The 42,509-nt window shown below is 65.7% G+C and carries 30 protein-coding genes and 1 rRNA gene (1 of these 31 cut by a window edge); 18 read left to right on the forward strand and 13 right to left on the reverse strand.

Features of this window, described 5'->3' with window-relative positions:
• Both ACQ3DC_RS06325 and ACQ3DC_RS06330 read right to left on the reverse strand, forming a co-directional pair.
• Positions 1 to 7 carry the start of a bifunctional proline dehydrogenase/L-glutamate gamma-semialdehyde dehydrogenase gene (locus ACQ3DC_RS06325; protein ID WP_430751803.1) on the reverse strand. 3,500 nt of this gene lie to the left of the window's left edge, so 7 of the gene's 3,507 nt are visible here — the first part of the coding sequence; its start codon is at positions 5 to 7; its stop codon lies beyond the left edge, outside the window.
• Between the two features lie 360 nt (positions 8 to 367).
• Entirely contained in the window at positions 368 to 1,831 is a 1,464-nt protein-coding gene (locus ACQ3DC_RS06330) for an amino acid permease (RefSeq protein WP_321214680.1), read from the reverse strand.
• 154 nt (positions 1,832 to 1,985) lie between these two features.
• On the opposite strand from ACQ3DC_RS06330, the gene ACQ3DC_RS06335 reads away from it, so the two are divergent.
• From ACQ3DC_RS06335 to ACQ3DC_RS06350, 4 genes are all read left to right on the forward strand, one after another.
• Positions 1,986 to 2,900 (forward strand): LysR family transcriptional regulator, encoded by a 915-nt coding sequence (locus tag ACQ3DC_RS06335; protein WP_157240456.1) that lies wholly within the window; start codon positions 1,986 to 1,988, stop codon positions 2,898 to 2,900.
• Positions 2,901 to 3,042: 142 nt separating this feature from the next.
• Complete coding sequence (gene panD, locus ACQ3DC_RS06340) at positions 3,043 to 3,468, forward strand: aspartate 1-decarboxylase (protein ID WP_197432448.1); 426 nt, start codon at positions 3,043 to 3,045, stop codon at positions 3,466 to 3,468.
• A gap of 66 nt (positions 3,469 to 3,534) precedes the next feature.
• Positions 3,535 to 4,461 (forward strand): AEC family transporter, encoded by a 927-nt coding sequence (locus ACQ3DC_RS06345; RefSeq protein ID WP_157240454.1) that lies wholly within the window; start codon positions 3,535 to 3,537, stop codon positions 4,459 to 4,461.
• Between the two features lie 18 nt (positions 4,462 to 4,479).
• Entirely contained in the window at positions 4,480 to 5,622 is a 1,143-nt protein-coding gene (locus tag ACQ3DC_RS06350) for an FAD-dependent oxidoreductase (protein WP_430751804.1), read from the forward strand.
• Between the two features lie 6 nt (positions 5,623 to 5,628).
• On the opposite strand, the gene ACQ3DC_RS06355 is transcribed toward ACQ3DC_RS06350, so the two are convergent.
• From ACQ3DC_RS06355 to ACQ3DC_RS06365, 3 genes are all read right to left on the reverse strand, one after another.
• Positions 5,629 to 7,107 (reverse strand): MFS transporter, encoded by a 1,479-nt coding sequence (locus ACQ3DC_RS06355; RefSeq protein ID WP_157240451.1) that lies wholly within the window; start codon positions 7,105 to 7,107, stop codon positions 5,629 to 5,631.
• Between the two features lie 65 nt (positions 7,108 to 7,172).
• Complete coding sequence (locus tag ACQ3DC_RS06360) at positions 7,173 to 9,803, reverse strand: trehalase-like domain-containing protein (RefSeq protein WP_197432447.1); 2,631 nt, start codon at positions 9,801 to 9,803, stop codon at positions 7,173 to 7,175.
• Between the two features lie 320 nt (positions 9,804 to 10,123).
• Complete coding sequence (locus tag ACQ3DC_RS06365; protein WP_321214685.1) at positions 10,124 to 11,113, reverse strand: LLM class flavin-dependent oxidoreductase; 990 nt, start codon at positions 11,111 to 11,113, stop codon at positions 10,124 to 10,126.
• Between the two features lie 142 nt (positions 11,114 to 11,255).
• On the opposite strand from ACQ3DC_RS06365, the gene ACQ3DC_RS06370 reads away from it, so the two are divergent.
• Positions 11,256 to 12,128 (forward strand): aldo/keto reductase, encoded by an 873-nt coding sequence (locus ACQ3DC_RS06370; protein WP_430751805.1) that lies wholly within the window; start codon positions 11,256 to 11,258, stop codon positions 12,126 to 12,128.
• Between the two features lie 24 nt (positions 12,129 to 12,152).
• Entirely contained in the window at positions 12,153 to 12,851 is a 699-nt protein-coding gene (locus ACQ3DC_RS06375; RefSeq protein ID WP_157240446.1) for a type 1 glutamine amidotransferase domain-containing protein, read from the forward strand.
• Between the two features lie 88 nt (positions 12,852 to 12,939).
• Here the strand turns inward: ACQ3DC_RS06375 and ACQ3DC_RS06380 are convergent, their stop codons facing one another.
• Positions 12,940 to 15,477 carry a PxKF domain-containing protein gene (locus ACQ3DC_RS06380; RefSeq protein ID WP_430751806.1) on the reverse strand — a complete coding sequence of 846 codons (2,538 nt, stop codon included), beginning with the start codon at positions 15,475 to 15,477 and terminating at the stop codon, positions 12,940 to 12,942.
• A 255-nt stretch (positions 15,478 to 15,732) separates the two neighbouring features.
• On the opposite strand from ACQ3DC_RS06380, the gene ACQ3DC_RS06385 reads away from it, so the two are divergent.
• The 4 genes from ACQ3DC_RS06385 to ACQ3DC_RS06400 all read left to right on the forward strand — a co-directional run bounded on the left by ACQ3DC_RS06385 (position 15,733) and on the right by ACQ3DC_RS06400 (position 21,312).
• Positions 15,733 to 16,359: a TetR/AcrR family transcriptional regulator gene (locus ACQ3DC_RS06385; protein ID WP_430751807.1), complete on the forward strand. Its 627-nt coding sequence runs from the start codon at positions 15,733 to 15,735 to the stop codon at positions 16,357 to 16,359.
• Between the two features lie 100 nt (positions 16,360 to 16,459).
• Entirely contained in the window at positions 16,460 to 17,977 is a 1,518-nt protein-coding gene (locus ACQ3DC_RS06390) for an aldehyde dehydrogenase family protein (RefSeq protein WP_430751808.1), read from the forward strand.
• Positions 17,978 to 19,621 (forward strand): GMC family oxidoreductase, encoded by a 1,644-nt coding sequence (locus tag ACQ3DC_RS06395; RefSeq protein WP_430751809.1) that lies wholly within the window; start codon positions 17,978 to 17,980, stop codon positions 19,619 to 19,621.
• Between the two features lie 89 nt (positions 19,622 to 19,710).
• Complete coding sequence (locus ACQ3DC_RS06400; RefSeq protein ID WP_157240437.1) at positions 19,711 to 21,312, forward strand: APC family permease; 1,602 nt, start codon at positions 19,711 to 19,713, stop codon at positions 21,310 to 21,312.
• Between the two features lie 160 nt (positions 21,313 to 21,472).
• On the opposite strand, the gene ACQ3DC_RS06405 is transcribed toward ACQ3DC_RS06400, so the two are convergent.
• Positions 21,473 to 22,696, reverse strand: coding sequence for an ROK family protein (locus ACQ3DC_RS06405; RefSeq protein WP_430751810.1), 1,224 nt, complete (start codon positions 22,694 to 22,696; stop codon positions 21,473 to 21,475).
• 123 nt (positions 22,697 to 22,819) lie between these two features.
• On the opposite strand from ACQ3DC_RS06405, the gene ACQ3DC_RS06410 reads away from it, so the two are divergent.
• Entirely contained in the window at positions 22,820 to 25,975 is a 3,156-nt protein-coding gene (locus ACQ3DC_RS06410) for a glucan 1,4-alpha-glucosidase (protein ID WP_430751811.1), read from the forward strand.
• 63 nt (positions 25,976 to 26,038) lie between these two features.
• Here the strand turns inward: ACQ3DC_RS06410 and ACQ3DC_RS06415 are convergent, their stop codons facing one another.
• A complete protein-coding gene (locus ACQ3DC_RS06415; RefSeq protein WP_430751812.1) occupies positions 26,039 to 27,268 on the reverse strand; it encodes an ROK family protein in 1,230 nt (409 codons plus the stop codon).
• Positions 27,269 to 27,348: 80 nt separating this feature from the next.
• On the opposite strand from ACQ3DC_RS06415, the gene ACQ3DC_RS06420 reads away from it, so the two are divergent.
• The 7 genes from ACQ3DC_RS06420 to ACQ3DC_RS06450 all read left to right on the forward strand — a co-directional run bounded on the left by ACQ3DC_RS06420 (position 27,349) and on the right by ACQ3DC_RS06450 (position 35,973).
• Entirely contained in the window at positions 27,349 to 28,626 is a 1,278-nt protein-coding gene (locus tag ACQ3DC_RS06420; RefSeq protein ID WP_321214696.1) for an ABC transporter substrate-binding protein, read from the forward strand.
• Between the two features lie 39 nt (positions 28,627 to 28,665).
• Positions 28,666 to 29,604, forward strand: coding sequence for a carbohydrate ABC transporter permease (locus ACQ3DC_RS06425; protein ID WP_157240427.1), 939 nt, complete (start codon positions 28,666 to 28,668; stop codon positions 29,602 to 29,604).
• Complete coding sequence (locus tag ACQ3DC_RS06430; protein ID WP_321214698.1) at positions 29,601 to 30,491, forward strand: carbohydrate ABC transporter permease; 891 nt, start codon at positions 29,601 to 29,603, stop codon at positions 30,489 to 30,491. Before ACQ3DC_RS06425 ends, ACQ3DC_RS06430 begins: the two co-directional genes overlap by 4 nt.
• A 92-nt stretch (positions 30,492 to 30,583) precedes the next feature.
• A complete protein-coding gene (locus ACQ3DC_RS06435; protein WP_430751825.1) occupies positions 30,584 to 32,260 on the forward strand; it encodes a glycoside hydrolase family 13 protein in 1,677 nt (558 codons plus the stop codon).
• On the forward strand, positions 32,260 to 33,057 hold the full coding sequence (ppgK, locus tag ACQ3DC_RS06440) for a polyphosphate--glucose phosphotransferase (RefSeq protein WP_321214699.1): 798 nt from the start codon (positions 32,260 to 32,262) through the stop codon (positions 33,055 to 33,057). Before ACQ3DC_RS06435 ends, ppgK begins: the two co-directional genes overlap by 1 nt.
• A 152-nt stretch (positions 33,058 to 33,209) precedes the next feature.
• Positions 33,210 to 34,910, forward strand: a complete 1,701-nt coding sequence (locus ACQ3DC_RS06445) for a helicase HerA-like domain-containing protein (protein ID WP_430751813.1) — start codon at positions 33,210 to 33,212, stop codon at positions 34,908 to 34,910.
• A 70-nt stretch (positions 34,911 to 34,980) separates the two neighbouring features.
• On the forward strand, positions 34,981 to 35,973 hold the full coding sequence (locus ACQ3DC_RS06450; RefSeq protein ID WP_430751814.1) for a hypothetical protein: 993 nt from the start codon (positions 34,981 to 34,983) through the stop codon (positions 35,971 to 35,973).
• Positions 35,974 to 36,015: 42 nt separating this feature from the next.
• Here the strand turns inward: ACQ3DC_RS06450 and ACQ3DC_RS06455 are convergent, their stop codons facing one another.
• The 5 genes from ACQ3DC_RS06455 to rrf all read right to left on the reverse strand — a co-directional run bounded on the left by ACQ3DC_RS06455 (position 36,016) and on the right by rrf (position 42,307).
• Positions 36,016 to 36,897, reverse strand: a complete 882-nt coding sequence (locus ACQ3DC_RS06455; protein ID WP_430751815.1) for a type IV toxin-antitoxin system AbiEi family antitoxin domain-containing protein — start codon at positions 36,895 to 36,897, stop codon at positions 36,016 to 36,018.
• A gap of 167 nt (positions 36,898 to 37,064) precedes the next feature.
• Positions 37,065 to 39,092: an NHL domain-containing thioredoxin family protein gene (locus ACQ3DC_RS06460; RefSeq protein WP_430751816.1), complete on the reverse strand. Its 2,028-nt coding sequence runs from the start codon at positions 39,090 to 39,092 to the stop codon at positions 37,065 to 37,067.
• Entirely contained in the window at positions 39,092 to 41,260 is a 2,169-nt protein-coding gene (locus tag ACQ3DC_RS06465; protein ID WP_430751817.1) for a cytochrome c oxidase assembly protein, read from the reverse strand. Before ACQ3DC_RS06465 ends, ACQ3DC_RS06460 begins: the two co-directional genes overlap by 1 nt.
• 115 nt (positions 41,261 to 41,375) lie before the next feature.
• Positions 41,376 to 41,663: an HU family DNA-binding protein gene (locus tag ACQ3DC_RS06470; RefSeq protein WP_009358243.1), complete on the reverse strand. Its 288-nt coding sequence runs from the start codon at positions 41,661 to 41,663 to the stop codon at positions 41,376 to 41,378.
• Between the two features lie 527 nt (positions 41,664 to 42,190).
• Positions 42,191 to 42,307: ribosomal RNA gene (gene rrf / locus ACQ3DC_RS06475) — 5S ribosomal RNA — on the reverse strand.
• Positions 42,308 to 42,509 lie beyond the last annotated feature (202 nt).

Here is a 42,509-nt window from a genome sequence, read left to right on the forward strand (position 1 = left end):
GGGTCATTGTTTTCCCGATCTTTCTGGGGCTCAAGGAGGTCTTATCAACCAGTATGAGCTTCCAGTCACATAAGATAAAGCGATCTTTTCTAAGCAATACCGGTTAGAAAAAATGAACCATTGAACCCGGCAGGATTGCCCTTCCCCCACCGGCCCGTCCCTCACGCGACGAACCGTACTTGCGACCCTCTCTCACTTAATGCGGGAAAAACCGAAACGCTCTATCACCCTGAACTGCTCCCCGGAAGTCGGAACTGAATTTCTCAGTCCAACTTCCGGGGAGCAGTTCAAAGTGAGAGAGCGTCCGGGGTTTAGCGACGTTAAGTGAGAGAGCGTCCGTGTTTAAGCGACGTTAAGTGATAGAGCGTCAGCCGACGGGCCGGTGCATCTCCACAATCTCCTCATGCCGGGGGCTGTCGGGATTCATCAGCGAGTTTTTCTTGCCATAGAAGAAGTAGATGGCAAGGCCGATGACGAGCCAGACGCCGAACCGCGCCCACGTTTCCCAGTGCAGCTGGAACATCAGGAATGCGGAGGCCAGCACGCCGAAGGCCGGGACGAGCGGCATGAACGGGAGGCGGAACGCGCGCGGGGCATCGGGCTTCTTGTAGCGGAACACGATGACCGAGAAACAGACGACGACGAACGCCGCCAGGATGCCGATGTTGGTCAGGTCGGCGACTGCCTTGATCGGGAACACGCCCGCCAGGAGCGCGGAGGCGACGCCCGCGATCCAGGTCACGCGCTGCGGCGTGCCGTGCCGGTCGGTCTTGGAGAACCAGCCGGGTAGCAGCCCGTCGCGGCTCATGGAGAACCAGACGCGGGTAACGCCGAGCAGGAACGTCAGCATCACGGTGAGGATGGACAGCACCGCGAAGACGGAAATGATGGTGGCAATGACCGGCAGCCCCACACCGGTGAAGGCTGACGCGAACCCGGCCTTCGGGTCGATGTCCTTGTAGTTCTGCATGCCCGTGAGGACCAGGGTGGCTGCCACATAGAGCAGCATGGCGATGATGAGCGACAGGATGATGGCCTTGGGCATGTGCTTCTTGCCGTCGGTGGCCTCCTCCGCTGCGGTACTCATGGCGTCGTAGCCGAAGACCGCGAAGAATACGGTGGCGGAACCGGCAAGAACCGGGCCGAAGCCGGACGGCATGAACGGGTTGTAGTTGTTGGTGTCGATGTAGAAGACACCAAGGCCGATGATGAAGAGGATCAGGACCACCTTGATGGCCACTGCCACCAGTTCGAACCGGCCGAACGCCTTGGTTCCGCGCGACAGGATCCAGGTCACGATCAGGCAGACCACGATGGCGGGGATGTTGACGATTCCGCCCTTGCCCTCATCCGGGGTGGATGTCATCCAGACCGGCATGTGGATGCCGATTCCGGAGAGGAAGGCATCAAAGTAGCCGGAGATGCCGATGGCCACCACGGCCACAATGGCGATGTATTCCAGCAGCAGGTCCCATCCGATGAACCAGCCGATGATCTCGCCCAAGGCCACGTACCCGTAGGTGTAGGCGGACCCGGCGCGCGGAATCATGCCCGCGAACTCCGCGTAGGACAGTGCTGCCGCTGCCGACGCGAGGCCGGCAATCAGGAACGAAATCAGCACCGCGGGCCCCACCCCGGGTGTGGTTTCGCTACCGGCGGCCACCAGCCCCGCGAGGGAGAAGATGCCGACGCCGATAATGCCGCCAACGCCGATTGCCGTCAGCTGCCAAAGCCCGAGTGACTTAAAGAGGCCACTATGTTTGTTCTCTTCTTCAATGTCGTCAATCGGCTTGCGCCGCATGATCGACTGGGTCATGTCTCGTGTGCTCATCAGGAACTCCTGCTTGGGGGTGCGACCCCGCCACGGCGCGCGAAAAATCGCTTGTGACGGGGGTAACTCGGTCCCAACAGTATGCAAGGGGGCTTGCATTAGATAAAGTGACTACTTCTAACCTATATTCGTTAGTTTCGGTAAGGATTTCCTCATGCTTGACGTCCGCCGGCTGCGCCTGCTCCGGGAATTGAGCATCCGGGGGACGCTCGCGGAGGTGGCCGAAGCACTCCAGTACAGCCCGTCGTCAGTCTCCCAGCAGCTGGCGCTCCTGGAAAAGGAAGTGGGCGTGGAGCTGCTGCGCAAGACGGGACGCCGGGTGCAGCTCACCCCGCAGGCGGAGGTCCTGGTGGCCCACACCGCAAGCCTGCTGCAGACCATGGAACAGGCCGAGGCGGACCTTGCGGCGTCCCTGACCACCGTGACCGGCACAGTGCGGATCGCAGTGTTCCAGTCGGCCGCGCTGGCGCTCATGCCCGAGACCCTGACGCGCATGGCCAGTACGTATCCCGAAGTGCGCATCGAGATGATCCAGCGTGAGCCGGAAACGGCGCTGCACGAGACGTGGGCACGCGACTTCGACCTTGTCATCGCCGAGCAGTACCCCGGACACGCCGCCCCGCGCTATCCCGAACTGGACCGCGTCAAGCTCACCACCGACGCCATCCGGCTCGCCGTTCCCCCCGCGTCCGACGGCGGTCCCGCCATCTCCTCGATCGAGGACACCGCGGAACTCGCCTGGGTCATGGAACCACGCGGGGCGGCATCCCGCCACTGGGCCGAGCAGGCCTGCCGGAGTGCGGGGTTCGAGCCCGACGTGCGTTTTGAAACCGCGGACCTCCAGGCACAGATCCGCCTCATCGAGTCCGGGAACGCCGTGGCGCTGATGCCGGACCTGGTGTGGACGGGGCGCGGCACCACCGCCCGGCTCCTTGACCTGCCAGGCAAGCCGCACCGCACGGTGTTCACCTCCGTCCGCCGTTCCAGCGCCCAGCGGCCCGCGATCCTCGCAGCCCGGGAGACCCTGGCGGCGACCGCAGCGGCTGTGGCACAGCACGACGGCGGGTGACCGGCCGCCGTCGTGCGTGGCCTTCCAAAAGTGGTACCGGCCAGCGCAACGACGGGCTCCGTCACTGCGCAGGAGCCGCCCCGGCGTCACTGTTCCCTGCGTCACTGCGCCGGCGGGCCCCCAACGCTAGACTGATGCCGTTATGAATCGCACAATGTTCAAGTCCAAAATCCACCGGGCCACCGTCACGCACGCCGACCTGCACTACGTAGGGTCGGTCACCGTTGACCTGGACCTGCTCGAGGCCGCCGACATCCTTCCCGGCGAGCTCGTCTCCATCGTGGACGTGACCAACGGCTCGCGGCTTGAGACCTACACCATCGCCGGCGAGCGCGGCTCGGGCGTGATCGGCATCAACGGTGCAGCGGCGCACCTCATGCACGAGAACGACGTCGTCATCCTGATCACCTACGCCCAGATGACCACCGAAGAGGCCAAGGCCTATGAACCGCGGGTGGTCCACGTGGATGAAAACAATCGGGTGATCCAGCTGGGCAATGACCCGGCCGAGGGCCTCACGCCGGGAATGATGCGGCCCCCTTTCGCTCTTAACAACGCCACCCTGTAACCGGAGAGTGCTTTCCGGCAGACCGCTCCCCCGCACCCCCCGGGCTGATCCCCTGCGGATTGTCCCTTGCTAGGGGTACTCGCCGGGTTCTTTGTGGTCTGGTGCATCATCCTGGTGGGCTGGTTCGTGGGCCGGCAGAAAATCCTGGGCGACAACGCCCGGCAGGTCCTCAGCTCCCTCACCTTCTTTGTGGCCAGCCCGGCCCTGCTTTTCGAAACGCTGAGCAAAGCCCGCCTCGCCGAGGTTTTCGCGGCGCCACTGCTGGTCGCTGCGGTCTCGGCAGTGGCCACCGCGGCCATCTTCTTCGCCATCGCCAGGTTCTGGCTCAAACGCTCGCTGCCCGAGTCCCTGATGTCCTCCATGGCCGCGTCACTGGTGAACTCCGCCAACCTGGGCATCCCCATCGCGGTGTACGTCCTGGGCGACGCAAGCTACGTGGCGCCGCTGCTCATCTTCCAGCTCGCCTTCTTCACGCCGCTGTTCCTGATGCTCCTGGATTCAAGCACCAGTTCCCACCGCACCACGCCGCTGAACTTCATCGTGATGATCCTCCGGAACCCCATGATCGTGGGTTCGGCCCTGGGCCTGGCCGTGGCCGGGACGGGCTGGCAGGTCCCGCAACTGGTGATGGAGCCCATCCACCTGATCGGCGGTGCGGCGATTCCGGCCATGCTGATCGCTTTTGGCATGAGCCTGAACGGCACCCGTCCGCTCCAGGCCTCGGCCTGCCGGCGCCTGGACACGCTGCTGGCCAGCGGCTTCAAGCTGGCCGTCCAGCCCGCACTGGCCTATCTCTTTGCGCGGTTCGTGCTGGGGCTTGAAGGCCATGTCCTGTTCGCCGTGGTGGTCACCGCCGCCCTGCCCACAGCGCAGAATGTTTTTGTGGCTGCCAGCCGGTACAAGACCGGCCTCACCGTGGCGAAAGACACCGTGCTGATCACAACCGTTGTGGCCGTGCCGGCGATGATCGGCGTGGCACTGCTGCTGACCTGACCCGAGTTTGGAGGGCTGATGAATACTGTTCTGGACACCGTGGTGATCGGCGGCGGCGCCATGGGCTCGGCCGCCGCGTGGGCGCTGTCCCGCCGGGGCCGGCATGTGACTTTGGTGGAGCAGTTCGGGCCGGGGCACAAGATCGGGGCCTCGCACGGCACCACCCGCAATCTGAACCCCGGTTACCACCGCCCCGAATATGTGGCCATGCTGGCAGAGGGGCTGGCCCTGTGGGATGAGCTTGAGCAGGAAAGCGGTGAGACGCTGCTGGCGCGGACGGGCGTTGTGAACCACGGCCCCGACCCCCGGCTTCCGGACATCGCCGACGCATTGACGCAGGCGGGCATCCGCGCAGAGCTCCTGTCCCCGGCGGAGGCCGGGGAGCGCTGGCGCGGCATCCGCTTCGACCAGCAGGCACTGCACATGCCCGACGGCGGCCAGCTCAACCCCGAAGCGGCGCTTCCTGCATTCCAGCGCCTCGCCGCAGCCCGCGGCGCCGAGATCCGGCACCACACCAAGGTGGTGGACCTGCAGGTGACGGACGACGGCGTCCGGCTGGGCCTGGAGTCCGGCGCCGGCATCGAGGTGGTCACCGCTGCGCAGGTTGTGGTCACGGCCGGCGGCTGGACGGACAAGCTCCTGGGCCCGGTGTTCAGCAACAGCCCCGGTGCCGGGCTGCGGATTCCCAGGCTGCGGGTCACGCAGGAGCAGCCGGCGCACTTCCGGGTGGCGGACGCGGGCGCAGTTTGGCCCGGCTTCAACCACTGCCCCGGCACCGGGGCGGACTACCAGGGCTGGTATTCCCCCGTGTACGGCATGGAGACGCCCGGCGAAGGGATCAAGGCCGGCTGGCACGGCGTGGGACCGCTCGTTGATCCTGACCGGCGCTCCTTCCAGCCCGAACCCCGGCAGCTCGCCGCCCTGCAGGACTACGCGCGGACGTGGCTGCCCGGGGTGGACGCCGATTCCTTCGAGGCCATCAGCTGCACCTACACCACCACCCCGGACGAGGACTTTATCCTGGACCGGATCGGCCCCGTGGTGATCGGCGCCGGGTTCTCCGGGCACGGGTTCAAGTTCACCCCCGTGATTGGCCGCATCCTCGCCGACCTCGCCACCGGCACCCGTCCGGCGCCGGAGATCTTCCGCGCTTCCCGCTAAAAGCGCCTACCGCGTCTTGTCCTCTGCTTCGGCGAGGGCCGGCTCCCCGCCCGTGCCGCCGTCGTCGTCCTTTCGGGAGGCGCCCGCCTTCACCGCCGGCATTGCCAGCACGGCCGCCACGGTGAGGATGCCGCCCACCAGCGCGGCCAGGAACACGGCGCCGGACGCAGCCACGACGGCGGGTGCCGCGCCTTCGCCGGCCGTGGTGGCGTAGACCGCGTTGGCCACCGCGCCGAAGACCGCCACACCCAGCGCGCTCCCAATGGACCGCGCGAACATGTTGCTGCTGGTGACCACGCCGCGCTCATTCCACTCAACACTGGACTGGGCAGAGATCAGGGTGGGAGTGGCAACCAGCCCCAGGCCGAGCCCCACCACGAAACAGCTGGCGGCCACCAGTGCCACGTTGGGGGTGGCGGCCGTGAGGGCCAGGACCAGGAGTCCCGCCACGGTAACGGAGATCCCGATCAAGGCCGTGGCCTTGAACCCGATCCGCAGGTAGAACCGGCCCGCCTGCGAGGCACTGAGGGGCCAGCCAAGGGTCAGGGCCGCGAGCGCCAGGCCGGCCATAAAGGGCGAAGTGTCCAGCGCCCCCTCCAGGAACGTGGGCACATAGGAGGTCAGCCCGATCATCACCGCCCCGACGCCGAAGGACACCAGCGTGGTGGTGCCCAACAGCCGGCGCGAAACCACCCAGGACGGCAGGACCGGCTCCGCAGCCCGCCGTTCCACCATCAGGAACACCGCCAGCAGCACGGCGCCCACAACAAAGATGCCGATGCTGATCGGGGAATTCCACGCCCAGCCCTGGCCGCCCTGGAGGGCACCAAGGATCAGCAGGCCCAGTGACACCGCCAGCAGGGCAGCCCCGGCGTAGTCCACCCGGTGCTTGGCGCGTTCAACATTTTCGTGCAGGGTCCTGAACAGCATCCACCCGGCAAGGAGGCACAGCGGAATGTTGACCAGGAAGATCCCGCGCCAGATTCCCAGCGAGGAGAAGATGCCGCCGAGGCTCGGGCCCACCACCGAGGAGACAGCCCAGACGCTGGCCAGGTAGCCCTGGACCTTTGCCCGCTCCTCGAGGGAGTAGATGTCCCCGGCGATGGTGATGGAAACCGGCAGGACGGCCCCCGCACCGAGGCCCTGCAGGGCGCGGAACGCGATCAGTGCGGGCATGCTCCAGGCGATGCCGCAGAGGACGGACCCGAGCAGGAACAGCCCGATGCCCGCCAGGATGATGGGCTTCCGGCCAAGCATGTCGGACAGTTTGCCGTAGATGGGCACCGAGACGGCCTGGGCCAGCAGGTACGCGGAAAACAGCCACGGGAAGGACTCGAAACCGCCCACATCCCGGACGATCGACGGGACGGCGGTGGCCACGATCGTGGAATCGATGGCCACCAGGCCGGTGGACAGCATCAGGGCAATGAGGATGGGGCCCCGTTCGGAGCGGAACCCCACCCCTTGGGCGCGCGCGGTCTTCATGAGTCTCGTTTCAGTCTTTTTGGGTCCCTGCTACCTCCACTCTAGGTACCCGCGGCCGACGCCGACTATCGCCTGCCCTGGTGTGCGTCCAGGAGCCGCGCGCAGCGGATGAAGCCCAGGTGCGAGTACGCCTGCGGATGGTTCCCCAGGTGTGTCTCCGTGCCGGGGTCGTACTCCTCCGGCAGCAGCCCGGTGGGACCGAAGAGGTTCACCAGCTGGTCGAACAGGTCCCAGGCCTCATCGATGCGGCCCACGGCCACATACGCTTCGATCAGCCAGGTGGTGCAGATGTGGAACCCGCCCTCCAGGCCCGGCAGGCCGTCGTCGTACCTGTACCGGAAAACGGTGGGACCCACGCGCAGTTCCCGCTCCACCGCGGTGACGGTGTCCAGGAAGCGCTGGTCCGAAACGTCCAGCAGGCCGGAGAGGCCGATGTGCAGGACGGCGGCGTCGAGGTCCGGGCTGTCGTAGGCAACGGTGTAGGACCTCGCCGACTCGTCCCAGCCCTCGCGCAGCACCTCCTCGCGGATGGTGCCTGCCATGGGTGCCCAGGCCGGGTCCGGCTCCCGGCCGTGGCGGGCAGCCGTCCGCAGCGCCCGGTCCAGCGTCACCCAGCACATCACCTTGGAATAGACGTGGTGGCGCGCTGCGCGCCGGGCCTCCCAGATGCCGTGGTCCGGCTCGTGCCAGCGGGCCAGGACGGCCGAGGCCATTTGGACCATCAGCTCCCAGTGGTCGTCGGCCAGCGCGCCCTCCCGCTCACTCAGGGCATGGATCAGTTCGGCAACCGGGCCAAAAACGTCCAACTGGACCTGGTGGTCCGCGGCGTTGCCGATCCTGACCGGACGGGAGCCCGCGTACCCCGGGAGGCTGTCGACGACGGCCTCCGTGGAAAGCGGCGCGCCGGTCACCGAGTACAGGGGGTGCAGCCACTCGGGGCCGGGCGCATGTTCGAGGATCCGCCCCAGCCATGCCAGGAAGCCGGCGGCCTCCGCCGTGGAGCCGAGGTCCACCAGCGCGTTGACCGTCATGGACCCGTCCCGCAGCCAGCAGTACCGGTAGTCCCAGTTCCTTGTGCCGCCGATTCCCTCCGGCAGCGACGTGGTGGGGGCCGCGAGGACGGCGCCGGTGGGCTCATGGACCAGGGCGCGGAGCACCAGGGCTGACCGCCGCACCAGGGAGGGTTTGACGGAGGGCAGGGCAAGTTTCTGCACCCACTGGCGGGCATGCAGGGCCACCCCGGCCCGCCGCTCCGTCTCCCCGCCGGGGTCCGCAGGCTGCGGTTCGGTATCGCCGCAGCGCAGGTTGAGCACCACCGGACCGTCCTGCAGGTTCACCGCCGCCGTAGCCGTGGCGTGGCGCCCGTCCGAGGTGATGCTGAAGGTGGCGCCCGGCGCGAACAGGATGATGGGCTCCGAGGTCCCCACCACGTGCAGTTCCCCGCCGCGGGCCTCCATGCTGAACGGGGCGTTGGCGTAGTCCGGCCTGGGAGCAAAAGTAATCCGGGCGGCACCATGGCCGGTCAGCACCCGGACCAAACTGGTGATGCCCTCGGGCGCGGGCTCAAGGTAGTCCGTGACCGTGACGTCCGCCCACCGGGTCTCAACAATCATGGTGCTGTCCACGTACCGCTGTCCCAGCACCTGGGAGGCTTTGACCGGCTCCACGGAAAAGTGGCCGGCCGCGTCTCCGCCCAGGATGTGGGCGAAAAGTGACCCGGAATCCGGCAGCGGATGGCTCATCCAGCAGATCTTCGCGTCCGGCGTCAGCAGTGCGGTGGAGGATCCGTTGCCGATCATCGTGTGCCGTTCAAGGCCCACCGCGTCCTCGCCGAACAGCCAGGCCCGCCGCAGCTCGAAGAGGAGGGCCAGGACCCGGGCGAAGGCTTCGGGGTCGCGGACGCGGTGCGCCGCGGCGGTCTCCCCCGGGCCGACCTTGAGTCCGAGGTCCGGCCCGCGCAGGGTGGCGATGGCCAGTTCGTCACTGTGGGCGTCCCCGGCGAACATCGCGGCGCTGGCTCCGAGCCGGGACCGGAGGGTTTCCAGCGCCTCGGCCTTGGACGGTTCCACGACGGAGAGGTCCAGCACGGAACCGTCCACAATGAAGAACAGTCCGTGGGCGCGGGCAATCTCCCGGGCGGTTTCCGTCACGGATTCCACCACGTCCGGCGGCGCCGGGCGGGTGTGGACGGAAACGGCCACCGGTTTGCGTTCAATCCAGATGCCCTCCTGGAACCCCACGGCTTCATTGAGCGCCGCGTTGACCTTCTGCAGGACTGATTCGGTGGCCAGGGTCTGCGCGTGCGCGAAGCCCATATCCGACTCTGCGCCATGCGAACCGATCAGGTGCACCTCAACGGGCAGCCGCGACACCGCCGCAAGGTCGCGGAGCGAGCGTCCCGAAATGATGGCGGCGTGGGTATTGGGTAGGGCAGCCAGGGCGCGCAGGGCTATCGCCGCATTGCCCAGGGGCAGGATCTCGGTGGAGATGCCTTCGGCGTCGCACAGGGTCCCGCCGTAGTTGCAGGCCACCAGCAATCCCGGAACCCGTGCCAGCACTTTCAGTTCGGCCAGCAGCGCAGGCGTCAGGCCGTTGTCCGCCGCATCCGACTGGATGAAGGCGCGGAGCATATCCAGCGGAAGGGACCGGGTGAGCAGTGCGGAATCCGCCACGCTTTGGTTCAACGGCGTAGGCATGCAGGTACCCCTTTGAGGCCGGACCAGGCCGGGACTACAGCCGCTGGATCGCCTGCGGACTACCGGTTGGTGCCCCTCCCGGGAATCCCAGTAATTCCCGAGGGGGCAGTTCCCATGCTCAGCCCCGGCCGTTTCCCCCGAAAGTCCCCTTTATTGCGTATGTGTAAAAGTCCGACGGACAGCGCCGTTGTCATGGAGAGCCGGCGTCACGCAGGGCAGCTTTCTGGACCACGACGCCGGCGCCTGCCGCCCGGAACCGGGGAACCCGCCGTCGTGCATTCCCAAAAGGGTGCTGGGCGTGACGCGCAGGACCCCGCCCGCTACACCCGGACCAGCCCGGCTGCCTCTGCCAGGAGTTCCACGGAGCGCAGCCGCGCCTCGGTGCCGGTGCTCTGGTGGGCCACAATGAGTTCGTCGGCGTCGGCGTGCCGCCCGAAACCGTCCAGGTAATCAAGGACCACGTCGGGCGTTCCCACCGCGGAGTACGTCATCATCTGGCTCACGTGCTGGCCCTGCGGGGAGTCGAGGATCATGTCCGCTTCGTCGTCGGTGAACTCGCGGCCGCCGCCGAAGAACAGGGACACGCGGGCGCGCTTGGTGGCCTGCAGCATGGCCTGCGCTTCCGAGGCGGAATCCGCCGCGATGACGTTGACGCCGGCAATGACGTGCGGGGCATCCAGCTGCGCGGAGGGCTTGAACTCGCGGCGGTACAGGGCCACGGCATCCTGCAGGGCGTTCGGTGCAAAGTGGGAGGCAAACGCGTACGGCAGTCCCAGCTGGGCGGCGAGGCGCGCGCCGAACAGGGAGGATCCCAGGATGTACAGCGGCACGTTGGTGCCCTTGCCTGGCGTGGCCTCAACGCCCTGGATGCGGGTGGGACCGGTGAGGTAGCCCTGGAGTTCCAGCACGTCCTGCGGGAAGCTGTCCGCGGACATGGGATCCCGCCGCAGCGCGCGCATGGTGTTCTGGTCGCTGCCGGGGGCGCGGCCCAGGCCGAGGTCGATGCGGCCCGGGTGCAGGGTCTCCAGGGTTCCGAACTGTTCCGCGATGGTCAGCGGCGAGTGGTTGGGCAGCATGACGCCGCCGGCACCCAGCCGGATGCTTTCGGTGTGGGCGGCCACATGGGCAATCAGCACGCTCGTGGCGGAGGACGCGATGGAGGACATGTTGTGGTGCTCGGCGTACCAGACCCGCCGGTACCCGAGCTTCTCCGCGCTCTGCGCCATGGCCACGCTGCCCGCGAAGCTCTCCGCCGCCGTCTGGCCCTTGCCGATGGTTGCCAGGTCAAGGATGGAGAGGGGGAGAGTCACGGTAGGTGCCGGCCTTTCGGGAACGTTTCGCAGGGATGTGCCCGCCGGGTCGCGGCGGGCACGATAGGCATAACGACGGCGGCGCCCGGCTTATTTCTGGAACCTGCGGAATACTCAGCAAACTTATGACGTTGCCGCCCCTATGAGCCTAGAGACAACGAACCAGTTGGAACTGTCCGAAACGATCGATTTGAAGGATCTGGGAACCGTGAACCGGCTCGGCTTCGGTGCCATGCGCATCGTGGGTGACGGCGTCTGGGGTGAGCCCGCGGACCGCCGGGCGGCGGTGGCGGTGGTGCGCCGCGCCGTCGAACTCGGCGTTGACTTCATCGATACCGCAGATTCCTACGGCCCCAACGTCAGCGAGGAAATCCTCGCCGAGGCACTGTACCCGTACAAGGACGGGCTGAAGATCGCCACGAAGGTGGGCTTCACCCGCACCGGGCCAGGCAAGTGGATCCCGGTGGGCCGCCCGGAGTACCTCCGCCAGCAAACAGAACTGAGCCTGCGGAAGCTGAAGGTGGACACCCTGGACCTGCTCCAGCTGCACCGGATCGACCCCAAGGTGGACGCCGAGGAGCAGTTCGGCGTGCTGCGCGAGCTCCAGGACGAGGGCAAGGTCCGGGCGCTTGGCCTCTCGCAGGTGAGCGTGGAGGAGCTCGAGGCGGCCGGGAAGCACTTCACCGTTTCCACGGTCCAGAACCGGTACAACCTGACGGACCGGAGCTCCGAGGACGTCCTGCGCTACTCGGAGGAGAACGGCATCGGCTTCATCCCGTGGGCTCCCATTTCCGCGGGTGAGCTGGCGCAGCCGAGAGGGCCGCTGGACGAGGCCGCCAGGCGTTTGGGTGCCACCACTTCCCAGGTTGCACTGGCCTGGCTGCTGCGCCGCTCTCCCGTGATGATGCCGATCCCCGGCACCGGGTCAGTGAAGCACCTGGAGGAAAACATGGCCGCGGCCGGCGTCACCCTGGACGAGGAAACCTACGCTGAACTCGAAGCAGCAGGCGAGTAGAGAAGCACAGACAGGAGCAGCACTATGGCAAACATTCTGATGGTCGTATCGGCCGCCGATTCGCTCACCATGAAGGACGGCAGCCAGCACCCCACCGGCTTCTGGGCGGAGGAACTGGTGGTGGCACACCAGACCCTGCTGGACGCCGGCCACACTGTCCACATCGCGACCCCCGGGGGCGCGAAGCCCACCGTGGACCAGGTGAGCCTGGCTCCCGAGTCAGCAGGCGGCGAGGAACGGGCGCAAGGTTTCCGCGACTACCTCGACTCAATCGACGGCGAGCTCTCGCGCCCGCTGGTGCTGGCCGACGTCGACCCGTCCGGCTACGACGCCGTTGTGATGCCCGGCGGGCACGGGCCCATGGCCGACCTGTACCAGGACGCCGACCTCGGCCGGCTCCTGGCGGCGGCGGACAAGGACGGCAAGGTCATCGCTCCCTTCTGCCACGGTCCCGCAGGGCTGCTGAGTGCAACGGACGACGGCGGCGCTTTCGTTTTCGCGGGACGTCGCCTCACGGTGTTCAGCAACGAGGAGGAACTGGGCGGCGGCACCGGCGAGAACACGCCGTGGCTGGTGGAGGACGCCCTGAGGGACAAGGGTGCGGTGATCGAAAATGCTGCCGCCTGGACGTCAAATGTTGTGCGGGACGGCAACCTGATCACGGGCCAGAACCCGCAGTCCAGCGAGGACGTGGCCAAGGAAGTCATCAAGGCGCTGGGCTAGTCCCACACTTCAGGCAGAGAAGGGGCCCGGTCTGGTGACCGGGCCCCTTCTGTGCGGCGCACGTCCTTGGGCGCCGCCGCCGTTGGCGCTACTTCAGCTTGAAGTTGGCGCTGATCGAGGTACCGTCCTTTGCTGTCATCGTGAGCTGGTAGCAGCTGCCGGGGCTTGCAGGCGTCTTCCAGTTGTAGATGAACTGGCCGGCGATGGCGTCATAGCGGACAACGGTGCTGCCGGCCGCCGCTGTCGTCTCGATAGCATCGGTCTGGGCGTTCGGTGCACAGACGATGGTTCCCATGGTGAACTTCATCAGGTTGGGGTCCGTGATCTCGGTTTCGCCCGCAAAAACCTCGAACTTGGCCGGTACAGCGCTGCCGCCCTTGACCGTGTTCAGGACACCGCCCATGTCGATCGGCTGGTAGAAGCCCTTCATGGTCCAGGCCTTGACTTCGTAGGAGTGGGTAACGGTGGTGGTGTTGCCGGCGAGGTCCGTGGCCGTGGCCCTGAGGGTGTATTTCCCAACTCCCGTGCCGTAACCGGTAACCTCGCAGGTCCCAAGCACTCCGGACAGTGAATCGGAGGCCGAGCAGGTCGGCTGCGCGGGCGTCGACCCGTAGTAGCCGTCCGCGATGACCGAATCGAAGGTCACCGTGGGGGCCGTCTTGTCGATCTTGAGCGTGGTGGAGGTTGCGCCCGCAGCACGGACGTTGCCGGCGCGGTCCTTGAACTCGGGGCTTTGGACGGTCACCGTGTCCCCTTCGTCCGACGCTGTCACGCTCTTCGTCGCGTCAACCGGTCCGGACACGAGATCGGTGGCGCCGAAGGTGACCTCGACGTCCGTGTTGTACCAGCCGTCGTGGTTGGCTGCGGGGCTCGTGCCCACGTAACCTACCGTCGGCGCCGTCTTATCGATCTTGAAGGACTGCGACGTAGTCCCGGCTGGGGTGATGTTGCCGGCGTTGTCTACGAATACCGGGCTCAGTACCTTAACATCCGCTGCCTCCCCGCTGGAGTACACCGTCTGCGAGGACGTCAGCAGTCCCGACGTCGCATCCGTTGCCGTAAAGCGGGCCCCGACGTCGGTCACGTACCAGTTGTTCTCCCCCAGCGTGCCTGATGCGACCCCGTCGTAGCCAACGGACGGCGCCGTCTTGTCGATCTTGAATTGCTGGGAAGCGGCGCCGGCAGGTGTGGTGTTGCCGGCGTTGTCCGAGAATGCAGGACTCTGGACAGTCACGGCTTCGCCTTCCCCGGACGAGGTCACCGTCTGCGTTGCGCTGAGGGGCCCGGAGGTGAGGTCCGTTCCTTTGAAGCTGGCCTGGACATCGGAGGTGTACCAGCCGCCAAAGCCTGCGGTTCCGGTTGCAGCGTCATAGGTGACGCTGGGGGCTGTCTTGTCGATCTTGAACGACTGGGAAATGGTTCCGTCGGGCACGGTATTGCCCGCGTTGTCCGTGAACGCAGGGCTCAGGACCCTTACATCGGCACCCTCGCCGCTGGAGGACACCTCCTGGGAGGACGGGGCCAGTCCGGATGTGGCATCTGTTGCAATGAAGCGGGCCAGTACATCGGAGGTGTACCAGTTGCCGTTGCCGGCCTTTCCTGTCGCGTCGGCGTAGCTCACCGTCGGCGCCGTGCCGTCTTTCTTGATGGGGACGGTGACTGTGCCGGCCGAGCCGCCGCTGCTGCTCGCGGAGCATGAGTAGTCAGCAGGCAGCTGGTCCAGCGCCACCGTCACGTCGTTGCAGCCGACCTTGTTCAGGGTGCTGGTCGAGTCGCCCTCGGTGATGGTCCACTTCAGCGTGACGGCGTTCCGGTACCACCCGTTCAAGCCGTCCGGCTGCGCCGCGTCGAGGGTATAGCTGATCCCGGGGGCCGTGCCGTCAACGATGTTGTACGTGACCGAACTCGCGGCGGTGAGCCCACCCTTGTCGGTGTAGCTGCAGGACGCTGTCTGGGAGCCTATGCCGGTAGCAGCGTCGTCACCTGAGACGGCACTCAGGGTTGCGGCGAAGGAACTATTGCTGTCCTCTGCGTCGGTCACATTACAGGTCGCTGCGGGGACGACGCCCTTGGCGTAAGACGTGCCCGTCGCGGGGCCGGTGATGCTGAGCCTGGGCGCAGTGTTCGACGGGGCCGGCGCAACCACATTCACGGTGAAAGCCGCAGGCGCGAGATTGAATGTGCCGTCCGTAGTGTTGCTGACTTGGCTGGCAGCCACACTGGCGGTTCCCACGCTGACCGGGCTGATGGTCAGCACCTTCGTGTCGGAGCAAGAAGTAAAGGTGACTGAGGCCGGGGACACCGTCGCCACAGCCGGATTGCTGGACGCGAGATTCAGGGTGAGTGTGGTTGAGCCGGTCAGATTGCAGCCGTTCTTGCCGTCGCCGTTCTTCTCCACCAATGCCAAGGATGTTGAACCCTGAGATCCGTTGGCGTTAAGCGCCATGACCTCAGCCTCCGCGTCCACCGAGGTGTCCAGGGTATTGCGGATGTCGTCTGCCCAAGCGACGCCGCCTCCAGCCAGCACCAGCCCCGCAGCCGCAACCGCCGCGGCCACCCGGGTGCCCGTCCGCCCCAGCAGGCTCCTATCCCCAGCAGCAGTCGTCCTACCTGGCGAATTCATCATGTGCGTCTCCCTAAGACCATGTGCCCACTGCGGGCGCAACGTACTTCAAGGTATGGGGTGAGGGGGCAACAGCACACGCGTAGTCGCACACCTGTCTTTGCTCTTTGAGTACTCGTTTTCTGAAGCGCACGCTGACCGGCACTACTTGGTTTTGGGCCTGCGGCCGGCCCGACGGCGACCGCAGAAGGGCCAGGCCAGCCCCACGGCGTGAACCCCAAAGTGCACTCGTGAAGGGTTTGGCAATAGTCTGGCCAGATGGGGACAACCACCGTGAACAATGGCGAACAGATCGACAGGCAGTCCCGCATCCTCGAAGCAGCGCTCGATCTGCTGTCCCGTCACGGTATCTCAGGGGTGAGCATGCGTGCGGTGGCGCGTGAAGCCGGGGTGGCCTTGGGCCTGGTGAACTACTACTACGACGACAAGACCAGCCTGATCCGCGCGGCCCTGCGCCGGGTGGACGAGCACGACCTCCTGCTGGTCGCGCAGGATCCGTCGTCTCCCCCGGACGAGCAGCTGCGCAAGTCCCTGCGGCGGGTTGCGGCTGCCGACCTGCTGACCACCCGCTACCTGTCCCTGCGCCTGCACCTTTGGGCCCTCGCCCGGGCAGACGAGGACTATGCGCAGATCAATGCCGCCGCCTTCGACCGCTATATCGACGGCCTGGCGGCGCTGGTGTCCAACGCCCTGCCCGGGCTCTCCTGGGAGGAATGCCGCGCGCGGTCATCCGACATCGTGGTCATACAAAACGGCATGTGGTTGACGTCGCTCCTTGGCGTGGACAAGGAATCCATCCAGCGGAGCATCGCACGCACGGAGCAGATCGCCTTCGCCCCGCCGGGCGACGCCAACAGCAGCCGGGACTCGCTCCAGGGGCAGTAAGGCATATCCCATCCCGGCGGCTTCCGCCTCCTCCGTAATCTTGAACGTCTGTTCAAGTTAGGTATTGAACACTCGTTCAACCTCCGCTACTGTCCTCCGTATGACTTACGCCACACCGTCCAGCGACGAGACAGCATCCACCCTCTTCATCAACGGCGCGTGGGAGCCGGCAGCCTCCGGCGCAGTGCGCCAGATCCACAACCCCGCCGACGGTGAACTGGCCGCCACGGTCTCCGAGGCCGGCCGGGAAGACACCGAACGCGCTATCGCGGCAGCCCGGGCTGCCTTCGACTCCGGAGTCTGGTCAAGTGTTCCGGCGCCCGGGCGCGGAACCTTCCTGCTCCGGGTCGCCGCGGAACTCCGTGAGCGGCGGGAGAAGTTCGCCCGTGCCGAGTCACTGGACACCGGGAAGCGGATTGCCGAAAGCCGCATCGACATGGACGATGTCGCCGCCTGCTTCGAATACTTCGGCCGGCTCGCCGGGCAGCAGTCCGGCCGCGTGGTGGACGCCGGGGACCCCGCCGTCGTGAGCAAAATCGTCTACGAGCCCGTGGGCGTCTGCGGCCTCATCACTCCGTGGAACTACCCGTTGCTCCAGGCCGCGTGGAAGATCGCGCCCGCACTGGCCGCCGGCTGCACCTTCGTCCTCAAGCCCTCCGAGCTGACGCCGTCCACCGCCATCCTGGCCATGCAGCTGCTGCAGGACCTCGGCCTGCCGGACGGCGTGGCCAACCTCGTCACCGGCCCCGGCGCGGAGGCGGGTGCACCGCTTTCGGAACATCCCGCCGTCGACCTTGTCTCCTTCACCGGCGGCCTGGAAACCGGCAAGCGGATTGCCGCAGCTGCTGCCGGCACCGTCAAGAAGGTGGCGCTGGAGCTGGGCGGCAAGAACCCCAACGTGGTGTTTGCTGACGCGGACTTCGATGCCGCCGTGGACAACGCCCTCAACGGCGCCTTCGTCCACTCCGGGCAGGTCTGCTCGGCCGGCGCCCGGCTGCTGGTGGAGGAATCCATCGCCGAACGCTTCGTGGACGAGCTGGTCCGGCGCGCACAGGACATCCGGCTGGGCGGCCCGTTCGACGAGACCGCAGAAACCGGGCCGCTGATCTCCGCAGCCCACCGGGACAAGGTCCACGCCTACGTCCAGCGCGGCATCAAGGAGGGTGCCCGGCTGCGGTGCGGCGGCGCGGCGCCGGCGGGGGAAAAGTACGACGGCGGCTTCTACTACCAGCCCACCGTCCTGGACCGCGTGACAAGGGGAATGTCCGTGGTCGTGGACGAGGCCTTCGGCCCGGTGGTGACCGTGGAGACTTTCCGCACGGAGGACGAAGCCGTGGCCACCGCGAACGACACCATCTACGGACTGGCCGGCGCCGTCTGGACCCAGGATGCCGGAAAGGCGCAGCGCGTGGCGTCCCGGCTGCGGCACGGCACCATCTGGATCAACGACTACCACCCCTACCTCCCCCAGGCCGAGTGGGGCGGCTTCGGCCAGTCCGGCGTCGGCCGCGAGCTGGGCCCCACCGGCCTGGCGGAATACCAGGAAGCCAAGCACATCTACCAGAACACCAGCCCCCAGGTCACCGGCTGGTTCGCTGGCCACGGCAAGGAGAACTAGATGCACTTCGACAACATCGAGGACCTCAGCGAGCGCGGATTCGACTACGTCGTCATCGGCGGCGGATCCGCCGGCGCCGCCGTCGCCGCCCGGCTGAGCGAGGACCCGGACGTGACCGTGGCCCTCGTGGAGGCCGGCCCGGACGACCGCAACATCCCCGAGATCCTGCAGCTGGACCGTTGGATGGAGCTGCTGGAATCCGGCTACGACTGGGACTACCCGGTGGAACCGCAGGAAAACGGCAACTCCTTCATGCGCCACGCCCGCGCCAAGGTCATGGGCGGCTGCTCCAGCCACAACTCGTGCATCGCCTTCTGGGCTCCACGGGAGGACCTGGACGAGTGGGAGTCCAAGTACGGCGCCGCCGGCTGGAACGCCGACGCGGCCTGGCCGCTGTACCGGCGCCTGGAAACCAACGAGGACGCCGGCCCGGACGCCCCGCACCACGGGGACTCCGGCCCCGTGCACCTGATGAACGTGCCCCCGGTGGATCCTGCCGGCGTCGCGCTCCTCGATGCCTGCGAACAGGCCGGCATTCCCCGCGCCAAATTCAACACCGGGACCACCGTGGTCAACGGCGCCAACTTCTTCCAGATCAACCGCCGCGCGGACGGCACCCGGTCCTCCAGCTCGGTCTCCTACATCCACCCGATTATCGAGCGCGAAAACTTCACGCTCCTGACCGGCCTCCGCGCCCGCCAGCTGGTATTCGACGCGGACAAGCGCTGCACCGGCGTGGACGTGGTGGACTCGGCGTTCGGCCGGACCCACCGGCTCTCCGCGCACCGCGAGGTCATCCTGTCCACCGGCGCCATCGACTCCCCCAAGCTGCTGATGCTCTCCGGCATCGGCCCCGCAGCGCACCTCGCCCACCACGGGATCGAGGTCCTGGTGGACTCCCCCGGCGTGGGTGAGCACCTGCAGGACCACCCCGAAGGCGTCGTGCAGTTCGAGGCCAAACAGCCGATGGTGCAGACGTCCACGCAGTGGTGGGAGATCGGCATCTTCACCCCCACCGAGGACGGCCTGGACCGCCCGGACCTGATGATGCACTACGGCTCCGTCCCGTTCGACATGAACACCCTGCGGCACGGCTACCCCACCACGGAGAACGGCTTCAGCCTCACCCCGAACGTCACGCACGCCCGTTCCCGCGGCACCGTCCGGCTGCGCAGCCGCGACTTCCGCGACAAGCCGATGGTGGACCCCCGCTATTTCACGGACCCCGACGGCCACGACATGCGCGTCATGGTGGCCGGCATCCGCAAGGCCCGCGAAATCGCCGGGCAGCCCGCCATGGCGGAATGGACCGGGCGTGAGCTTTCGCCCGGCATCGAGGCACAGACCGACGAGGAACTGCGGGAGTACATCCGCAAGACCCACAACACCGTCTACCACCCGGTGGGCACCGTCCGGATGGGCCCTTCCGACGACGACATGTCACCGCTGGATCCCGAGCTGCGGGTCAAGGGCGTCACCGGCCTGCGCGTCGCCGATGCGTCGGTCATGCCGGAACACGTCACCGTCAACCCCAACATCACCGTCATGATGATCGGCGAGCGCTGCGCGGACCTCATCCGCGCCGGCCGGTCCGGCGACACCATGACCATGGAAGAAATGGAGCTCACCGCGTCCCTCGCCTAAGCGGCAAGGTCCCGGCGGCGGGCATCAGCCTTCCATGCGCCACAGCCGGCCGGTCATCATCATCGTGCTTTTCTGATTTAGGAGTCCACATGGCGGAACCCAGCAAGAGTATTGATTCAAGCGGCATGGACGAGTTTGGCTACACGCAGACCCTGGACCGGAGCATCGGCAAGTTTGCCAGCTTCGCGGCAGGCGTCAGCTACATCTCCATCCTCACCGGCGTATTTCAACTGTTCTACTTTGGCTTTTCCATGGCCGGCCCGGCGTACGCCTGGTCCTGGCCCCTCGTCTTCGCGGGCCAGCTGATGGTGGCATTGTGCTTTGCCGAACTGGCGGGCCGCTACCCGGTGGCCGGATCGGTGTATAACTGGGCCAAGCGGCTCGCCTCCGGGACCTGGTCCTGGCTGGCGGGCTGGCTGCTGCTCATCTCGTCCATCGTGGCGCTCGGCGCCGTGGCCCTTGCCCTGCAGCTCACCCTGCCCCAGCTCTGGTCCGGCTTCCAGTTCGTCGGTGATGGCACCGGCCCGTACGATTTCGCCATGAACGGTGTGGTGCTGGCCAGCATCATGATCGGCATTTCCACAATGATCAACGCCTTCGGCGTGAAGCTGATGACCAGGATCAACAGCATCGGCGTCTTCGTGGAACTGATCGCCGCCGTACTCCTGATCCTCGCACTGGGCTGGCACGTGATGCGTGGGCCTGAGGTCTTCTTCGACACCGCAGGCTTCGGGGAGAGCCACGACCTTGGCTTCTTCGGCGTGTTCCTGATCGGCGCCATGGCCTCCGGCTACGTTATGTACGGTTTCGACACAGCCAGCTCCCTCGGAGAGGAAACCAAGGACCCCAAACGCACGGCACCCAAGGCCATCCTGCGTGCCGTCACTGCATCCTTCGTGCTGGGCGGGCTGATCCTGCTCTTTGGCATCCTCGCGGCTCCGGACCTGGCCGACCCCAAGCTCGGGGCGGCCGACGGCGGGCTGCAGTACCTGGTGCTCTCCGTCCTCGGGGGCCCCTTCGGCAAGGCATTCCTCGCCTGCATCGTGGTGGCCGTGGTGGTTTGCACCCTCGCCGTCCACGCCGCCGCGATCCGCATGATGTTCGCCATGGCGCGGGACAACAACCTGCCGTTCAGCCGGCAGCTCGGCAAGGTGTGCCCGGTCCGCCGGACCCCCACCGTCGCTGCCATCGTGATCGGCGTTATGGCCGTCATCCCGCTGCTGGTCAATGTGATGCAGCCGGCAATCTTCACCATCATGTCCAGCATCAGCATCGTCCTGATCTACCTGTCCTACCTGCTGGTCACCGTTCCCTTGCTGCGCAACCGGCTCCTGAAGAAGTGGCCGCTTGCCGAAGACGGCTCCGAGCCCGGCTTCAGCCTGGGCACGTGGGGACTGCCCGTGAACATCCTCGCGGTCCTGTGGGGCGGCGCCATGACGGTGAACCTGGTGTGGCCGCGCCAGGAGATCTACAACTCGGTGCCGCCGTTCGAGTGGTACCTGCAGTGGGGCGGGGTGCTCTTCGTGGCGGCGGTCGCCGGAGGCGGGGCCCTGCTGTACCGGCTGAAGATCCGCCATCAGACCGGGGTGCTGGCGGAGCACGCCGCGGCAGTCGCGGCGCACCCGTCGTCAGGTCCGGTAGTTCCGGCGGCTCCGGAAGAACTGGACGTGGTGGACGCCAAAGTGCATTAGGGCAAGTGTCCTAAACCGTCAGCTGACGGTCTTCAAGGAAGGGGCGACGACGGCACTCACCTCAGTGCCGCCGTCGCCCCTTCTTTTAGCGTTCCGCCAAGGCCTCCATTGATAGGCGAACCACCGTCACACGGATCGCTACCCCTGCCAGGATTCTGTCCTAGTCCAGTAACAATGCAAAGGCGTGGTCAAGCGCGACCCGGACTGCCCCGCGGAGGGCCGCATGGTCAGTGAGTGTCGAGGCGGCGAGGCGTGGGTGAGCGGAATTAAGCCCTTTCAGCTTTTCGTCGAGCGACGGGATGAGGACATCCCCCGCCCCTGCCGGGCCGCCGGAGAGTACGATCAGCTGGGGATCCAGGAGGGTAGCTACAACAGCAATGGCACGGGCTGTGCGCTCCGTGACTATATCGATCACTTCGGATGCTGCGGGGTCGCCCTTCCGGGCCGCCTCGATCACCATCTCGGCGTTCACCGCGGCCGGAACTCCGCCGCAGAGACGCAGCAGCTCGCTGCTGTTCGGGGATCCCGGCCGCTCGCCGTCCAGTATGTCTGCGGCAGCAATAGCCCCCAGTTCCCGGCACATGCCGCCAATGGCGTCTGTATTCCCTACGCCTTCCACCAGTTCGAGGAACCGCATTTCACCGGCTGACCCTCCGCCGCGAATGAGCCGGCCGCCAATGTGGATCCCGGCACCCAACCGCTCGCCGGAGAGGAGCACCACGACGTCATCGACGTCCTGGGCTACGCCGATCCAGCGCTCGGCGATGACAGCGAGGTTGGCGTCATTGTCGACGATCAGTGGCCAGTTGAAGTCCGGTCGGAGGGCTAGGCGGAGGTCCAGGGAGGAAAGCCCCGGCAGGTATGACTCCAGCGCAACCGCATGTCCGTTTGGCCTGACGGGGGCAGGCACTGCCATCCCGGCCGCCATCACCTTGGACGGATCCACGCCGGACCGGGCCAGGACTTCCCGTGTGGCCTTCCGTGCGACCAGTAGGCGTTCAGGCGCCCCGAGGTGCTCGTCGCGCCACTTTTCTGACCATTCGGCGACGATGGTGCCAGCGAGGTCGGACAAGCACAGCTGCAGTTTTGTGGCTCCGAGGTCGATCCCCAGCACGTAGCCGGCCCTGGCATTCAGCCCGAACCGTCGTGATGGGCGTCCGCTTCGCGTGGGCAATCCCGGGCGGGTCCCGTCTTCGGTCAGCCATCCCAGCTTGAGCAGTTCGTCGCAGACGGCCAGGACGGTAGGCCGTGAAAGGCCGGTCGCTTCCATGAGGCCGCTGGCATCCAGTTTGGCGCCGGAAACGAGGGCTCCCATCACGGCCGAGGCGGAGATCTTGCGGAGCACGGGGAGCGTGGCCTCCGTTTTTCTTGTGCTGTTTTTCAACGCCATCCCTTGACCGGCTTATGTACTGCTCACCATACTAGGGGTGCGTTTATTAACGGCTTTTATATATTCGTCCCGAGAGCACTGATGGGGATACCAGGTGCTCAAAAACCGAGGAGAGCAATGAAGCATCACCTTAGAACGGGCTGCGCCGCCGTCGCCCTTGCAGTTGCGGCGTCGACTGTCGCCTTTTCCCCTGCCAGCGCAGAAGCAGAACCCGCGCCGGGGGCGCCGGGGGCTTCCGCGACGTGGACAAAAGGCGACAAGGAGGGCGTTGGCTCGTCCGTCAGCACAGCTTCGAAGGTCTGGTACACCCTGACAGAGGGGACCCTCAGCGAGGTGTACTACCCGCGCGCAGACACCCCCAATACCCGCGAACTCCAGTTTGCCGTCAGCGACGGATCCCGCACCCAGCGTGAGAATGAGGACACGACCCGGCGGGTGGAGCTCGCTGACCCGCAGGCGCTGAGCTACCGGCAGATCACTGAAGACAGTGCCAGTCGCTGGCGGTTGACGAAAACCTATGTGACAGACCCGCAGCGCTCTGCTGTGATGCTCGGGGTTACCTTCGAGGTGCTCGACGGCGGGAATTACCAGCTCCATGCCCTGTTCGATCCTTCCCTGGCCGGCACTTCCGGCGGGGACTCCGGCAGGACTGTCGGTAATGCCCTGGTGGCAGAAGACCTTTCCATTCCGGACACCCCGGTTGCCTCCGCAGTGGTTTCAAGCTCAGGATTCAGCGCCACCAGCACCGGATATGTCGGCACCAGCGACGGCGGAACGGACCTTGGTGCAGATGGCAGACTCGACGGCGCCTACACCGGCGCCGGGCCCGGGAATATCGCCCAGACGGGAACGATCGCGCTGACGGGAGCAAAGACGGAATTCTCCCTTGCCCTGGGCTTTGGCGCGAATGCGCAGGAGGCCCTCGAGACCGCAAACGCGAGCGTGAAGCAAGGCTTCCCCAGAGTGTCGAAGGAGTACACCAAAGAATGGAAGCAGTACCTGCAATCCCTGGACAAGCCGGCCAAGGCCCTGGACGGTGATCTTCTGACGCAGTACAACGTCTCCCTGATGACGGTCAAAGCCCATGAAGACAAGACCTTCCCGGGGGCCTTCATCGCATCGCTGACCACGCCGTGGGGGCAGGTAGCGAACGCCGAGCAACACCGTGAGGGATACCACGCGGTGTGGGCACGTGACATGTACCAATCGGTGACTGCCCTGCTCGCTGCCGGGGACGAGGAAGCTGCCCGCCGCGGCGTTGAGTGGCTGTTCAAGTATCAGCAGTTGCCGGACGGACATTTCCCGCAGACGTCGAAGGTTGACGGAACCGTGGGCCAGAACGGGATCCAGTTGGATGAAACAGCGTTTCCCATCCTGCTGGCGAGCCAAATTGGACGCACAGATGCTGACTTCTACGCCAAAGAACTCAAGCCCGCAGCGGACTATCTTGTTGCCGCCGGCCCCAAGACCCCGCAGGAACGCTGGGAGGAAACAGGCGGATATTCAACGTCGACCCTGGCGTCGCAGATCGCCGCCCTGGCGGCTGCCGGAGACATAGCAGAAGGGAATGGTGACGCCGCTTCCGCTGCGATTTATCGGGCCACTGCGGACGAGTGGCAGCGCAACACGGAAAAGTGGATGTTCACGACCAACGGACCGGTAGGTGACGGCAACTACTACTTGCGCATCAGCGGAAGCGGCGACCCCAACGATGGCGCTGTCCGCGACTGGGGCAACGGTGCAGGCATCCATCCGGAGAACGCCGTGCTGGACGCCGGCTTCCTGGAGTTTGTCCGGCTTGGCGTGAAGCCGCCCGCCGATGCGCACGTCGCGGATTCCCTTGCCGAGACAGACGCCTCCATTTCACAGGACACCCCAGGCGGCCGCATGTGGCATCGCTACACGTACGACGGCTACGGGGAAAAGGCCGACGGTTCGCCATGGGACGGGACCGGAATCGGACGACTCTGGCCGCTGCTGACCGGTGAGCGGGGCGAATACGCGCTGGCTAACGGTCAGGATGCGCTCCCGTACCTGGCAACCATGCACTCCGCAGCCAACGACGGATTCATGATTCCCGAGCAGGTTTGGGACCAGGATGAACCGACAACTTACCGCCACGAACTGGGTCGCAGCACCGGCTCCGCCTCGCCGCTCTCGTGGGCAATGGCACAGTACGTGCGGCTTGCTGCGGGCATGGAAAACGGATCACCGGTTGAGACACCGCAGAACGTTGCTCGGCGGTACGGTTCAGGCGCTGTCGCCGAACCCGCACTTACGGTCGAATCACCTGCCCAGCTCAGCACTTCCGACTCCCCCAGCACCACTGTCGCTGGCATCACGGCTGCAGCCAAGGTATACGTTTCCGTCAACGGTAATGTTGCCGAGGCCCCGCTTACCCCGACGGGCGACGGCACATCCAAGTTCTCATTGGACGTATCCCTTACCGGCACCAAGAACACAGTGACCGTAGCCGCCGTGGGAGCCGACGGCGGCACTGCCGTCGAGGACCGGACCGTCCTGCATTACGGCACCCGCATCGGCGGACTGCAGGACCCGTCTGGAGATGACAACGGTCCTGGAAGCTACACCTACCCGAGCAACCCGGCCTACGTCCCCGGCGCCTTCGACCTCACTGGCGTCGACGTCTATGATGCCGACGATAACTACGCGTTTGTCACCACCATTGCAGGCGAGGTCACCAACCCTTGGGGCGGTCAGGGCATCTCACACCAGCGGATCAACGTCTACCTCAGCAACGGCGATACGACCCCCACCCCGGCCCTGCCGGGCACAAACATGAACGTCGAAGATGCCTGGGATTCCGTCGTTGTCACCGACGGTCGCTTCGACGGGGCGGGCGTTTATGCTCCTGACGGAACCCGCACGTCAGCCGTGACACTGCTGACGGTGCCGGAAGCCCGCCAGATCGTCACCATGGTGCCCAAGGCTGGCTTGGGCAACCTGAATCCTGCCTCCGCAAAATTCGCCGTTGCCATGTTTGGAAACGCCGAACCAGGTGAGGGCATCGGCAACGTACGTCCCGTCTACGACGGCGGATACTGGGCGGCCGGAGATCCGTCCTGGATCAAGGAGTGGCGCTTCGGCGGCGGCGCCGGCGTATTCGACGGCAGCACACCTTCACGGGATACCGACACCAGCGATCCAAATGCCCTGGATGTGGTTGTCCGCGAGGGCCAAAGCCAGGCCGCGGTTCTTGACTGGCAAGCAGCATCACCCGTTGTGGTTCCCATGGTCGGGCTGAAACCATAAGTCCTAATCTCAAGGCGGGGCCGGAAAACTCCGGCCCCGCCTTCCTCATTCGGCATACCGGTTTCACTGGAGTTTGCCCCGCAGCTCTTCAGGAATGGGCGGCCGCGGGAGGAACGCGCCAGGTTCGTGCTTGATCCGTGTCAAAGCGGACTCGATGGCGCCTTTGACCACCACCTCCGCTCCCAATGTGCTCGCAACGAGTTCCGGCAGCGGCAGGTCCGAATCCGTGCGCAGCAGGGTGCGTGCGTGTTCGAGGACAGGTTCGATGGCCCGTGAAATCCCTCCTGCGATGATGACGCGTTCAACGTCCAGGAGGCTGGAGAGCACAACCGCAATCCGCGCCAGTCGGTCCCCGAGCCGGGCGATGATGTCCGCCGCGAACGGATCTCCCTCGCGGGCTGCCTGGAAGACGTCCTCCGCGGTGATTTCCCCCTCGGGGATGTGCCGCAGCATGGTTTTGCCCTCGTATGAGTGAACGCGCGAGCGTGCCCATTTCCGCGCAAGTGCGCCAAACCCGTCCGTGCCCCCTTCGTCGGGCACGAACTTGCCGGCGGTAAGAGTGTCGAGGAATCGCATCTCGCCTGCGCCGCCCCGCGGTCCTCGCAGCAAGTGCCCATCGACGATCAGGCCGGCGCCGAATCGCTCGCCTGTCAGCAACGTTGCTTGATTAGCTGACGGGTCGTGGGCGCGTTCGGCAATAGCGGCGAGGTTGGCGTCATTCTCGACGATGACCATGCCCGGCAGATGGGAGGCGAAGCCGGAATTCATCAGATGCCAGAAGTCGCCTTCGGGGGACCTGCCATAAGCGTCGATCGGCGCGGGAACGCCGACGACGGTAAGTAAGACGTCGTCGAGGGTGCGTCCGATGTCGTGGAGGGTCAGACGGATCATCTCCCGTGCACTCGCACCGCGGCCGGCACGCCCCAGCGCATGCGAGTCAATACTTTGTCGACGCGTGTTCAGCTCGCGGCCGCGCAGGTCGGCGACGATCGCCGTGAGGTAGGACTCCCCCGCGTCCAGCCCAACAACAACACCGGCAGCCTCACGCACTTGGTAGCGGCGGGCCGGCCGGCCTTTGTGAGTACGGCCATCGGACTGCCCGTCCTCCACTTCCTCAAGCCAGCCAATGTCGACCAGACCGTCGCAGACGCCGAGTACCGTGGCGCGTGTCAGCCCGGTCGCGGCCATGGCCTCTCCGGCTGTGAACACCTGTTCCTCGAGGGCGAAGCGAAGCAGTGCATCGGAGTTGATTTGCCGCAACAGCTGCGTTGAGCTCGCCGACGTCGTATTCATCCCTTGACGATATCGCCCGCATCCCCCATCCTCATATAGGACCTAAATATAAGATCCAAATAAATTCGACTTAGGAGCCGATGTTGCCACCTTTGACGTCCGCCGGGACGCGAGTCTCCCGTCGCACCTTCCTTGCCGCTTCCGGGGGTGCGCTGGCCGCTTTCGCCCTGGCCGGTTGTGCACCGGGAGGAGCACGCCCCACCGTCACGTTCCACCAGTCCAAACCTGAAGCTGTCCCGTACTTCCGCGATCTGGCGGCAAAGTTTTCCGCGTCGCAGGACCAGGTCCGCGTCCTGCATGACATGGCGACAAATCTTTCTGCCAGCTTTGTGCGCAGCAGTCCGCCGGATCTCGGTTGCCTCAACTACAACCTTGAGATGGCCAGGTTCATGGAGCGCGGGGCGCTCTCGGACCTTTCGGATCTTCCGGCAGCAGCTTCCATCCGGGACGACGTCCTCGACCTTACGAACTGGTATCCCACCTACCCGGGCCGTACGAGCGTCATCCCCTACTCGGTCATGGCTGCCTCAGTCATCTACAACCGCCGCATCTTCGAACAGAACGGGCTGTCCGTCCCGACAACCTGGGATGAACTGATCGAGGTCTGCGAGGTGCTCAAGGCAGCCGGCATCACACCGATCTACGGCACTTTCCGCGACCCCTGGACGATTGCCCAGGGCCTGTTCGACTACACGGTCGGCGGCATGGTCGACGTGCGCGACTTCTACAAGGCAATGCACCGGATCGGCGAGAAGGTCGGACCGGATTCCGAGGTGTCGTTCCAGAAAACGCTGCTTGAGCCAGTGAAGCGCATGGTCCAGCTGACGTCGTACGTCAACCCCGATGCGTCCAGCCGCGGCTACGGGGACGGCAACACTGCCATGGCGCAGGGGCAGGCAGCGATGTACTTCCAGGGGCCGTGGGCCTTCGGAGAAATTGAAAAGGCCGGCACAGATGTGGATCTCGGCACCTTTCCGCTGCCGATGACCGGCGACCCCGCCGACCTGAAGGTCCGCGTTAACATCGACCTTTCGCTCTGGGTTCCCGAAGTCGCCAACGCCCAGGAGGGTGCCCGCGACTTCCTTCAATACCTCATGGAGCCGGAGATCCAGAACTCCTACAACGCCGAATTCCTGGGCTTTGGCACCACCAAGGACGCGCCGGCGGTGACCGACCCCCGGATCGTTGAGATGCAGAAGTACTACGACGACGGCCGCTTCTATATGGGAGCCTCACAGTTCATTCCGAACTCCATTCCCGCCGCGAACTATCTTCAGTCGATCATCGGCGGCGCCGACGTCGAGAGCACGCTGCGCCGGCTTGACGCCGACTGGGCGCGCCTGGCTTTCCGCGCGTGACCACCACTTCCGTTCTAATGCACGAAACGAGGACCATTCATGTCATCGACGACTAAGCCTTCCACTAGAGCGGTGGTGACGGCCCCGGCAGCGACCAGAGCGACGGTTGCGCGAAAGCGCCGCCTCGATCCGATCTACTACTTCTTCCTGTTCCCGGCGCTGGCGATTTTCACCGTCGCCGTCACGCTGCCGGCTGTACTCGGATTCGTCTACAGCTTCACGAACTCCGTCGGCTTCGGCGACTTCGACTTCATCGGCATCCGGAACTTCATAGCGGTTTTCCAGGATGAAGGGGTCCTCAGCGCCTACGGCTTCACGCTCGCCTTTGCGCTCGTGACCGTCATCGCCGTCAACGCCGTGGCCTTCCTCCTGGCGCTGGGACTCACGTCCCGTGTCCGCTTCCGCGCTGCACTGCGCACGGTATTCGTTATCCCCATGGTGATTTCGGGCATCGTCATCGCGTTCGTCTTCCAGTACCTCTTCTCGAACTCGCTGCCGCTTGTGGGCCAAAGCATGGGAATCGAACCGCTGGCGACGAGCATCCTCGCCAACCCCGATCTGGCGTGGCTGGCGATCGTCTTCGTCGCGGCGTGGCAGTCCATTCCGAGTGCGATGCTGATTTACATCGCAGGGCTTCTCACGGTTCCTGCCGAGGTCTACGAGGCAAGCTCCATCGACGGAGCTTCGCCCTGGCACAACCTGCGGCACATCACCCTGCCGCTGGTCGCCGGGTATGCGGTCATCAATATGGTCCTTGGCTTCAAGAACTACCTCAACGCCTACGACATCATCGTTGGCCTTACCGACGGCGGCCCCGGAGTCGCCACACGCAGCGTCGCGATGTCGATCTTCCGTGGCTTCGAAGGCGGCGACTACGCGTACCAGATGGCCAATGCCGTGATCTTCTTCCTCATCAGCATCGTCATCGCACTCATCCAGCTTCGCTTCACTCGTGGCAAAGGAGGGGTCGCAGCATGAGCAGCGCACCCAGCACCATCACAGCAGGACCCACGCCCGCCGGGAAGAAACATCCGATCCGCGCCGGCAAAAAACGCAGCAACTGGCCTGCAACCATCGTCCTCATCGTCTGCACGCTCAGCGTGCTCGTCCCGCTGTACGTCACGATCAGCATGGCGTTCAAAACCACCGGCCAGGCGGTGGACGGCAACGCCTTCTCGCTGCCAAGCCCCCTGACCTTCGACAGTTTCGTCCAGGCATGGACGCTCACGAACTTCCCGCGCGGCTTCGGAATCTCGGTGTTCGTGTCCGTGACCGCCGTCGCGGGGGAAATCATCGTGTCGGCGCTGGCAGCCTACGCGATCGTCCGCAACTGGGACCGCCGGCTCTTCCGCTGGTCCTTCTTCTACCTGCTCGCGGCGATGTTCATCCCGTTCCCCGTGGTGGCGCTGCCGCAGATCCAGCTCACGGGCCTTGTCGGACTGGACAATCCACTCGGCGTCGCGATCCTGCACATCGTGTTTGCCCTGGCGTTCAACACGATGCTTTTTACGGCCTTCCTGCGCTCCATCCCGCTGGAGCTGGAGGAAAGCATGCGCATTGACGGCGCCGGCACGTGGCAGGTGTTCTGGAAGCTCATCTTCCCCCTGCTCGGGCCGATGAGCGCAACGGTGGGCATCTTCGCCTTCATCGCGTCATGGAACGACTTCATGATGCCGTCACTCATCATTTCCGACCCGGAACTGCAGACGATCCCGGTGCTGCAGAAGATCTTCCAGACGCAGTTCAGCAACAGCTACAACGTCGCCTTCGCCTCGTACCTGATGGCGATGGCGCCGGCGATCGTCGTCTACCTCTTTACCCAGCGCTGGGTAATGTCCGGCCTGACCCAGGGCGCAGTCAAGTGACGCCAGCCGCCAAACCGACCACAGACCCAAAAGTAAAGGACAAAGTCTTGCCCTCCATCGCCACCAAGGCAACCAGCACCGGGCCCAAGCAGATGACCGACCCCGACTGGTGGCGCCAGGCCTCGGTCTACCAGATCTACCCCCGCAGCTTCGCCGACTCCAACGGCGACGGTATCGGTGACATCAACGGCATCACCGCCAAGGTCCCTTACCTGAAGGCTCTGGGAATCGATGCGGTCTGGCTGAGCCCGTTCTACCCTTCAGCCCTCGCCGACGGCGGCTATGACGTGGACGACTACCGTAACGTTGACCCGCGGCTCGGCACTCTCGAGGACTTCAACGACATGGCCTCCGCCCTGCACGCCGCCGGCATCAAGCTGATCGTGGACATCGTGCCCAACCACTCCTCGAACCGCCACGAGTGGTTCCAGGAAGCCCTCGCCTCCCCGAAGGGATCCCCCGCCCGCGACCGCTACATCTTCCGTGACGGACTCGGCGACAACGGTGAACTTCCGCCGTCAGACTGGGACTCCGTGTTCGGCGGTCCCGCCTGGGAACGCATCACAGAACCCGACGGAACTCCGGGGCAGTGGTACATGCACATCTTCGCCAAGGAACAGCCGGACTTCAACTGGGACAACCGCGAGGTTCGCGAAGACTTCCTGAAGACCTTGCGCTTCTGGTCCGACCGGGGCGTGGACGGTTTCCGGATTGACGTCGCCCATGCCCTGACCAAGAACCTCGAAGAGTCCCTGCCCACCAAGGCAGACCTCGAAACCCAGGGCGAGGCGCTGTACCTTGCCGGTGCGCATCCGTACTGGGACCGCGACGAAGTCCACGAGATCTATGCCGAGTGGCGCAAGCTCTTCAACGAGTACAACCCGCCGCGCACCGCTGTTGCCGAAGCCTGGGTGCACTCGGACCGCCGGGCACGTTACGCCAGCCCGGAGGGCCTTGGCCAGGCCTTCAATTTCGACCTGCTGCAGGCAGACTTTGACGGCGCCCAGTACCGGAAGATCATCACCAAGAACCTCGCCGAGGCCCAGGCTTCCGGCGCTTCCTCCACGTGGGTTTTCTCCAACCACGACGTCGTACGGCACGCCACACGCTACGGGCTGCCAGTCTCCGGACCTTCGGCCGAGGGCGGGATCATGGCCGGCGAGGCCGGCAAGCAGTGGCTGCTGGCCGGCGGCAAGCAGGAAGACGTCGACGTGGAACTCGGCCTGCGCCGCGCCCGTGCCGCATCGTTGCTGATGTTCGCCCTTCCAGGCTCCGCGTACCTCTACCAGGGCGAGGAACTGGGCCTGCAGGAAGTCGGCAGCGAAATCCCCGACGCAGAACGCCAGGACCCGGCCTTCTTCCGCAACAAAGGCGTGGAAATCGGCCGCGACGGCTGCCGCGTGCCGCTGCCCTGGACAGGCTCGGGCACCTCGTTCGGTTTCGGGACGGGCGGTGCCCACCTGCCGCAACCGGAATGGTTCGCAGGCTACTCAGTGGAAGCCCAGGAGGTCCGGGAAGAGTCAACCCTGTCCCTCTACCGCAGGGCGCTGGCCCTGCGGTCACGGCTGCAGACCACCGAAGTGCTGGAATGGCTGGAAACCGGCCGGCCTGACGTCCTGGCCTTCCGGCGCCCCAACGGCTGGACCTCCGTAACGAACTTCGGCACGGAAGCCTTCGAACTGCCCGCCGGCAAGGTACTGGTCTCCAGTTCGCCGCTCACGGCAGGTTCCCTGCCCGGAGCAGCCACGGCCTGGCTCCAGGAAGCGTGATGGCAGCACCCTCGAGCGATACCACGGACGTACCGTCCGGACTGGATTTCGGGATCGGCATCGATGTCGGCGGGACGTGGATCAAGGGCGCGGTCATCAACATGGGCAGCGGCACCCCGGTCGGCGGCGTCCGTCGCCTCCGGACACCTGCCTGCGGCACGGTTGATGCAGTCGCAGACACCCTGGACCAGCTCATCGACGAGCTCGAATCCGAAAGCCCCGGCCATAGCGCCCCTGCTGTCGGCGTCGCCATCCCCTCGATAGTCCAGCACGGAGTGGCCAGGTCGGCAGCAAACATGGACGCCGGCTGGATCGGACTGGATGTTCAAGCCTACTTGCGGGAACGGCTTGGCCGGCCCGTTTGCGTGGTGAATGACGCCGACGCCGCTGGTATGGCAGAGGCCCATTACGGCGTCGGGAAGGACAAACGCGGCGTTGTCCTGGTCCTCACGTTGGGAACGGGCATCGGATCAGCACTCATCGTTGATGGAAAGCTGATACCCAATTTCGAGCTGGGGCATCTGGAAATCGGCGGGCACAAGGCAGAATCCCGGGCATCGGCCGTCGCCCGCGAAAATGCAGGCCTGGACTGGATCGAGTACGCGGACCGGCTCCAGCTGTACCTGTCACATGTGGAGTTCCTGTTCTCGCCCGACCTGATCATCATCGGTGGGGGAATTTCGGAATGCAGCAACGAATACCTGCCTCGCCTGTCACTGCGCGCCCCGGTCATCCCGGCCAGCCTGGAAAACTCTGCGGGCGTCGTGGGTGCTGCCCTGCGGGCAGCTGCAGCCTGAGGGCACGCGACGAAACCGTCCCCAAAAAGGGCCGACGGCGGCACTCACCACGCCGCCGTCGGCCCTTCCAACGAAGCTGCCACCCGCCCAAGCGGTCCTTAGTCACGAGGCGCGGACCGGTGCGGGGTTGCGGCCGCCGCTAAGCTAGCGCCATGGCCAACAAAACCACAGCAGAGAAGCTTGCCACCCTCCAGAAGGGCTACACGCTGGAAGGCGCCACCATAGAGCTGGGAGCCGCGATCGTGGACGGCGAGCTCCACAAGGACGCGCCGGTGCGGCTGCCGCTTTCCATGATGAACCGGCACGGCCTCGTGGCAGGTGCCACCGGCACGGGCAAGACCGTCACACTGCACATGATGGCCGAACAGCTGTCCACCGCCGGCGTGCCGGTCTTCCTGGCGGACATCAAAGGCGACCTCTCCGGGCTGGCCACCGCCGCCGTCGGCAGTGAAAAACTCACCGCACGCACGGAGGGCATCGGGCAGCCATGGCAGGGCAAGACGTTCCCGGTGGAGTTCCTGGCCCTGGGCGGCGATGGCAACGGCGTCCCCGTGCGGGCCACGGTGTCCTCCTTCGGGCCCATCCTGCTCTCGCGGATCATGGAACTGAACGACACGCAGGAATCGAGCCTGCAGCTGGTCTTCTATTTTGCGGACAAGAACGGCCTGGAACTCATTGACCTGAAGGACCTCCGTGCCGTCATCCAGTTCCTCACCTCGGACGAGGGCAAAGACCAGCTCGAGGAACTCGGCGGCCTGTCCAAAGCGACCGCCGGGGTGATCCTGCGCGAGCTTGTGAGCCTCGAGGCGCAGGGACTGGAGAGGTTTTTCGGGGAACCCGAATTCGATACCGCGGAGCTGCTGCGGACCGCCCCGGACGGCCGCGGGGTCATCACGTGCCTGGAGCTGCCCACGCTGCAGACCAAGCCCATGCTGTTTTCCACCTTCCTGATGTGGCTGCTGGCCGACCTGTTCGAGGACCTCCCCGAGGCCGGCGACCTGGACAAACCCAAGCTGGTGTTCTTCCTCGATGAAGCCCACCTCCTCTTCAACGACGCCTCCAAGGCTTTCCTGGAGGCCATCACCACCACGGTCCGGCTCATCCGCTCCAAGGGCGTGGGAATCTTCTTCGTCACCCAGACCCCCAAGGACGTCCCGGCCGAGGTCCTGGGCCAGCTCGCCAACCGGGTGCAGCATGCCCTCCGCGCGTTCACCCCGGAGGACGCCAAGGCATTGAAGGCCACGGTCTCCACCTTTCCGCTCAGCGACTACGACCTGGAGGAAACCCTGACGTCCGCCGGCATCGGCGAGGCCGTCATCACCGTCATGAATGAGAAGGGTGCCCCCACCCCCGTGGCGCTGACCCGCCTGCGGGCGCCCGAGTCGGTGATGGGTCCGAGCGACGAGGCTTTGGTCCGCAGCACCGTGGCGGCGTCAGCCCTGCTGGCCAGGTACGGAACGGCGGTGGACAATCCGTCGGCCTTCGAAAAGCTTTCCGGGAAGGCTGCCGCTCCCACGGGGCCGGCCGCCGATGGCCGGGTGGCCGTTCCAGGCAAGGCTGCCGGCGGAACTACCGACATCGACGCCGAGGCACGCCGGATCGAGGAGGAGATCCTCGGCCGCCCCAGCAGCCGGCCGGCAGCTTCCGGGGATGGAACGCGCCGCTCCCGGACGGAAGAACCGCGGGAACCACGGCCCGAGGCGCGTGATTCGATGATGGGGGATCTGGGTGGCGTGCTGGGCGGAGCCCTGGGCGGCGGGCTGAAGAGCATGGCGAGGTCCATCGGCACGCAGCTTGGGCGGGAGCTGCTGCGCGGGGTGTTCGGCACGTCGTCCCGGCGGCGCCGCCGCTGACCAGGTACCGCATCCGCCATGCCCGACTGCCGTCGTCGGCCGCTTGGCAGGTAACGTAATGACAGTGCAGATGAGTCAAGCGTTGGTGAGGATCGCGGCCGGATGGCTGCTGGGACTCATGCTTGCCGTCGCCGGAGCCGTCGTTGCGGTGAACCTGGTCAACAATACGGTGGCTGGCCCGCAGCAGCCGGTCCGGGAGTATCTGGAGGCACTGCAAAGCGGCGACGGCGGCAAGGCACTGGGGCTGCTTAGGGCAACCGTGCCGCCCAGCAACGCCGCCATGCTGGACGGAACCGCCCTGCAGACTGCAACGTCCCGGTTCACGAACGTGGATATCGGTGACGCGGTGGAGCTCCCGGACAACCAGGTCATGGTGCCCATGCAATACACCATTGACGGCAGCCGGCTCCGCACCGAGTTCCTGCTGGAGAAAACCGGAACCGAGTGGATCTTCTTCAACACGTGGGCCTTTGTTCCGTCGAGGCTTCCCACTCTTGACATCACGGTGGTCAACGCCAGCGAGGCCACCGTCAACGGCGTGCCGGTGAACATGCCGAACGGCCGGAACTCCTTTGCGGTGTTCTATCCAGGCGAGTACGAGGCCACCGTGAACGGCCAGTACTTTTCGGCATCACCCACCAGGGCCACCGTGACGGCGCGGGACGCCCCGGTAGCACCGCTCAACCTCCTCACCCAGGCCACGGACACCCTGAAGAAGGACGTCTCGGCGAAGGTCAAGGAATTCCTGGACAGCTGCGCAGCCGAAGCAGCCAAGGAGCAGAAGCTCCAGCCCGACTGCCCGTTCTACTACGCCAGCAACAACAGGGTGCAGGACGGCACCATCAAGTGGACCGTGACGGAGTACCCCAACGTGTCCATCGAGCCCTTCGACGGGCGCTGGGTGGTGGCTCCCCTCGACGGCAAGGCCAAGGTTGAGGCCCTCCAGCAGAACCTGTTCACCGGCGCCTGGTACCCCCTCAGCGAAGAGGTGGACTTCAGCTTCACCACCCGGTTGGACGTCTCAGGAGACACAGTCAAGGTCACGCCGGTGCTGAGCTTCTAGCCCCTGCCACAACAGCCCAGTTTTAGTTGCCTAATGCCAGGTTTACCGGCCTTTGTGGCGCCAGCTGGGCGAATAACCGGGCCGGTGTGGTTGCGGCCACCGCAGCGAACCCCGGGCAAGAACCTCACGGACCTGCGCCAGGACGGATTCCGGCCCGTGAACCACGTCGTCGTAGAAGAACCTGAGCACGGGCAAGCCCTGCAGTATTGCCGAGTTATCCCGCCGCCGGTCCTTTTTGAACTGGCGCGCCTCGAGGTGGAAGGCGAGCCCGTCAATTTCTACGATGAGGAACCCTTCCAGCAGGAAGTCCACTCGTCCGATGCCGTCGATCCATACTTGGGTCTCGGTAAGAATGCCCGCATCCCGGAACAATACCCGGGCCAGTGTTTCGAGCAGGGAATCCGCACCACGGTCAACTTTGGACACCACGTTCCGCGCTTTGCCACACCGGCTGCCCTCGAGGTGGCGCAGCAGATACGACAGATCGATGTCGCCGCGGTTGTAGGCACACTCCACCATCACCAGGGACTCAAGTTCCGGCAGGCAAAGAAGGGCATGAAGCAAGACATCGGGAAGTGCTGCCAGGGTCCGATACCGGGGTGGCTGCGTCAGGGCAACACGATGGCTGACACAACGGACTGCGCTCCGGCCATTGCTCTGCCAGTAGTGCGGACTGGCAGCAGGTCGGAGCCGCCAGAGGCCGTATGACGGTGCCGCGGAAACACACGTGACCATGCCGCGGGCACGACCTGCAGCCACCAGTTCCGCATCAGCATCTGCCGTGGCCAGGAGTCCTCGTTCCAGCCGTAGCACCTGGCCGCTGCGGACCGCCCGGCGAAGCTCCACATCCGTAGCACCGGCGGCCAGCACATCCCGCCGCAGCAAGACTCCCCCGGCCGACCTGAGGATCTCTGTTGGGTCCATCAAGCCAGACTGTCGGCAGTCCCATGGTCGACGGGAGGCAGCAAGGGGGCTATGTGGAGAACCCTGGGCCCAGGCTGGCCCAGTTTTGGGGGCAAAAGGTGCGGCACTGGCCCGGTTTCAAGCGGCATCAAGCCAATAACCGGGCCAGTTGGACACTCGGCGGCGCGTCAGTCCATCCCGCGGAGGTCCAGGACCAGCTCACGGTCGCCGTCGCGCTGCAGCACCACGGGGATGCCCCAGTCCTGCTGGTAAAGGTGGCAGGCGGCGTGGTCCGGGATTTCGCCGTCCTCGGTCTCGGGGCCGTCACAGGCAGCAGCCCGGGCCGTGATGTGCAGGACGCCCTCGGCCACCTCAGGTGAAAGCTCCAGCGTCCGCAGCAGCCCCACGGACGTTCCGCCGCCGGACACCAGGAGCTCCGGCGGGGTGGAGGAGATCTTCAGCTGCGTGGGATCGCCCCAGCGGTCATCGAGCTTCTGCCCGGTGGGGGCGGTGAAGCGGACGGCCAGTTCAACGGGTCCTGGCGCCACAGGGCTCTTGGGCCGGTGGGTCTGGACCGCTCCCTCATCCACCTGCTGGGCTTCCTTGGGGATGGGAACGAACACCACCTGGTGCTTGTTGGCCTCAACCACCACCAGCAGGGGCTCGGACCCGGCCGAATGCGTGTGGTCCACAATCACGTCGGACGGCTCCAGGAGGCCGCGCGCGAGCGTTGACACCGTGCCCGAGGCGGGGTCGTAGCGGCGGACGGCACCGTTGTAGGTGTCCGCGATCGCCACTGATCCGTCCGGCAGGACTGTCACACCCAGGGGGTGCTGCAGCCGGGCCTCTGCGGCGGGGCCGTCCCGGAAGCCGAAGTCGAACAGTCCCTTGCCGATGGCGGACTCCACCGTGACGCTGCCGTCGTCGTCAATCACCAGCTTGCGGAGGGCGGACGTCTCGGAGTCTGCCACCCAAATGTTCCCGTCCGCGTCCTCGGCCAGGCCGGAGGGCTGCGCGAACCAGGCCTCGTGCGGGGCGCCGTCCAGCAGGCCCTCCAGCCCGTTGCCGGCCACAATGGCAACAGAGCCGGTAATGGGATCGAAGCTAAAGATCTGGTGCGTCCCGGCCATGGCGATCACCACGGCGTTGAGCTTGCGCGACCAGACAACATCCCACGGCGAACTCAGGGCAACATCCAGCGGGTGCCCGCCGAGCGCGCCGGTGAATCCCGCCGCGTCCTCATCCACGCGCGCGGGTCCCGCCTCCAGCAGCCGCTGGACGCCGCTGCCGGCCAGGGTTGAGGCCTTGCCGTCCGCGAGGGACAGCCCGCGGAGCCGGTGGTTGACGGAGTCGGCAATGACGACGTCGTAACCCGCCTTGGCTGCCACGTCTTCCGGCAGCAGGACCAGGCCCTGGGGTTCGTTGAACCGGGCCGCGGCTGTGTCACCGGCGGCCGGGCCGTCGGAGTAGCCCCGGCTGCCGGAGCCAAAGGTGCCCAGGACAGTGTGGAAGTCGGTGGCAAGCTCCACCAGCCGGTGGTGGCCGGTATCGGTGACCAGCCACGAGCCCTTGCTTGCTGCGGAACCGGCGGCCGCGGCACCCGACGCGGTACCGCCGTCGGACGTTCCCTCCGAGGCGGTGGAACCGCGGCCCGGCGGGAGGAAGAGCGCCTTGCCGGGAAAGCGCAGGGTGCCGGACGTGGGCTCGGGCGCCACGTACGGGCCGGAACCGCGATGCAGGGTCCCCTTGGCCTCATGATGTGCGATCAGCTCGGGAATCAGCACGGCCAGGCCGTCCGCGTGGCCTTCGCCGGAGAGGTGCGCCACGATGTAGCCCTCGGGATCGATGACCACCAGGGTGGGCCACGCCCGGGCGGTATAGGCCTTCCAGGTCTCCAGCTCCGGGTCGTCAAGGACCGGGTGGTGGATCTCGTAGCGTTCCACGGCGGCAGCCAGCGCCACGGGATCGGCCTCGTGCTCGAACTTGGGCGAGTGGACGCCCACTGTCACCAGGACATCGGAGTACTGTTCCTCCAGCGGCCGCAGCTCGTCCAGGACGTGGAGGCAGTTGATGCAGCAGAAGGTCCAGAAGTCCAGCAGCACGATCTTGCCGCGGAGGGCTTCAAGGTCCAGTGATTTGCCGCCGGTGTTCAACCAGTTACGGCCCACCAGTTCGGAAGCCCGGACCCGGGCATGCGTGCGTACGGTTTCGCTCATCAGCGTCCTTCCAGCTTGTTTCGTTCAACCAGCTTGGCATCGCGTTCAGCCAACTTGGCAAACATATCGTTGTAAGCGGTGAGATCGGCGTCGTTATTCCTGTCTGCCGCTCGGTCCACGCGTTTGGTCTCCCGCGCGTCCGACCGGGACCACATGATGGCGACGCCGATCGCCACCAGGAGCGTGGGCACCTCGCCGATGCCCCAGGCCACGGCGCCGCCGGTCTGCTGGTCTGCGAGTGCCGACTGGCCCCAGGCCCTGCCCAGGTTCCCGAAGTAGTCCGCGGCCAGCAGGTTGGTCCCGCCCATGATGGCCACGCCGAAGAACGCGTGGAAGCCCATGGTGGCCAGGAGCAGGACGAGCCGCATGGGGTACGGCGCCCGGAGCGGAAGCGGGTCGGTGCCGATCATGCTCAGGATGAAGATGTAGCCGGTCAGCAGGAAGTGCACGGTCATCAGCTCGTGGCCCACATGCTCGCGCATGGCGAAGCCGAACAGGTCCGAGTAGTAGAACAGCACAATCGAGCCGGCGAAGTTCGCGGCGGCGAAGAGCGGGTGCGTGACCAGCTGCGAGAACTTCGAGTGGACGAACACCAGCAGCCACTCACGCGCCCCGCGGGAACCGTCTCCACGGGCAGGCAGGGCCCGCAGTGCGAGGGTCACAGGCGCCCCCAGCACCAGGAAGATCGGCGCCACCATGGTCAGCGCCATGTGGTCCACCATGTGGGCGGAGAACAGCACGCGGCCATAGACCGACGGCGGACCAGAGGTGATGTAGGTGAGCACCAGCAGGCCAATGACCCAGTTCACGGTGCGGAACCACTGCCACTTGTCGCCGCGCCGGTAGATCTTGGCCACGCCAAGGAAGTAGGACACAAGCCCGAACAGCGCCGCGGCGATCCAGAGCCAGTCCAGGCGCCACTCTGTCAGCCAGCGTTCGGGGGTCAGCTCCGGGGGAAGCTCGTACCCGGTGAGGATGAAGGCGGGCGTGGCATCGGGCGCGAAGGCTGTGGGCTCCGGCGGGGCGGACCGCCCCAGTGCGACGGCGACACCCGACGTTGCTCCCATCACCAGGAATTCCGCCAGGACCAGCTGCCAGAGGACCCGCCGCGAGGACATGGTGGAGCCCTTGCGGCTCAGCTGCGGGATCACCCACTGCCGGTGCATGAACCCGATTCCGCCCAGGACCAGGGTGGCCATCGCCTTGGCCAGGATGAGCTGGCCATAGGGGGAACCGAAGAGGTCACCCCAGTTGGTGACCCGGATGCTGGCGTTGATGATGCCGGACGCGAGCACGAGCACGAAGGCAAAACCGGCCAGCGACGAGAACCGGCGGAGCGTCGGCTCGGTGATGTCGGTGGCGGTTGCGGCTTTGGGGCCGGTCAGGATTCCGGACAGCAGGGCCAGCATGATGATGCCGCCCACCCAGGTGCTGACCCCTACCAGGTGCAGGCCCAGGGAGTTGATGGCGCCTTCGTGGTCCGAGGAGCTTGAAGAATGGCCGATCAGTGCTGTGGGGACCAGGCCGGCCAGGGCGAGGATCAGGGTCAGCGCCAGGCCGCCGAGGGACCGCACTCCGAACAGGGCCGTTGTCACGACGGCGGCGATGATGGTGACGGCCAGCCAGGCCCGCCCCGTCTCGATATCCGTCATGAAGTAGACCAGGGCCTGGGTGAACTCGGCATCGCCGGAGAGTCCCTGTCCGGCAACATCAGAGTAGGTGAGGACCAGGACCGCGATGGCCGACAATGTCCACGTCGCACCTGCTGCGGCCGCTACGGCCAGGGCGCGGCTGAAGGCAGGGTGTTCGGGTGCCTCACTGCTCTCTTTGCTCCGGCTGCGGGGCCCCGCATTCCTGGGCAGGATGCCGACGGCGAAGACAAGGCCGCCGATGACGGTGGCCAGCGACACGTTGTGGATTGCCTTGCTGACGGGGAGCCCCCAACGGACAAGCGCTCCAGGATCAGAGACTGCCCTGGCGCCGGCAGCCCCGGAGAAGATGAGCGCAGCTGCCAGGCCCAGGAAGAGGGCGGCCAGTCCGGCCACTTGCCATGTCCGGGAGATCCCCAAGGCGCCGCTGTCCCCCGCCTGCGCACCGTTGCCCCGAACTCCCTTGCCGGGAACGGACGGGGGCTGGGTGGAACGTGGTTTTGCGGCAGAAGACACCATTCCATTGTCCGCTACGCCTGCCCGGGCCGCGAATCGGCTTAAAAGACAAAAGGAGCGGCAACCTGGTGGTTGCCGCTCCTTTTCCGCGCCGGCTGCGTGCCGGGGAGGAAGAAGCCTACTTCTTGTTGGAAACTGCAGCCTTCAGCTTGGAGCCGGCGGTCAGCTTGACGCTGTGGCCTGCCGCGATCTGGATGGTCTCACCCGTCTGCGGGTTGCGGCCGGTGCGTGCTGCGCGGTCGGTACGCTCGACGGCGAGCCAGCCCGGAATGGTGATCTTCTCGCCCGCTGCGACAGAAGTCTCGAAAACCTCGAACAGTGCGTCGAGGACGGAGTTGACGGCTGCCTGGCTGGTGCCGGCCTTGCCAGCTACCTCTGCAACAAGTTCACTACGGTTCTTAGCCATTTATGTCCTCCTGGACGGTCATGATTCTGGAGCCTATACGCGGCATGCGTACAAGCCACTGTTCGAAAACTTACCAGCTTGGGCCTCCGCGTTCCGCAAATTCCGCGTGTTTCCGCGACTTTTTGAGGTTAATCACCGGATTTTTCGGGTTTTTCACCCCGGATTCAGCCGCCAGCGGACGCTCTCTCAGTTGATGCGGGTTTTTCGGCGATGCTCTCTCGGTTGATGTGGGGTTTCCTGGGGTGCTCTTGCAGTTTGGCGCTGGTGGTCGACGGCGGGCCGGCCGGGCAGTGCGGCAGGGCCCCGGGGGCGCGTTAAGTGAGAGAAGGTCCCGCCGGGAGGGCGCGTTAAGTGAGAGAAGGTCCCGCCGGGAGGGCGCGTTAAGTGAGAGAGGGTCCGCCGGAAGTGCGCGTTAAGTGAGAGAGGGTCCGCCGGAAGTGCGCGTTAAGTGAGAGAGGGTCCCCACGGGAGGGGGCGTTAAATGCGGGAGGCCCCAACCTGGTGGTTGGGGCCTCGACCTAATGTATGTCCGGCGGTGACCTACTCTCCCACACCCTCCCGGGTGCAGTACCATCGGCGCTGTGGGTCTTAGCTTCCGGGTTCGGAATGGGACCGGGCGTTTCCCCCACGCTATGACCGCCGTAACCTTGTTACCCGTCCGCCCGGGTGTCCCGGGGGGTGGGAAGTGTTGTGGTTACAACATTGTGGTGTTGTTATTTAGTTGGTGTTCCCTGCAACAAATGGTTTGTTGTTCGGGAACCACATAGTGGACGCAAGCAGTCTTGTTATCTTTTTACCAACCCTGGTGTGGAACCGCTTTTGAACCGGTTTCACGGGTGTGGTGTG

Origin of the sequence: Paenarthrobacter sp. NEAU-H11 (genome assembly GCF_050573415.1) — a bacterium.
Taxonomy (GTDB): domain Bacteria; phylum Actinomycetota; class Actinomycetes; order Actinomycetales; family Micrococcaceae; genus Arthrobacter.

Coding starts and splice junctions, on each gene's coding strand:
- ACQ3DC_RS06360 (WP_197432447.1), bottom strand. CDS start 9,803: ATGCCTACGCCGTTGAACCAAAGCGTGGCGGATTCCGCACTGCTCACC.
- ACQ3DC_RS06425 (WP_157240427.1), top strand. CDS start 28,666: ATGTCATCGACGACTAAGCCTTCCACTAGAGCGGTGGTGACGGCCCCG.
- ACQ3DC_RS06445 (WP_430751813.1), top strand. CDS start 33,210: ATGGCCAACAAAACCACAGCAGAGAAGCTTGCCACCCTCCAGAAGGGC.
- ACQ3DC_RS06390 (WP_430751808.1), top strand. CDS start 16,460: ATGACTTACGCCACACCGTCCAGCGACGAGACAGCATCCACCCTCTTC.
- ACQ3DC_RS06385 (WP_430751807.1), top strand. CDS start 15,733: ATGGGGACAACCACCGTGAACAATGGCGAACAGATCGACAGGCAGTCC.
- panD (WP_197432448.1), top strand. CDS start 3,043: ATGAATCGCACAATGTTCAAGTCCAAAATCCACCGGGCCACCGTCACG.
- ACQ3DC_RS06435 (WP_430751825.1), top strand. CDS start 30,584: ATGACCGACCCCGACTGGTGGCGCCAGGCCTCGGTCTACCAGATCTAC.
- ACQ3DC_RS06370 (WP_430751805.1), top strand. CDS start 11,256: ATGAGCCTAGAGACAACGAACCAGTTGGAACTGTCCGAAACGATCGAT.
- ACQ3DC_RS06455 (WP_430751815.1), bottom strand. CDS start 36,897: ATGGACCCAACAGAGATCCTCAGGTCGGCCGGGGGAGTCTTGCTGCGG.
- ACQ3DC_RS06355 (WP_157240451.1), bottom strand. CDS start 7,107: ATGAAGACCGCGCGCGCCCAAGGGGTGGGGTTCCGCTCCGAACGGGGC.
- ACQ3DC_RS06380 (WP_430751806.1), bottom strand. CDS start 15,477: ATGATGAATTCGCCAGGTAGGACGACTGCTGCTGGGGATAGGAGCCTG.
- ACQ3DC_RS06395 (WP_430751809.1), top strand. CDS start 17,978: ATGCACTTCGACAACATCGAGGACCTCAGCGAGCGCGGATTCGACTAC.
- ACQ3DC_RS06415 (WP_430751812.1), bottom strand. CDS start 27,268: ATGAATACGACGTCGGCGAGCTCAACGCAGCTGTTGCGGCAAATCAAC.
- ACQ3DC_RS06330 (WP_321214680.1), bottom strand. CDS start 1,831: ATGAGCACACGAGACATGACCCAGTCGATCATGCGGCGCAAGCCGATT.
- ACQ3DC_RS06430 (WP_321214698.1), top strand. CDS start 29,601: ATGAGCAGCGCACCCAGCACCATCACAGCAGGACCCACGCCCGCCGGG.
- ACQ3DC_RS06350 (WP_430751804.1), top strand. CDS start 4,480: ATGAATACTGTTCTGGACACCGTGGTGATCGGCGGCGGCGCCATGGGC.
- ACQ3DC_RS06420 (WP_321214696.1), top strand. CDS start 27,349: ATGTTGCCACCTTTGACGTCCGCCGGGACGCGAGTCTCCCGTCGCACC.
- ACQ3DC_RS06460 (WP_430751816.1), bottom strand. CDS start 39,092: ATGAGCGAAACCGTACGCACGCATGCCCGGGTCCGGGCTTCCGAACTG.
- ACQ3DC_RS06470 (WP_009358243.1), bottom strand. CDS start 41,663: ATGGCTAAGAACCGTAGTGAACTTGTTGCAGAGGTAGCTGGCAAGGCC.
- ACQ3DC_RS06465 (WP_430751817.1), bottom strand. CDS start 41,260: ATGGTGTCTTCTGCCGCAAAACCACGTTCCACCCAGCCCCCGTCCGTT.
- ppgK (WP_321214699.1), top strand. CDS start 32,260: ATGGCAGCACCCTCGAGCGATACCACGGACGTACCGTCCGGACTGGAT.
- ACQ3DC_RS06335 (WP_157240456.1), top strand. CDS start 1,986: ATGCTTGACGTCCGCCGGCTGCGCCTGCTCCGGGAATTGAGCATCCGG.
- ACQ3DC_RS06450 (WP_430751814.1), top strand. CDS start 34,981: ATGAGTCAAGCGTTGGTGAGGATCGCGGCCGGATGGCTGCTGGGACTC.
- ACQ3DC_RS06410 (WP_430751811.1), top strand. CDS start 22,820: ATGAAGCATCACCTTAGAACGGGCTGCGCCGCCGTCGCCCTTGCAGTT.
- ACQ3DC_RS06400 (WP_157240437.1), top strand. CDS start 19,711: ATGGCGGAACCCAGCAAGAGTATTGATTCAAGCGGCATGGACGAGTTT.
- ACQ3DC_RS06375 (WP_157240446.1), top strand. CDS start 12,153: ATGGCAAACATTCTGATGGTCGTATCGGCCGCCGATTCGCTCACCATG.